This window comes from Pectobacterium polonicum (assembly GCF_005497185.1).
Classification (GTDB): Bacteria; Pseudomonadota; Gammaproteobacteria; order Enterobacterales; family Enterobacteriaceae; genus Pectobacterium; species Pectobacterium polonicum.
In genome coordinates this window covers 1-53,225 of record NZ_RJTN01000020.1, presented here as the reverse complement: position 1 = coordinate 53,225, position 53,225 = coordinate 1, and the positions used below count along the sequence as shown (strand labels likewise).

General features: G+C 48.9%; 74 protein-coding genes, 1 tRNA gene and 1 pseudogene. 51 read left to right on the top strand and 25 right to left on the bottom strand.

The window, feature by feature from the left end:
* Positions 1–79: 79 nt before the first annotated feature.
* Complete coding sequence (locus EDI29_RS17740; RefSeq protein ID WP_137741953.1) at positions 80–415, bottom strand: 5-carboxymethyl-2-hydroxymuconate Delta-isomerase; 336 nt, start codon at positions 413–415, stop codon at positions 80–82.
* Between the two features lie 182 nt (positions 416–597).
* Here EDI29_RS17740 and crl point away from each other — a divergent pair, with 182 nt between their 5' ends.
* From crl to proA, 3 genes are all read left to right on the top strand, one after another.
* On the top strand, positions 598–972 hold the full coding sequence (gene crl / locus EDI29_RS17735; protein WP_137741952.1) for a sigma factor-binding protein Crl: 375 nt from the start codon (positions 598–600) through the stop codon (positions 970–972).
* 123 nt (positions 973–1,095) lie between these two features.
* Positions 1,096–2,199 (top strand): glutamate 5-kinase, encoded by a 1,104-nt coding sequence (proB, locus tag EDI29_RS17730; RefSeq protein WP_005975751.1) that lies wholly within the window; start codon positions 1,096–1,098, stop codon positions 2,197–2,199.
* Between the two features lie 10 nt (positions 2,200–2,209).
* Positions 2,210–3,463, top strand: a complete 1,254-nt coding sequence (gene proA, locus EDI29_RS17725; protein WP_137741951.1) for a glutamate-5-semialdehyde dehydrogenase — start codon at positions 2,210–2,212, stop codon at positions 3,461–3,463.
* A gap of 119 nt (positions 3,464–3,582) precedes the next feature.
* Here proA and EDI29_RS17720 read toward each other — a convergent pair whose 3' ends face one another.
* Positions 3,583–5,649, bottom strand: coding sequence for a multicopper oxidase family protein (locus EDI29_RS17720; protein ID WP_137741950.1), 2,067 nt, complete (start codon positions 5,647–5,649; stop codon positions 3,583–3,585).
* A 608-nt stretch (positions 5,650–6,257) separates the two neighbouring features.
* On the opposite strand from EDI29_RS17720, the gene EDI29_RS17715 reads away from it, so the two are divergent.
* A tRNA-Thr gene (locus tag EDI29_RS17715) sits at positions 6,258–6,333 on the top strand.
* Between the two features lie 14 nt (positions 6,334–6,347).
* On the opposite strand, the gene EDI29_RS17710 is transcribed toward EDI29_RS17715, so the two are convergent.
* The 16 genes from EDI29_RS17710 to EDI29_RS17630 form a co-directional block, all read right to left on the bottom strand.
* The gene (locus tag EDI29_RS17710) at positions 6,348–7,502 is read right to left on the bottom strand and encodes a site-specific integrase (RefSeq protein WP_277751456.1); all 1,155 of its coding nucleotides are present in this window, start codon (positions 7,500–7,502) and stop codon (positions 6,348–6,350) included.
* Positions 7,385–7,732: a helix-turn-helix domain-containing protein gene (locus tag EDI29_RS23065; protein ID WP_137741948.1), complete on the bottom strand. Its 348-nt coding sequence runs from the start codon at positions 7,730–7,732 to the stop codon at positions 7,385–7,387. Before EDI29_RS23065 ends, EDI29_RS17710 begins: the two co-directional genes overlap by 118 nt.
* A 6-nt stretch (positions 7,733–7,738) precedes the next feature.
* Positions 7,739–7,963: a hypothetical protein gene (locus tag EDI29_RS17700; RefSeq protein WP_137741947.1), complete on the bottom strand. Its 225-nt coding sequence runs from the start codon at positions 7,961–7,963 to the stop codon at positions 7,739–7,741.
* A gap of 85 nt (positions 7,964–8,048) precedes the next feature.
* Positions 8,049–8,336 carry a hypothetical protein gene (locus EDI29_RS17695; RefSeq protein WP_137741946.1) on the bottom strand — a complete coding sequence of 96 codons (288 nt, stop codon included), beginning with the start codon at positions 8,334–8,336 and terminating at the stop codon, positions 8,049–8,051.
* Positions 8,333–8,647, bottom strand: a complete 315-nt coding sequence (locus tag EDI29_RS17690) for a hypothetical protein (protein WP_137741945.1) — start codon at positions 8,645–8,647, stop codon at positions 8,333–8,335. The genes EDI29_RS17695 and EDI29_RS17690 overlap by 4 nt, the downstream gene beginning before the upstream one ends.
* 2 nt (positions 8,648–8,649) lie before the next feature.
* Entirely contained in the window at positions 8,650–8,910 is a 261-nt protein-coding gene (locus tag EDI29_RS17685) for a DUF5405 family protein (RefSeq protein WP_137741944.1), read from the bottom strand.
* 274 nt (positions 8,911–9,184) lie between these two features.
* A complete protein-coding gene (locus tag EDI29_RS23060; protein ID WP_241664965.1) occupies positions 9,185–10,156 on the bottom strand; it encodes a hypothetical protein in 972 nt (323 codons plus the stop codon).
* A gap of 10 nt (positions 10,157–10,166) precedes the next feature.
* Positions 10,167–10,919 (bottom strand): hypothetical protein, encoded by a 753-nt coding sequence (locus EDI29_RS17670; RefSeq protein ID WP_137741942.1) that lies wholly within the window; start codon positions 10,917–10,919, stop codon positions 10,167–10,169.
* Positions 10,920–11,037: 118 nt separating this feature from the next.
* On the bottom strand, positions 11,038–11,616 hold the full coding sequence (locus tag EDI29_RS17665) for a hypothetical protein (RefSeq protein ID WP_137741941.1): 579 nt from the start codon (positions 11,614–11,616) through the stop codon (positions 11,038–11,040).
* Positions 11,609–11,800 carry a hypothetical protein gene (locus EDI29_RS17660; protein ID WP_137741940.1) on the bottom strand — a complete coding sequence of 64 codons (192 nt, stop codon included), beginning with the start codon at positions 11,798–11,800 and terminating at the stop codon, positions 11,609–11,611. The genes EDI29_RS17665 and EDI29_RS17660 overlap by 8 nt, the downstream gene beginning before the upstream one ends.
* Positions 11,793–11,981, bottom strand: a complete 189-nt coding sequence (locus EDI29_RS23280; RefSeq protein WP_137741939.1) for an ANR family transcriptional regulator — start codon at positions 11,979–11,981, stop codon at positions 11,793–11,795. The genes EDI29_RS17660 and EDI29_RS23280 overlap by 8 nt, the downstream gene beginning before the upstream one ends.
* Positions 11,981–12,313 carry a hypothetical protein gene (locus EDI29_RS17650; RefSeq protein WP_137741938.1) on the bottom strand — a complete coding sequence of 111 codons (333 nt, stop codon included), beginning with the start codon at positions 12,311–12,313 and terminating at the stop codon, positions 11,981–11,983. Before EDI29_RS17650 ends, EDI29_RS23280 begins: the two co-directional genes overlap by 1 nt.
* Positions 12,314–12,327: 14 nt before the next feature.
* Positions 12,328–12,780 carry a single-stranded DNA-binding protein gene (locus EDI29_RS17645; protein ID WP_137741937.1) on the bottom strand — a complete coding sequence of 151 codons (453 nt, stop codon included), beginning with the start codon at positions 12,778–12,780 and terminating at the stop codon, positions 12,328–12,330.
* The gene (locus EDI29_RS17640; RefSeq protein ID WP_137741936.1) at positions 12,781–13,404 is read right to left on the bottom strand and encodes an ERF family protein; all 624 of its coding nucleotides are present in this window, start codon (positions 13,402–13,404) and stop codon (positions 12,781–12,783) included.
* A 629-nt stretch (positions 13,405–14,033) separates the two neighbouring features.
* Positions 14,034–14,276 carry a hypothetical protein gene (locus tag EDI29_RS17635; RefSeq protein WP_137741935.1) on the bottom strand — a complete coding sequence of 81 codons (243 nt, stop codon included), beginning with the start codon at positions 14,274–14,276 and terminating at the stop codon, positions 14,034–14,036.
* Positions 14,277–14,283: 7 nt separating this feature from the next.
* Positions 14,284–14,544 (bottom strand): transcriptional antitermination N peptide, encoded by a 261-nt coding sequence (locus EDI29_RS17630; protein WP_137741934.1) that lies wholly within the window; start codon positions 14,542–14,544, stop codon positions 14,284–14,286.
* A 23-nt stretch (positions 14,545–14,567) separates the two neighbouring features.
* On the opposite strand from EDI29_RS17630, the gene EDI29_RS17625 reads away from it, so the two are divergent.
* On the top strand, positions 14,568–14,798 hold the full coding sequence (locus EDI29_RS17625; protein WP_137741933.1) for a hypothetical protein: 231 nt from the start codon (positions 14,568–14,570) through the stop codon (positions 14,796–14,798).
* Between the two features lie 269 nt (positions 14,799–15,067).
* On the opposite strand, the gene EDI29_RS17620 is transcribed toward EDI29_RS17625, so the two are convergent.
* Entirely contained in the window at positions 15,068–16,174 is a 1,107-nt protein-coding gene (locus EDI29_RS17620) for a ParA family protein (protein ID WP_241664964.1), read from the bottom strand.
* A 108-nt stretch (positions 16,175–16,282) separates the two neighbouring features.
* The gene (locus tag EDI29_RS17610; RefSeq protein WP_137741931.1) at positions 16,283–16,996 is read right to left on the bottom strand and encodes a LexA family protein; all 714 of its coding nucleotides are present in this window, start codon (positions 16,994–16,996) and stop codon (positions 16,283–16,285) included.
* 103 nt (positions 16,997–17,099) lie between these two features.
* Between EDI29_RS17610 and EDI29_RS17605 the strand changes: the two genes are divergently transcribed.
* The 14 genes and pseudogenes from EDI29_RS17605 to EDI29_RS23260 all read left to right on the top strand — a co-directional run bounded on the left by EDI29_RS17605 (position 17,100) and on the right by EDI29_RS23260 (position 23,357).
* Positions 17,100–17,288, top strand: coding sequence for a Cro/CI family transcriptional regulator (locus tag EDI29_RS17605; protein WP_137741930.1), 189 nt, complete (start codon positions 17,100–17,102; stop codon positions 17,286–17,288).
* Between the two features lie 108 nt (positions 17,289–17,396).
* Positions 17,397–17,693, top strand: a complete 297-nt coding sequence (locus tag EDI29_RS17600) for a CII family transcriptional regulator (protein WP_137741929.1) — start codon at positions 17,397–17,399, stop codon at positions 17,691–17,693.
* A 28-nt stretch (positions 17,694–17,721) separates the two neighbouring features.
* Positions 17,722–18,660, top strand: a complete 939-nt coding sequence (locus tag EDI29_RS17595; protein WP_137741928.1) for a replication protein — start codon at positions 17,722–17,724, stop codon at positions 18,658–18,660.
* Positions 18,660–19,253: a DUF6475 domain-containing protein gene (locus tag EDI29_RS17590; RefSeq protein WP_137741927.1), complete on the top strand. Its 594-nt coding sequence runs from the start codon at positions 18,660–18,662 to the stop codon at positions 19,251–19,253. The genes EDI29_RS17595 and EDI29_RS17590 overlap by 1 nt, the downstream gene beginning before the upstream one ends.
* Positions 19,254–19,276: 23 nt before the next feature.
* Positions 19,277–19,540, top strand: a complete 264-nt coding sequence (locus tag EDI29_RS17585) for a hypothetical protein (protein ID WP_137741926.1) — start codon at positions 19,277–19,279, stop codon at positions 19,538–19,540.
* 250 nt (positions 19,541–19,790) lie between these two features.
* Complete coding sequence (locus EDI29_RS22805) at positions 19,791–19,952, top strand: hypothetical protein (RefSeq protein WP_167494533.1); 162 nt, start codon at positions 19,791–19,793, stop codon at positions 19,950–19,952.
* Positions 19,949–20,095 (top strand): DUF551 domain-containing protein, encoded by a 147-nt coding sequence (locus tag EDI29_RS23275; protein ID WP_395303146.1) that lies wholly within the window; start codon positions 19,949–19,951, stop codon positions 20,093–20,095. Before EDI29_RS22805 ends, EDI29_RS23275 begins: the two co-directional genes overlap by 4 nt.
* 76 nt (positions 20,096–20,171) lie before the next feature.
* Positions 20,172–20,333: a hypothetical protein gene (locus tag EDI29_RS22800; RefSeq protein ID WP_167494532.1), complete on the top strand. Its 162-nt coding sequence runs from the start codon at positions 20,172–20,174 to the stop codon at positions 20,331–20,333.
* 3 nt (positions 20,334–20,336) lie between these two features.
* Entirely contained in the window at positions 20,337–20,786 is a 450-nt protein-coding gene (locus EDI29_RS17580) for a DUF1367 family protein (RefSeq protein ID WP_137741925.1), read from the top strand.
* A 326-nt stretch (positions 20,787–21,112) separates the two neighbouring features.
* Positions 21,113–21,640, top strand: a complete 528-nt coding sequence (locus EDI29_RS17575) for a phage N-6-adenine-methyltransferase (RefSeq protein WP_137741924.1) — start codon at positions 21,113–21,115, stop codon at positions 21,638–21,640.
* A complete protein-coding gene (locus tag EDI29_RS23270) occupies positions 21,640–21,819 on the top strand; it encodes a protein NinF (RefSeq protein ID WP_167494531.1) in 180 nt (59 codons plus the stop codon). The genes EDI29_RS17575 and EDI29_RS23270 overlap by 1 nt, the downstream gene beginning before the upstream one ends.
* Positions 21,812–22,438 (top strand): recombination protein NinG, encoded by a 627-nt coding sequence (locus EDI29_RS17565; protein ID WP_137741922.1) that lies wholly within the window; start codon positions 21,812–21,814, stop codon positions 22,436–22,438. The genes EDI29_RS23270 and EDI29_RS17565 overlap by 8 nt, the downstream gene beginning before the upstream one ends.
* Positions 22,439–22,541: 103 nt before the next feature.
* Positions 22,542–22,907 (top strand): annotated as a pseudogene (locus EDI29_RS23265) (antitermination protein Q); the annotation flags it as partial.
* A gap of 48 nt (positions 22,908–22,955) precedes the next feature.
* Positions 22,956–23,357, top strand: a complete 402-nt coding sequence (locus tag EDI29_RS23260; protein ID WP_395303358.1) for an antitermination protein Q — start codon at positions 22,956–22,958, stop codon at positions 23,355–23,357.
* 155 nt (positions 23,358–23,512) lie between these two features.
* On the opposite strand, the gene EDI29_RS17555 is transcribed toward EDI29_RS23260, so the two are convergent.
* The 3 genes from EDI29_RS17555 to EDI29_RS17545 form a co-directional block, all read right to left on the bottom strand.
* Positions 23,513–23,695 carry a hypothetical protein gene (locus EDI29_RS17555; protein ID WP_137741920.1) on the bottom strand — a complete coding sequence of 61 codons (183 nt, stop codon included), beginning with the start codon at positions 23,693–23,695 and terminating at the stop codon, positions 23,513–23,515.
* A gap of 82 nt (positions 23,696–23,777) precedes the next feature.
* Complete coding sequence (locus EDI29_RS17550) at positions 23,778–24,128, bottom strand: hypothetical protein (RefSeq protein ID WP_137741919.1); 351 nt, start codon at positions 24,126–24,128, stop codon at positions 23,778–23,780.
* 11 nt (positions 24,129–24,139) lie between these two features.
* Positions 24,140–24,628 (bottom strand): hypothetical protein, encoded by a 489-nt coding sequence (locus EDI29_RS17545; protein ID WP_137741918.1) that lies wholly within the window; start codon positions 24,626–24,628, stop codon positions 24,140–24,142.
* A gap of 120 nt (positions 24,629–24,748) precedes the next feature.
* Between EDI29_RS17545 and EDI29_RS17540 the strand changes: the two genes are divergently transcribed.
* From EDI29_RS17540 to EDI29_RS17445, 20 genes are all read left to right on the top strand, one after another.
* Positions 24,749–24,934: a phage holin family protein gene (locus EDI29_RS17540; protein ID WP_039494316.1), complete on the top strand. Its 186-nt coding sequence runs from the start codon at positions 24,749–24,751 to the stop codon at positions 24,932–24,934.
* Positions 24,931–25,410, top strand: coding sequence for a lysozyme (locus EDI29_RS17535; RefSeq protein WP_137741917.1), 480 nt, complete (start codon positions 24,931–24,933; stop codon positions 25,408–25,410). Before EDI29_RS17540 ends, EDI29_RS17535 begins: the two co-directional genes overlap by 4 nt.
* A complete protein-coding gene (locus EDI29_RS17530) occupies positions 25,389–25,913 on the top strand; it encodes a hypothetical protein (RefSeq protein ID WP_137741916.1) in 525 nt (174 codons plus the stop codon). Before EDI29_RS17535 ends, EDI29_RS17530 begins: the two co-directional genes overlap by 22 nt.
* Before the next feature lie 18 nt (positions 25,914–25,931).
* Positions 25,932–26,390, top strand: a complete 459-nt coding sequence (locus tag EDI29_RS23050; protein ID WP_137741915.1) for an XF1762 family protein — start codon at positions 25,932–25,934, stop codon at positions 26,388–26,390.
* 353 nt (positions 26,391–26,743) lie between these two features.
* On the top strand, positions 26,744–26,923 hold the full coding sequence (locus tag EDI29_RS17520; RefSeq protein WP_137741914.1) for a hypothetical protein: 180 nt from the start codon (positions 26,744–26,746) through the stop codon (positions 26,921–26,923).
* Between the two features lie 2 nt (positions 26,924–26,925).
* Positions 26,926–27,978, top strand: a complete 1,053-nt coding sequence (locus EDI29_RS17515) for a terminase small subunit (protein WP_137741913.1) — start codon at positions 26,926–26,928, stop codon at positions 27,976–27,978.
* Positions 27,979–28,210: 232 nt separating this feature from the next.
* Positions 28,211–29,851: a phage terminase large subunit gene (gene terL / locus EDI29_RS17510; RefSeq protein WP_137741912.1), complete on the top strand. Its 1,641-nt coding sequence runs from the start codon at positions 28,211–28,213 to the stop codon at positions 29,849–29,851.
* A 2-nt stretch (positions 29,852–29,853) separates the two neighbouring features.
* Positions 29,854–31,245, top strand: coding sequence for a DUF1073 domain-containing protein (locus tag EDI29_RS17505; RefSeq protein WP_137741911.1), 1,392 nt, complete (start codon positions 29,854–29,856; stop codon positions 31,243–31,245).
* Positions 31,190–32,044 (top strand): phage minor head protein, encoded by an 855-nt coding sequence (locus EDI29_RS17500; protein WP_241664963.1) that lies wholly within the window; start codon positions 31,190–31,192, stop codon positions 32,042–32,044. Before EDI29_RS17505 ends, EDI29_RS17500 begins: the two co-directional genes overlap by 56 nt.
* Positions 32,045–32,053: 9 nt before the next feature.
* Entirely contained in the window at positions 32,054–33,259 is a 1,206-nt protein-coding gene (locus EDI29_RS17495; protein ID WP_137741910.1) for a DUF2213 domain-containing protein, read from the top strand.
* The gene (locus tag EDI29_RS17490) at positions 33,259–33,771 is read left to right on the top strand and encodes a structural cement protein Gp24 (protein ID WP_137741909.1); all 513 of its coding nucleotides are present in this window, start codon (positions 33,259–33,261) and stop codon (positions 33,769–33,771) included. Before EDI29_RS17495 ends, EDI29_RS17490 begins: the two co-directional genes overlap by 1 nt.
* Positions 33,772–33,787: 16 nt before the next feature.
* Positions 33,788–34,723, top strand: a complete 936-nt coding sequence (locus EDI29_RS17485; RefSeq protein WP_137741908.1) for a DUF2184 domain-containing protein — start codon at positions 33,788–33,790, stop codon at positions 34,721–34,723.
* Position 34,724: 1 nt separating this feature from the next.
* Positions 34,725–35,225, top strand: coding sequence for a hypothetical protein (locus EDI29_RS17480; protein WP_206664369.1), 501 nt, complete (start codon positions 34,725–34,727; stop codon positions 35,223–35,225).
* A gap of 38 nt (positions 35,226–35,263) precedes the next feature.
* Entirely contained in the window at positions 35,264–35,677 is a 414-nt protein-coding gene (locus EDI29_RS17475; protein WP_241664962.1) for a DUF4054 domain-containing protein, read from the top strand.
* Complete coding sequence (locus EDI29_RS17470) at positions 35,674–36,141, top strand: hypothetical protein (RefSeq protein WP_137741906.1); 468 nt, start codon at positions 35,674–35,676, stop codon at positions 36,139–36,141. The genes EDI29_RS17475 and EDI29_RS17470 overlap by 4 nt, the downstream gene beginning before the upstream one ends.
* Before the next feature lie 2 nt (positions 36,142–36,143).
* On the top strand, positions 36,144–36,566 hold the full coding sequence (locus tag EDI29_RS17465; RefSeq protein ID WP_137741905.1) for a hypothetical protein: 423 nt from the start codon (positions 36,144–36,146) through the stop codon (positions 36,564–36,566).
* Positions 36,566–37,090, top strand: a complete 525-nt coding sequence (locus EDI29_RS17460; protein WP_137741904.1) for a phage neck terminator protein — start codon at positions 36,566–36,568, stop codon at positions 37,088–37,090. The genes EDI29_RS17465 and EDI29_RS17460 overlap by 1 nt, the downstream gene beginning before the upstream one ends.
* Before the next feature lie 8 nt (positions 37,091–37,098).
* On the top strand, positions 37,099–38,253 hold the full coding sequence (locus tag EDI29_RS17455; RefSeq protein WP_137741903.1) for a DUF3383 family protein: 1,155 nt from the start codon (positions 37,099–37,101) through the stop codon (positions 38,251–38,253).
* 7 nt (positions 38,254–38,260) lie between these two features.
* Positions 38,261–38,665, top strand: coding sequence for a hypothetical protein (locus EDI29_RS17450; RefSeq protein ID WP_103164497.1), 405 nt, complete (start codon positions 38,261–38,263; stop codon positions 38,663–38,665).
* Complete coding sequence (locus EDI29_RS17445) at positions 38,665–39,063, top strand: phage tail assembly chaperone (protein WP_137741902.1); 399 nt, start codon at positions 38,665–38,667, stop codon at positions 39,061–39,063. Before EDI29_RS17450 ends, EDI29_RS17445 begins: the two co-directional genes overlap by 1 nt.
* 214 nt (positions 39,064–39,277) lie before the next feature.
* Here the strand turns inward: EDI29_RS17445 and EDI29_RS22790 are convergent, their stop codons facing one another.
* Positions 39,278–40,183, bottom strand: coding sequence for an ORF6N domain-containing protein (locus EDI29_RS22790; protein ID WP_167494529.1), 906 nt, complete (start codon positions 40,181–40,183; stop codon positions 39,278–39,280).
* A gap of 431 nt (positions 40,184–40,614) precedes the next feature.
* Positions 40,615–41,127 (bottom strand): hypothetical protein, encoded by a 513-nt coding sequence (locus tag EDI29_RS17435; RefSeq protein WP_137741901.1) that lies wholly within the window; start codon positions 41,125–41,127, stop codon positions 40,615–40,617.
* A 96-nt stretch (positions 41,128–41,223) separates the two neighbouring features.
* On the opposite strand from EDI29_RS17435, the gene EDI29_RS17430 reads away from it, so the two are divergent.
* From EDI29_RS17430 to EDI29_RS17370, 12 genes are all read left to right on the top strand, one after another.
* Entirely contained in the window at positions 41,224–41,730 is a 507-nt protein-coding gene (locus EDI29_RS17430; RefSeq protein ID WP_137741900.1) for a hypothetical protein, read from the top strand.
* 173 nt (positions 41,731–41,903) lie between these two features.
* Positions 41,904–43,649, top strand: coding sequence for a hypothetical protein (locus EDI29_RS17425; RefSeq protein ID WP_137741899.1), 1,746 nt, complete (start codon positions 41,904–41,906; stop codon positions 43,647–43,649).
* Positions 43,646–44,308 (top strand): phage baseplate protein, encoded by a 663-nt coding sequence (locus EDI29_RS17420; protein WP_137741898.1) that lies wholly within the window; start codon positions 43,646–43,648, stop codon positions 44,306–44,308. Before EDI29_RS17425 ends, EDI29_RS17420 begins: the two co-directional genes overlap by 4 nt.
* Complete coding sequence (locus tag EDI29_RS23255) at positions 44,305–44,592, top strand: phage baseplate plug family protein (protein ID WP_044209582.1); 288 nt, start codon at positions 44,305–44,307, stop codon at positions 44,590–44,592. Before EDI29_RS17420 ends, EDI29_RS23255 begins: the two co-directional genes overlap by 4 nt.
* The gene (locus EDI29_RS17410) at positions 44,589–45,485 is read left to right on the top strand and encodes a phage protein (RefSeq protein WP_044209579.1); all 897 of its coding nucleotides are present in this window, start codon (positions 44,589–44,591) and stop codon (positions 45,483–45,485) included. The genes EDI29_RS23255 and EDI29_RS17410 overlap by 4 nt, the downstream gene beginning before the upstream one ends.
* On the top strand, positions 45,482–46,144 hold the full coding sequence (locus EDI29_RS17405) for a Gp138 family membrane-puncturing spike protein (protein ID WP_137741897.1): 663 nt from the start codon (positions 45,482–45,484) through the stop codon (positions 46,142–46,144). The genes EDI29_RS17410 and EDI29_RS17405 overlap by 4 nt, the downstream gene beginning before the upstream one ends.
* 56 nt (positions 46,145–46,200) lie before the next feature.
* Positions 46,201–46,551: a contractile injection system sheath initiator gene (locus EDI29_RS17400; RefSeq protein WP_137741896.1), complete on the top strand. Its 351-nt coding sequence runs from the start codon at positions 46,201–46,203 to the stop codon at positions 46,549–46,551.
* The gene (locus EDI29_RS17395) at positions 46,551–47,753 is read left to right on the top strand and encodes a baseplate J/gp47 family protein (RefSeq protein ID WP_137741895.1); all 1,203 of its coding nucleotides are present in this window, start codon (positions 46,551–46,553) and stop codon (positions 47,751–47,753) included. The genes EDI29_RS17400 and EDI29_RS17395 overlap by 1 nt, the downstream gene beginning before the upstream one ends.
* On the top strand, positions 47,746–48,654 hold the full coding sequence (locus EDI29_RS17390; RefSeq protein WP_137741894.1) for a baseplate wedge 1 family protein: 909 nt from the start codon (positions 47,746–47,748) through the stop codon (positions 48,652–48,654). Before EDI29_RS17395 ends, EDI29_RS17390 begins: the two co-directional genes overlap by 8 nt.
* Before the next feature lie 2 nt (positions 48,655–48,656).
* Positions 48,657–51,176 carry an immunoglobulin domain-containing protein gene (locus EDI29_RS17385; RefSeq protein ID WP_137741893.1) on the top strand — a complete coding sequence of 840 codons (2,520 nt, stop codon included), beginning with the start codon at positions 48,657–48,659 and terminating at the stop codon, positions 51,174–51,176.
* Between the two features lie 39 nt (positions 51,177–51,215).
* Positions 51,216–51,680 (top strand): DUF4376 domain-containing protein, encoded by a 465-nt coding sequence (locus tag EDI29_RS17380; protein ID WP_206664366.1) that lies wholly within the window; start codon positions 51,216–51,218, stop codon positions 51,678–51,680.
* Between the two features lie 57 nt (positions 51,681–51,737).
* The coding region (locus tag EDI29_RS17370) for a tail fiber protein (protein ID WP_241664961.1) at positions 51,738–53,225 on the top strand (1,488 nt) is incomplete at its 3' end.

Below are 53,225 nucleotides of genomic sequence, written 5' to 3'. Positions count from 1 at the left end.
AGAGCGGGCGTAACCCACGGTCTGTGCAGGCGAATTTCCGCTACACAGACCGCTGCTCCTGCCAGATAATCGCCGTCGATCACAGGATCTTTTTGGCGTAGCAAAGTCTGTCCATATCAATCACTTCAACCGTAACCGACAGATTCTTCAATCCAAGCGCTTCGATCTTCTGAAGTACCAGATTGGAGAGATTACTTTTCTGCTCTCCCGTCCGCCCTGAAAGCACCTTGATTGCCACATGAATGAAGCTGGCTCGCTCACCACCGGTCGTATAGTTATCGTAAGCAAGGGATCTGACTTTGATGTCACTGCCGTCACTGGCAAACAAACCGGATTCGAGCGCACCGCGATAGATTGCAGGGAGCAGGGCATTTACATCAATGTTTGACGAATATTCGGCGATACAATGTGGCATAAGGTGTCACTTCTCAATTAACGGAAATGAAGAGACCAGAGTATTGAATACTCCGTGTCGAGCGGCAATGCTTTTTCAGGAAAGCCTGTGCGAACAAGAGGGAGAGACGTGAGTTGTCATGCAGGTAGTTGATAAATTGCCATTCTCTGCTAAAAAGAAAGTTCAACCAAAGGAGATCGCAGATGATGTTACCGAGTGGACACTCCAAAAGCCGACTCATGAAAAATTTTACGGCGTTGGGGCCTTATATACGTGAAGCGCAGTGCGAGGATAGCGCGTTCTTCTTTGATTGTCTGGCGGTTTGCGTCAACATCAAGCCCGCGCCAGAACAACGGGAGTTCTGGGGCTGGTGGCTAAACCTGGAAGATACCGGTCAAGTCTTTGCCTATAAGTATCACTACGGTCTGTTTGATAAACAAGGCAACTGGCGTGAGGAAAAAATTAAGGACAAAGCTGTGATGGAACAGGTGGAGAATGCCAAACAGGCTTTTCATGTCCGACTGGAGAAACTGCTGCACTCGCTGGAACCCGCCTGTACGCTTACCGCACGACCGTGATGCTTCCTTGACGTTCCCCGATTTATTCACAGGTTTTCGCGTTGTGCCTGTTGGCATAACGCGTCTGTCCTGCTACAACGTTTTCCTTATTCTTACTTTTTGACATCTAACGGCAGAGAAATTATGAGCGGCAGCCAGACTTTGGTTGTGAAACTGGGCACCAGCGTGCTAACCGGCGGTTCGCGTCGTCTTAATCGTGCCCATATCGTTGAACTGGTGCGCCAGTGTGCGCAGCAACATGCGGCAGGGCATCGAATTGTTATTGTTACTTCGGGGGCGATTGCCGCCGGACGCGAACATTTGGGTTACCCCGAACTTCCGGCCACCATTGCGACTAAACAACTGCTGGCTGCCGTGGGTCAAAGCCGCCTGATTCAACTGTGGGAACAGCTGTTTTCCATTTACGGCATTCACGTTGGGCAAATGCTGCTGACGCGTGCCGATATGGAAGATCGTGAACGTTTCCTCAATGCGCGCGATACCATGCGGGCGCTGCTGGATAACAACATTGTTCCGGTGATTAATGAAAACGACGCGGTTGCTACCGCTGAGATCAAGGTCGGTGACAACGACAATCTGTCTGCGCTGGCAGCGATTCTGGCCGATGCAGATAAGCTGCTGCTGCTGACCGATCAGGCCGGGCTGTTTACCGCCGATCCGCGTAATAATCCTGATGCTGAGCTGATCCGTGAAGTGACTGGCATCAACGATGCACTGCGCAGTATCGCAGGGGATAGCGTATCTGGCCTCGGAACGGGCGGCATGTCGACCAAATTACAGGCTGCCGATGTGGCCTGCCGCGCCGGTATCGACGTGGTGATTGCCGCTGGCAGCAAGCCGGGCGTGATCGGCGATGTGATTGCCGATATTTCGGTTGGAACGCGTTTTCATGCACTTGATGCGCCGCTGGAAAGTCGTAAACATTGGATTTTTGGTGCGCCCCCAGCGGGGGAAATTACCGTCGACGACGGCGCGCTCTCTGCAATCCTTGAACGTGGTAGTTCGCTGCTTCCTAAAGGTATTCGCACGGTGGAAGGCAATTTCTCTCGTGGTGAAGTGATCCGCGTTCGCAGCCTGGCGGGCCGTGATGTGGCACATGCTGTGACGCGCTATAACAGCGATGCGCTGCGTATGATTGCCGGGCATCATTCTCAACAGATTGCCGATATTCTTGGCTACGAATATGGTCCGGTAGCTATCCACCGCGATGACATGATTATCAATTAAGGAGTTCGCGATGCTTGAACAAATGGGTAAAGCGGCAAAAGCGGCCTCTTATCAGTTGGCGGTTTTGAGTACGGCGCAGAAAGATCGTGCGCTGTTGACGATTGCGGATTTGCTGGAAGCCGAGAGTACGACGATTCTGGCGGCTAACGCGCTGGATTTAGCCGATGCGCGCCAAAATGGAATGAGCGAAGCGTTGCTGGATCGTCTGCTCTTAACGCAGGAAAGGCTGAGTGCGATTGCCAGCGATGTGCGTCAGGTCTGTCGCCTGACCGATCCGGTAGGGCAGGTGATTGACGGCAGTATGCTGGATAATGGGCTTAAGCTGGAACGTCGCCGTGTGCCGCTCGGCGTGGTCGGAGTGATTTATGAAGCGCGCCCGAATGTCACCATTGATGTAGCGTCCCTGTGCCTGAAAACCGGTAACGCGGTGATTCTGCGCGGTGGCAAAGAGACGTACCGCACCAATGCAGCGACGGTAAAAGTGATTCAGCAGGCATTGTCGCAGTGCGGCCTGCCTGCCGCTGCGGTACAGGCGATTGAAAGCCCGGATCGTGAACTGGTCAACCAACTGCTGAAGCTCGATCGCTACGTGGATATGCTGATTCCGCGCGGTGGTGCAGGTCTGCATAAGCTGTGCCGCGAACAATCGACGATTCCGGTCATCACTGGCGGTATCGGGGTGTGTCATATCTATGCCGATGACAGCATCGATTTTGATAAGGCGCTGACCGTCATTGAAAGTGCTAAAGTGCAGCGCCCTAGCGCCTGTAACAGCCTGGAAACGCTGTTGGTCAATCGGAGCATTGCCGACCGTTTTCTGCCAGAACTGAGCAAGAAAATGGCGGCGTCGGGCGTCACGCTTCACGCCAGCCCTTCAGCGATGCCTTATCTGACCGGTGGCCCAGCAAGTGTCGTCGCAGTGGAAGACGCTAATTACAATGACGAATGGCTCTCTAATGACCTGAATGTCACGCTAGTGGACGATCTGGATGCAGCGGTTGCGCATATTCGCGAGCACGGTACGCAGCATTCCGATGCCATTCTGACGCGCTCCTTAAGCAACGCAGAACGCTTCGTGCGTGAGGTGGATTCCTCGGCGGTGTATGTCAATGCCAGCACACGCTTCACCGACGGCGGCCAGTTTGGTTTGGGCGCGGAAGTGGCGGTCAGTACCCAGAAGCTGCACGCGCGTGGCCCGATGGGGCTAGAAGCGCTGACCACCTATAAATGGATTGGTTATGGCGACGATTTGATTCGTATGTAATGTTGATTGTTCAGCCGTGAGGTTGAGCTAATCGAAGGGAGCTCGCGGTGAGTCAGGAAGACAAGCCATGAGCCCCTTGTTTACAGTCGTTTATTTATTAAAAATGCTAAGGTTGCCTATTAATGGTGACCTTGTGCAATCCCGCCTCCACCATCAGAAAGCCCAATCACGACATTTTGCATCATGCCCTGATCTTCATGATCCAGGATATGGCAGTGCAGTACAAACTCGCCGATATAGCGTTCATAGCGTGTACGAATAGATATTTTGTATGTGCCCTTTGGCGCGTCTGTGGATTCCAACGCCCCATCGATATTGCTTTTTATCCATAGCGTGTCCTTCCATACACCTTTCAGACCAGCATATTGCGAGATACTGCCATCCGATTCCTTTGCGCCCGGCAAGCTTACGTCATTACCATCTGGATCGAGGACCTGAATAATTTCGAAGGGATTCACATGGATATGGAAAGGATGGCTGACAAAATAGGATTGTAATTGCCATTCCTGAGCGGTTCCTAGCACTAATGGGCGATCTATCTGGGTCGGGGAATAGGGGGCCGCGCCCTTAGGACTGTAGGAGCCATCGCTATTTTTTACCACAGAAAATGAGTTACCCACCTCAAACGTTGGGGGCTTTTTCGTGACATCAATGTAAAACACCAACTCCTGCGGCGGAACATGGCTGACTTCTTTATCTGTGATAGGCGGATGGGGAATGAATTTGGTCAGTTTGAGCCCATCTTCCAAACTACTGATGATTTCTTTAGCCAGTTTGGCTGGCTGATAGGTTTTTTGTGCTTGCGTGATTAATTGCTGAGTGGTTGATGTGATAGGGTCTGCTATTGACTGCCCGCCTTTAACTCTGACAAAACCCAAAACCGATCGTGCTTTGTCTTCGCGCGAGACGTTATCTGCGGCTTTTACTGGTGGATTGACAATACAATAGAGGCCGTCTTCGGGGAAATTGACCAGGAGATCATGACGATATCCGGGTTGCAGTGTGGTATTGGTTTGAACCTGTCCTTGAGGCATCGTCAACCCGTCAGCGGCGATGACAACATAAGGAACCGGCGAGCCTGTGCAGAGTTCGCGTACAAATCGATCCTGATTTTCCGCGCCAAGTGTTTTCTCCCGAGAGAAAAAATCACGGGTATCGAGCTTGCGAAACTCTACTTTTATCGTCTCACGCACCCCGGCATGAACCAAGCGCCAGCGTTCAACCTGACCTGCTTTAGCATTGGCAAAAATAGGTCTTACCCGGCCGTTGACAGTAGTAAAACGCCCTGAGTCATCCCATGAGCCTGGTTTGAATTGTTCGTAAGAAACGACCTCACCAACTTCTCCGGGGGCGCATGACCAATCAATTGAATCATCTGATTTTTTCTTCAGCTTGCCATCTTTGAGACAGGCATAGGGAATTTGTTCAAAGACCAATAGGCGTTCAGGAAATGGCTTGCCGTCCGTAGTCTTAAGCAACGTATCAATATCGCCGTTTGAGGCCTCGGTGGGCATGCGATCCCCCCGAATCACAAGCGCACCGGCCATACCGCTGCCAACTTGAATCGCCGTTGAGCCATGGTTGTGTGGATGGTACCAAAATGTTCCGGCTGGGTGATCGCTGGGGATATTATATTCATACTCGAACTTCATACCCGGGTTAATCGATAACAAAACATTATCGCTATTTCCCGTTGGGCTGATCCAAAGCCCGTGGCCATGTAGATTGGTACGGTTAAAGCAGTGTGGGATATTAATATCTTTCGTTTTTTGGGCACATTCAGGCTCAGCGGGAAGTTGATTATCGAGCCTTATTCTGATGGTATCACCCGGCGTGGCTTCAATGGTTGGGGCTATAAAAGGGTGGTAAGGATCGACATGGGGGCCACTATAACTACGCAAGCGCACTTTATCTGGATGGCCTTGTGCCGGGTTACGAATGAGCCCCTCGGTATATTGCACTTTCAAGTCTAAAGCCCGCTCTCGGCCAAGATGAGGCTGAGCTGGTTCGTTGATTTTTCTTTGATAAAGCGTTCCTGACGGCATTGTCGAAGACTCAGCCAGTACAGGAGGGTTCATGAATCCATTTTCTTGTTGCTTATTGTCGCCATCTTGAGCTTCGACGTGGGGGAAATAAATGCTGAATAGTAAAGCCGTCGCGCTGAGAAGTAATTTTTTATGCACCATATATTCTCCATGCCTAAATACTTTAATTTGAATTAATTAAGTTGCTATTGTTTGTTTGAGTTGGTTATTTTTTCTATCATTAGTTAATGCGTTTTTTACCTCCAAAGATGAATAGAGTGTTCGATGGTTTTTTTAATCGATAATGTTTTCTATCGTCTGAGTATTTAAGCCCTAATGACTAATTAAAGTTAAAGACACTCAAATAGTAAACATAACGCAAAAATGAATTTTAAAGTGAGGCTGTAATGGGATGAGTAATAAATAATAGTTATTATTTATCAATGTTAATTTTTTATTTCTATTTATATCCTACCTAATCGTTCTATTCGATATACCCGATCTTCCTCAAGATACAGGCTTGAAGACCTGAAAACGATCGTGATCCTACGTGGCCGATAACGCATCTTGTTTAACGCAGTCCTAATGTGTTAAGCCTGAAAGTTATATAATTGGCCTTTATTAGTTTGGTTAATTATTAAAAAATCTTTATTTATCATCAAGCGATGATAAAACCAGCAGGCGAACGTCAGCCACTTGACTTGAGATGCTGATTTCACTAGTTTGTCATCCCGTAGTTCACGTCAGGCTCTCGCCCGACTATTCCCAACGCCGATATAGCTCAGTTGGTAGAGCAGCGCATTCGTAATGCGAAGGTCGTAGGTTCGACTCCTATTATCGGCACCAGTTAATTCAATAACTTATCTAGCTTTCATGTAAATCACATTCTCATCTTGTGCCATATTTGTGCCATTACGCTCTAGAATTGCGTCAATTTTGCTCGCGTGCTCTGTGAGATGACCAGCGGATAAATGTGCGTATCGCTGTACCATTTCCAATGTTTCCCACCCGCCCAACTCCTTGAGGGCAAGAAGTGAGACGCCTGACTGAACCAGCCAGCTTGCCCAAGTGTGCCTAAGATCATGGAACCTGAAGTTGCTAATGCCTGCACGCCTTAGCGCCCCCTGCCATGCCTTATTACTATCGGTTCTCATCTTGCGTATTGCGGGGGTTTTTGTTCCATCGCTGCGATACGCAGCCTTGGTGTGAACAAAAACCCATCGCTTATGCTGGCCTTGCTGAGCCCTGATTATCCCGCACGCCGTTTCGTTAAGCGGAACGCCTATTGCGTTGCCCGCTTTCGTTTCGTCTGGGTGCATCCATGCCATTTTCCTTTCCATGTCAACCTGCGACCACTCTAAATCTGTAACATTAGAGCGGCGTAGCCCTGTTGATATAGCAAACATCACGATGGGGAAAAAGTGCGGCGCTATCTCTGAGAAAAGCCGCTTTGACTCATCATCAGTTAGCCAGCGTATGCGCCCATTTTTTATTCTCGGCGTTGATATTTTCGGCGACCTATCCAGCCATCCCCATGTAACGGCGAGATTTAGGATTGCGCGGAGGATGGCCAGGTGCCTTGTCCGCGTCCCCTTCGTTGCCAACTTTGGGGTATACTCTGGCGCTGGCTTGCCCAACCTGTTGCACCTATCCCTTGTCATTTCCCAGTTCAATCGGTGGCGGCGGTTTTCCATCCCGTCAACCGCCTCCATTATTGCCTCCGACTTAATGCTTGACAGAATGCGTCCATCGAAATGCATTAACCAAAACCCGATAATGCTCTTGTCATCATCAAGGCTTTTTTTGTCAGCCTTCTCTCGTATCCACCGAATACAGGCCTCGTTAAATGTTTTTTTCGGCGCCTCGTCGAGCTTAGAGACCCTCCACATCTCCGCCTTTAGACGATCATGAAGTTCTTGCGCTTGCTTCTTGTCCGTTGTCTCAAGAGAGCGTCTAACTCGCTCACCTGCTGGCGTAACGAAGTCGCAGTGCCACGTTCCGCCCCGTAGTTTGATTGACATACTTTATCCTCATGCACATCAACCGCATTCACGCTGCTATTGTGTACCTGACCTTTCAGCGCCGCAATGCAGTCCGATTTGAAAATTCGATATGGGCTTTTCGGTTTGGCTGGGTTTATTTTTGCCGCCTGTAGCCTGCCAGATCGTATCCACTGACTGATTGTTCCCTTATCGACTTTCAGAAACGCCGCGGCTTCTTCTCTCGTAAAAACCTCTTCTGACATAACTCCTCACTTATTAGCTTCAGCATCAACGACACGCACGAAATAACTCAGCCACAATTTCGCACTGAATGTATTCGGCGGTAGGGCGGTGATACGTTTTGCGTGGTGGTCGAGAATGCGGGTAATAATCGGATCGTGGTTTTTTTTCGGCTGGTCTTTCGTCTGAGCGATGATCTCAGACCGACAGGTTTTAGCTACGCTGCGTAGAGCGTTCTCTGTTTCCGCATTCATACAGTCACGCACATGGTGTAAACAGATCACAAAAAAGCCGCTGTGATAGCGGCCAGAAATAGCTTTGCTGTTAGCGTTGTTCGCTTCATGAGGTTTCAGCCTCTTTCATGCTCTTAATTTCTTCTCGGGTCGCCAATCTGTAATTGCCAAGCGGCAGTCGGATTGTGACGGGTTTATTTCTGCGCCATTTTGATATTGTCCTTTCTCTAAATTTTTCCCGTGGGTTGCCGTTCCATGACGCGATGACGTAATTTTCGTGCACCTCGAAAACTTTAACGCTGAATACATCAATGCTTTTAATCGTTGTATTGCCCATGTTGCGACGTAACACAGACCAGACGATATCGTCTGGTTTTAATGAGGATATTTTCATGATTCACCTTTGGCCTTGGCGATTGCTGCTTTAGCCGCTTCGGTGCGCGGAGGATTAATTGCAGCCCACCCTCTACCCTCATCGGCAATAATCCCCTCCAGCGCCTCAAGCAAATCCGGTGCAGAGGCGATTAAATTTGCGTTACACCTTGCCTCTTCTGCGGTTTCCTTATCGTCCACCCATCCCGATGCATAAGCCACATGATATCCAAGCCCATCACTACTGTGGGTTTGAATAACATTCATATTACCTGTCACTTTTATGCTCTCTTTCCCGTTTACAAACCACGGGCCCGGTGTATGCTTACCCATCCTCATCTCCCAAATGCTGATTCAATTTCCAACGATAACCGCGCTATACGCTGCTCTACGGCCTGCAATGTCTGCGCATCTGACGTCATCACATCCAAGTGGCAGAGGCGGCTAATGAGCTGTGACAGCTTCGTGTAATAGCCGATAGTCGATAGATACTCACCGCCTGCATCCTTGCCGTCTTTCTTTGTCTTGCGCTCCTGCAAAACATATTGGTACTGGTCTGCTGTGATGACGTATTTGTCACCGATGCTGATTTCCATCCTCATCTCCTTAATTCAGGCGTAAAAAAACCGCTCGGGGCGGCTGGTTGTTCTGCTGGGGATTTAGGCATCTATCACCTCAACATCAATCCCTGTGACCGCATCGTCATTAATCGATATGATTAATACATCGTTCTCAGTGAAGGGTGAAAGCGGCTCACTTTCAGGTTGCAAATACAGGCAAGTACCTTTGTGACGAGTTATATATCTCACCCTATACCAATCGCCAAATACTTGAATAACATCATTCGGCGATATTCTGCATGGGTGCTTTCTAGTTAACATTCTTACTGACATCTACTCCCCCCTTATGCTGCGGAGCGGCGGCGCTTAACCAGTTACGCACGGTCTGATATTCATTGTTGCGGTATGAACCGCAGGCAAAAATATACGGTTGCCGCAGGTTATGCCCATTAAGGCTCAAGTAATCTTTGCATCCCTTCTCGGTAAAGCAGGCGGTAACAAACTCATCAATCTCTTGCATCGCATAGCGATCATAGCCGCGTGTATCACGGCAACCATGATGCAAAGCTTCAAGTCGCTTGGCTCGCAATTCGCTGACCTCTTCGCCATCCCAAATCCAAACAATGCGGCTTGGTGAATGTTCATCGCTACCAATGATTTCACGCTTCTGAAATACGACGAACATAGGCTGGTCAGTTATGCGGTTGTCCTGAGTGTTGATTTGTTGGCCGATAATGCGAAGCGCTTCCGGCACTGAACCATCCGGAATTACCGGATGGTTGACCATACCGCGCCCATCCTCGGAATGGTTGTTATCCTTATTGGTGACGTCACCGGAATGGTTTTTCTGGAGCATTGCGGCGCGGCAGGCGTTCCAAACTTCAACAGCCATATGGCAGTCGCTTTCATCCATTTTGTGCCATCCTCCGTTGCGCGGAACGAGCACACCAGAGAGCACCGGTATATTTTCGGGCGTGGCCTCATCCGGCACCGTGTAAGGCTGGCTTGCGGCTGGTGTAACGGGGCGGGTATAGAGCTTATCCCCCGGCACGAATTTAGCTCCATTTTCCGCGACAATTTGAAAAACGAGACTCTTGTTATGTGCAGACATTTGGCGACCGCCATCAAGTACGGTCGCCTCCGGCTCTTGCCCCCGCAGCTCTGCCAGTTGCGCGCGGAGTGATAGAATTTCAGATGCCATTGCTGGTGCTTCTTCCCATCTCAAAGACGGTGAGCGTCGCTCGATGATTTCTTCCAGCCTTTCATTTGTTAAAGTTGTCATGTTTCAGCCCTTACAATTCAAATGCCAGTTGTGGTGTGAAAAGATCTCTATGCTCGTCCCACAGCAGCGCGCTGGCGCTGTTCATTGATTCAATACGCTCAACTAAAACACTGGTACGGGTTTCTTTCGATGCTGGGGCATATGCAGATCTCTTCCACGATTTATCTATGCCGATATTTCTGGCTACATTTGTACTGTCAGCTGATGACAGTGGAATGTGACGGAAAATATCTCTATTCAGCATCCGCAGTCCGTGCAGTTTACAGGCCGGATAGCCGTTTTCATCAACAACGTGGCGTATCAAATCGCGCAGTTTTGCGACGCATTTACGTGGCCGTTTAGCGTCGTACTCACCCATGCTGCCGATCGCAACGCGTGGCCACTCATTACACAACTGAATAAACCGTTCATCAGGTTCGTTCATATGCCATACCGGACAGCCAATGAATTTCCCATGCGGCCATTCAGCGATTAGTGCATCGTTTTCCTCTGCTGTTCCGCCGATCACATCGGGGATAATTGCGAATGAAAACCGGGGATGATTAGCCCATTTTGCGACAAACTCGTAATATTCATGCCAGTCAACGACGCGCTGTTTTGTCCAAAATGAGAACGCGCCGTTATCCAATGCGAACGACTGACAAACTTCTGACGCGAGCGCCAACTGTCCAGAATTTGCGAAGCTGATAAACGCATGTCGCCCACGCCAGGCGCGTAATGCGCACGTATCTGGCGTAATAGGCCCACCGTGGAAATGAATCATGTTTCGTCCTTACTGCGTGGTGCGCCACGATAGCCTGAATTGTTTGCACCCCACAGCGTGATGTAGGGGCTATGCCGCTGGGTATGTTTTACGCTCAGAACGAAATATTCACGCTCACTCACACCCCACCTCCGCGCAGTTTGCTGGCGTACATCTCGCATCGATTCGCTAGATAATGTGAGTAATTACCCTTGCCATCTTCAGCTACTCGCCCTTGTGAAACCAAGGCCTGATATTCAAAATTTAGGTATATGGCTAATTCTTCTATTGCTATTGCCATGATTTCACGGATGCGCTTATCAGTGGCTGGGAATAGAACACTACGCTCTACTTCTGTTTTCGCACCATTTTCAGGGTGATATTCCGCTGGCCAATCAGAGCAACTCCTAAACATCAATTCATTTTCCGAAGCCAGCCCATCCCGCTGCTTTTCTGTTTCTTTCAGAGACTGAACCGCCTCTGTTAGCATTGCGTCGAACTTATCGCGCTGAATTTCCAGCTCACGCATCATTGCGCGGAGAGTCTCATTGTCTTTTTGTAATTCCGATATGCAGAAATCGCGATAACCAAGCTCAGCAGCGATGTCTGATTTACTGTACAGGCTCTCCGATGTCATATGATGAACATGTTGGCAATAAAAATTACCGGATACATCAAGCTGTATAATGTCTCGTTCTGCGTATAAATTATTATCCACGATTATTCTTCTCCAGTTTCTCGTAATCCTCTCTGCAATATTCATCGCAGAAATGACCGACTTCAATCGTCTCGCTACAGTATTTGCACTTTCCTGTGAATTGCATGGGAGCAGGGCGGTTAGCTAATGCGTGCTGAATATTTAAATCGGTTAAATCATTTGCAGCGTCGATAATGTCAGCCATTTGTCACCTCAATTTTATTTACCCATTTATCACAAAACTCAGCGCGTAATTCGCACCAGCCCGAATCTTTCGTATTGGCGTGACGCAATGCTGCGAGCCACATCATTTTGGCCTGCGTGAAATCGTGTGCGCGTTCGTATGCAGCGGCATGGTTAGCTGCTGTTAGATATGCTGTGTTCATTAGTCACCCGTCCAGTTATCTTGACGACCAATTCCACGCATCCATGCGTATGGGTCAGATTGAGTTGTTTCTATATTTTGTTTTGGTTGCTGGCTAATTCTTTCTCGCTGTATTTCAGCTAATTTCATGTCATTTATTTTTCTATCAATTGCATCATTAATTGATTTATCTCTATCAATTATTTGAGGGTGTGATATTCCTTTTTCTGCGCACTCAATAGCATTCATTGCGCCGTTAACTATTTCAGAATGCTTGAGATATCTAGCCTTATCCTTTTCAGACATTCGGCTTAATCTCATCTGCTCTATTTCTTCGAGATAATCATATGCCATATCATTTATCACCTCTAAAATGGTGGCTCGTCGTCAAAATCCATTGGAGGTTCATTATTCTGTGGCGCTTGCCGCTGACCGCCACCTGTATTGCCGCCTTCTGGTGCACCGCCGACCTGACGCCCACCCAACATCTGCATGGTGCCGCCGACGTTAACAACCACTTCTGTGGTGTAACGCTCTACGCCAGCCTGATCGGCCCATTTTCGGGTTTGCAGTGCGCCTTCAATGTAAACCTGAGAGCCTTTACGCAGGTATTCGCCCGCGACTTCTGCCAGCTTGCCGAACAGCACCACGCGGTGCCACTCGGTCTTCTCTTTTTGCTCACCGGTTTGCTTGTCACGCCAGCTTTCCGACGTAGCCAGCGTGATGTTGGCAACTGCACCACCATTCGGCATATAGCGGACTTCTGGGTCTTGACCCAGATTTCCGACAAGAATCACTTTATTAACGCCTTTACTAGCCATTTATGCCGCCTTGTTGAGTTCAGCGCCGCGATTTTTGAAAACTTCGACGCATTTATTTTGATGGTCTGCTGATGACGCAAGGGAATTCCACGCAGGCTTATATATTCCCTTTAACTCATCAAGCGACTGACATTCACCCGCCAGTGCTGTGAAGTCTTTCAATATTTCATCAGGGCTGCGTGGCGCGACGTTATGACATTCTGCGTCGGGGTCTATTGCGGTTTCTTCAGTTGGGATGCAGAACGTCTGAAATGCGGCATATTTGTAGGCGATCGACATAGCCTTATTGGTCGCCTTGTCGCCGCTATCCATTGCCTCGCCATATGTCGCCACGGTATGTATACTCCCATCCTCTGCGCTGGCGAAATCGAACTCAGCCTTGATGACAACATAGAACAGCGTGCCGCCGCTTTTCGTAACACGCTCTGTTACCGTTCGCTCTGTGATTCTTGGCAGGATGACTAATTTATGCTTTGCTAGAACAGGAGCTAATGCGTTGTAAACCTGATCAATGCCGCGAAACATAAATCCCTGCTGGCGGTTCTCTCTACTCTTGCTGATTCCCTGTGTTGCCATTTCCTCAGCCACCGCGCAGATCGCGGCATATACCTTTTTCGTTTCCACAACTCACCTCACATGTGATTACCAGCGAACTCATCCCATGTAATAGGCTCGTCGCTGTGGATTTCTGAACACTCTGATTCGTTTGTTTTTGAGTGCAGAATGGCAATGTTTTTTCTCTGCATTGATGCTTGATGTAGATAATTTGCTGATTCAGCATGCCATCCATTTTCTCTGCACTGTTTCGCCATTGTGATATACAGACCATGAAATGAAATTCCGACGCGCCTTGATGCTGGATATCTGAGTGGGTTTTCCATTTTCACGGCTGCAATCTCCGATTCAAAAACCGAATAATCATGTCAACGAGCGTTCTCGGTTTAAAATCATCGCTCGTTAATATATTTGTGCGAGAGTGTTGTATTGATTTAATTGCGTCGAATGGGCGGCACACGATAACGCCGCCACAGATATTATCGTTCATCGTGGCTTCCTGTATTTGGTTAATTTCACAATGCCCACGATGTAGGCATTAGGCTATTAAATAAATATCATCAAAACAGCGCTCAGAAATAGCAGCATCAATAACAACGCCACTCCCATCACAGCGTAATATAATGTGTATCCGATCACCTCTTCTGGTCTCATTATTTCCCCGATGTTGCAAATGTGCGTAAATAAAAAAGGCTGCGCTATGCAGCCTGTCGGTTAAACTTTCTCAAGTGCTTATCAATCAAGCGCAATGCTTCAACGAAATATTCTTTCTGTTCGTTGCAATACTCAGCACTGCGATTTAAATCTTTGTAACAATCCCCACCAGGAGACCATGCTGATATTGCACTAACCACCATGCCGCGTTGATTTTTTAGCTTCTCTTCCGAGTGTGCATTGTTGTTTATTTCTGTCAGCAATACTGAGTTTGGTTTGTTGCTCATGTCTTTCTCACTTTTGAACATGAAACGGGTTATTAGGCTTTCCGCGATGCCCTGCGTTAAACAACGCTACTTGCGGCAGACACACAGAGCCGGAATATTCCGGCTCACTTCTTTTCGGCAAATCAACGTGAGTTAATTTCGCCCACGCTTTGCTGATTTTGAATGCTAGCGCTGCATGTTCCCGGCGCCTTGCCATAAGCTCACCACGTTGACGATAGCGGCGTGTTTTGGCGTTGTCTTTAGCTGGCTTAACGATGATTGTTGTCATTACTGTCTCCTATGAGTGCTTTGGTGATTGAGTGGACGGTGCTGATCTCCGTCATAGGGCGCTTGTTCGGCGGCGTCGAGCTTGCTTATTCGCTTGAGCCATCCCTGCGAGTCAGCCACGTCCCGCTGCACATCAGCCTGTGTATTCACTCAATCCCAAAGCATTCACTTTGGTCTCCTACATTGGCAGGAGAATTCCCATTCATGTTAAAGAGCGAGGCACTTGGCGGTGGGCTGCGTCGTGCTGTGAGGTAAGAATACTCAAGGTATTTATTATTGTAAATACTCTCAGTATTTATTTTTTATAAAAATATTCACAGTATTGATTTTTAAGTGAATTTATTTTTCAGGCGGATATCTGAGGGCATGCAGGAGCTACGGAAAGGTGCAGGAGTAGTGATTTAGTGCAGGAGTGGGCAACTACCAAAAATCTTTTGGTAGTTCGAAATGCTGGAAATGGGGGGGAAGGGCACAAAAAACCCGGCGCGGGGCCGGGTGGGGGAGTGGTGGGGGGGGGGGGTATATCATGCGGTAAGCATTAGAACGCGCCTGCAAAGCCTTTCAAATTGTTGGAAGAAAAGGTCTCGATTGCTTTTCATTGTGTCAAAAACATTTCCTGCTTTACCATCACCCTTCAAGTCCTCATCCGTAATCGCAAAAACTGGCTTGGACAGTTTTTGGCTGATAGCAATTAAGGAGTTAAAGTCGGAAATCTGGGCTAAATCATAAGCCCTTAAATGCGGGGTATCTGTAGCATCGAGGGATTTTTGAATTTCATCTTCTGATGCAGAACAGCCAATAAGATGCAGTGAAGTAGCTAAAACATTATTTACAGCCCCGTGAATCTCATTGACCCAGTGCTCAAAAGATTTTACAGGCATACCATTTCGTGGGCGATATCTTTGGTGGATTGCACCAATAAATTTAGGTTTATTGGTTATATTTATCGCTGTTCCCGATTTTGCAGTCTTCTTGAAGAAGTCTAACTCAGCATGCCATGCTGTAATAGTTTCAGACAGGGAGTTAATCGCTTGCCAACAAAAAAAGTCTGGAGTCGCTGGTACAATAAAATAATTACTAGACATTAAAGCTATTTCATTCAAGCCGCCGACGCTTGGGCTTAAGTCATAAATGACATAATCTATTTGATTTTTCTCAGCAATCATGTTGATAACTTTAGGCAGGTTGCCAGGGAGGTTCCTTGTCAAGGGAACGCCAGAAGCAATTTTAAGAGCAACACTAATTTGAGAGTCGAGCATTGAGACGCTAAGGTGTCCCGGGAGCAGATAAAGATTTTTATTTTGACACTCAAAGAGCTTTGCCGAATCAGAATTTACTAACTCTTCTACCGATGAGCCATTCATTAACGTATCAACAATAGACTCCATTGTTAGATTGTATCTACTGCTGTAAAAATTTTCCAAGCTTTCACTAACGGTCGTGTAACCTAAAACCATTCCAGTTAGATTGCACTGAGAGTCAAGGTCAACCATCATGACTTTCTTGCCGGCACTCGCTAACCCCCAACCAATATTAAAAGCAGTAGTGGTTTTGCTTACACCACCCTTATGGTTAAAAAAACAAATTGATTTCGGCATTGGCGAAGTCCCCAGCTCTAATATTTCAGTCATGATATTTCCTTTATTTTATATAAGTTTCGTGTTAATGGCATCACAAAAATATCCACCCACCCACACCCACACCCACACCCACACCCACCGCCAGTGGCTAAATCAGCCCTACGGAAGATTGGCTATCTTCGCGTCAACAACAACGCCGATAATCCGGCAGTTCCCGTTAATCGTAATCAGCGGGTACTGAGGATTCAGCGGCTTTAGGAACCTGTGTCCGGCGTCTTCAACATACTTCTTAAACGTTGCCTCGTTCTCACCATCCAGCTTTGCAATAACGAGCTTCCCGTTAATTGGCTCCACTTCTGGGTCAACCAGGATCACCATGCCTTCAGGTATACTCAACCCAACGGGCGACGTCATTGAATCGCCTTTAACGTCCAGCCAGAACGAGCTATCAGAGCAATCAACGGTCGTTTCATACCAGCGATCAATAGACCTGCGGTGGTACGGCTCAATAGCCTCAGACCACGAACCAGCACTTACCCAGCTTATTACGGGATATTCGCCTTTTGGTTCGTGGAAACCGTGGAAAGACACGTTTGAATCAACGCTGCTTGCGTAAGATGCCGCATCGCTTGCAAGCTCGGGACTAAATTCAGATATTGGAACCTGAAGGATTCTGGCAAACCCTGAAGCCATGGGAACATTGAGCGCGATCCGTCCATTAAGATAATGACCAACGGCACCCTGAGATATTCCCAACTCGTCAGCGATAGTGTATTGCGTGACGTTCAATTCTTTTTTCTTCGACTGGTACAAAGCTTTTAGCTTTCTTGCCGCTTCAAGCTGTTCTCTCGTCAGTGTCTTTTTCGTTTCCATTCTCACATTTTAATAGCAAAGGTAATCAAACAAAAATACTTAGGATATTTACATGAATAATTACCTGTAGTATTCTTTATCTGTAATTAACAGGGAGCGACCTATGAATCGAATGACACTTGAGGATTACGCCAAGATCCATGGGCAGGCTAAAGCCGCAAAAGATTTTGGCGTGATTCAGTGCGCAATAAGTAAAGCCATCAGAGCAGGACGGAATATTTTCGTCACTATTCAACATGATGGCAGCGTTAAAGGGGAAGAGGTTAAGCCATTCCCTAGCAGCAAGAAATAGCAACACCCGCTCTTTAAACCCGCTGATCTCGCTCTGCCATTGTGGAGCACTAAACAAAGTGGCACCCCACGGGATGCCTATGCATTTAAAACAGGAAAATAGTAACTAATGGACAACGCAAACTACAGCAAACCAACACAGCGCGAGATTGATCGGGCTGAGACAGATTTACTCATCACCGTCTCTCATGTGACAGGCCGTAAATTCGCTGAAATGGCGGGATGGCATGAATCAAAAATCAGTCGAATGAACTGGCGGGACATCGCAACGATATTTTGCATAGCGAAAATGGCTGCTGAATGTAGTCCGCTTGGGTATGCAATTCAAGAGGCATACAAAGCGGTTGGAATAAAAAAATCCGCGTCGGGCAAAGGCGCGGATTCTCAGATAACGATGGAATTTTAACTGGATCAAATCACAGGGGTAATTATACATGAACACTGCTGAGGTAATCAAATTCCCCGGTCCTGAACCGGGGCAGGAGAAAAGAGTGGCAGATCTCGAAGATGGTTACACGCGAACTGCTAACGAATTGCTTGAGGCCGTTATGTTATCTGGCCTGACGCAACACCAACTGCTGATCGTTATGGCTGTATGGAGAAAGACCTACGGCTATAACAAGAAAATGGACTGGATCGGCAATGAGCAGTTCGCAGGCCTAACAGGGATGGCGGCAACAAAATGCTCTACAGCAAGAAACGATTTAATCAGGATGGGAGTCCTTGTACAGCAAGGGCGTCAGGTAGGAATGAACAAGGCCGTTTCTGAGTGGAAAACCAAGTTTAACGGATTCAGTAAAACATTTACCGAATCGGTAAAGAAAACCTTTCCTGAATCGGTAAAAAGCGATTTACCGAAACGGTCAAACACAAAAGACAATATTACAAAAGACAATATTACAAAAGACAATAAAGACAGTATTACCCCTATAGTCCCCGCTGGGGACGTGTGTAAAAAACCACCTGAGCAGGACGAAGATAGCCCGCCAGAGCAACCAGCATCACAAGCCATCAAAACCGTGTTCAGCCACTGGCAGGCAGAACACAACCACCCGACATCAAAACTCGACCAGAAGCGCCGGAAGAAAATCAACGCCCGTCTCGATGAGGGATTCACCGTTGCTGACCTCTGCAAGGCCATATCTGGTGCCAAGTACGACGCTTGGTTAATGGGAAAAAATCCATCCAACAGGCGCTATGACGGCATAGAAACAATCCTGCGTGACGCCGCTCAGGTTGAGAAGCTGCGCGACCTTGACGACAACGAGCACGCGAAGGCGATCGCAGCCGGGAAATACTCGGCAACCACTGCAAGAAACCTTGACCGTCTCCAGCGCTGGGCAGGAGAGGGAGACAGCGGAGCACCATTCTGATGAACGACACTGAAAAACCTAAGTTCGCTCAGTCGATGGCAGCGATTGGCGAGATATACGGGAAAGAGATTTCCGAGGTGATGATCGGGATTTACTGGAACGCCCTGAAGCCGTACCCATCCGAGGATGTGCAGAGAGCATTTCAGGGGCATACCCGCGACACCGACAACGGGCAGTTCTTCCCCAAACCCGCTGACCTGCTGCGGCACATCGAGGGCAACAAGGACGGCAGAGCGTTACAGGCATGGAGCAAGGCATACAAGGCCATTTGCAGCTACGGACGCCGCAACAGTGTTGTGTTTGATGACCCCGCGATTCACGCAGTTATTTCTGATATGGGGGGCTGGATTGAGTTTGCTGGAGTGACGGAAGAGGAATTGCCGTTCCGGGCGCGTGAGTTTGAGAAACGCTACCGAGCGATGCTGATCACCGGCGTGCAGAAATGCGAAACCATCCTGATCGGCATGGACGATGCGCAGAATATTCGCTCTGGATTTCAGGAAACGCCAAAGCCTTTTTTGCTGGGCGATGTGACCAAGGCCAGGCAGATCCGCAACGGGATGTTCCTTATCGAAAACAAAGGTGCGGCCTAGACCGAATAAACAGGAGGAGTGATATGCACAATGAGCGCGAAAGATTAGACGCTCTAATAGCTGAACAGCGGCAACGAAAACCGAAATACGCACCATCCATCATCACCCAGCCAGCAAGAAACCCCACACGCAGACAATCCATTGCAGAGGCGAAAATTGAATCATTCAATTCGGCGCTGGCAATTATGCGTGACAAATTACGGCTGGAAAAATCGGAGAGAATGCGTATCGGGATGTTATCAGCAATTAGCGCAATAGAGCGGATGAGAGACGAGGTGAAACCGTGACATTCGACAAATGGTTTGCTGAGTTAATCGGAATAGCACAATCCAAGGGCTATTACGCTCCGATGTACGAAAACGAGTGGCGTGAAGATTTTGACGCTGGATTATCGCCAACTCAAGCGTGGAATGGTGACTATGACTAACGAAATCCCCGGATGCCGAGCAGACGGCACCTGCAAAGAGTGTAATCACTATAAACAAACAGGAATAGGCGGCGCGAGTTTGTGCGCGAGAAAAGTTAAAGGGGTGAAGAGTGAAAGTGAAAATGGTTGAGCAAAAATGCACGGGCTGTAATGGGCATGGATTGGTTGGCGGATTACTGCCCAATGGCGGCGGCTATGACGTGGACGAATGCCCGTACTGCCACGGTAGCGGTATGGAAGTTGAACCTAAACTAGCGGAGGGCTTGCAATGAGTGAGTGGATTAAGACAAGCGAGAGAATGCCGGATAAGAATCAGGGGTGCTTGACGTGGAACGGGATTCACATCGGCAAGTCGTTTTTCTCGTTTGGTAGCTTTCAGTGCTGGCAACCACTCCCCGCACCACCACAGGACTAACCATGATTTACCCATATTTATCTGAACTACTAGGCTCGCTAATAATCGCGGGCCTTATTTTTGCCCGGAGGATGTAATGATTATTCCAGAGAACGAAAATTGCTATGGCTTGGTAGTCGAAGATTTAGGCGAAGTGCTGTCTATCGGAGAAGACGGACTGGCTGTTGATACAGAACAGGCGCAGCAACTGATAGTCGTGCTGCAACGCTGGATTAATAACGAAAATATCGAGGATTGATTATTGCAAATCGAAATGGTCAAAAATGCCGGTGGCGTTTTCTGTCCAGCGTTCGAACATGATTTACCCCGTCTGACAAAGTTCAAAAATGGCGAGATGTACAGCGCCGAAATCAAGTTAACCCGCAATCCAGCATTTCACCGCAAAGCCTTTGCCTTTTTCAACTTCTGCTTCCAGCACTGGGCAGCGGATAGGGCGGGCCTTGAGCACATGGATGAATACAGCCAGTTTAACCGCTTCCGCAAAGACCTGACGATACTTGCCGGGTTCTATGAGCAAACGGTACGGCTGAATGGTGATGTCAGAACGGAAGCCAAGAGCCTGGCGTACGCGAACATGGAACCAGACGAGTTCGAACGCTGTTATTCCGCATTAATCAACGCCGCTATCAAGCACGTTTTCGTCGGGACGAAAGACGAAAACATTCTCAATCAACTACGGAATTTCTTCTGAGGTTTTATGAGCACACGAAAAATAATCAGTGAGTATTTCAAAACTCACGACAGAGCGACATTTCCAGAAATACGAGTTCATTGCGAATTGTCTGGATGTGCAAGGGGAAATATCTCATGCGCAGTACATGACATGTTGAATCGCGGTGAACTAACTCGATCAGGAAATCGCGGCAGCTATCTGTATGTGGCGTGCGGTGACTTGAAAACCGACATCAAGTTGGGCCGCCCGCTGGGCAGGAAAGACAGCACGCCGCGCCAGCGTAGGAAGTCCACCCCATCCAATTCGGCGGCTCGATTCGATCAGCTACTGAGCGGGGTGCGGGGATGACACTCAAATCAAACACATCAGCAGATGATAAGGATCGCTGGCAAACACCGCTGTGGTTATTCGACGCCCTCGATATTGAATTTGGATTTTACCTCGACGTTGCTGCTAGTGATAAAAATGCACTGTGCGCGCATTATCTCACTGAGTCTGACGATGCGCTCAATGTTGACTGGTTTAGCCACGGTGCGATCTGGTGTAACCCGCCGTACAGCAAAATCACTCCATGGATTGAGAAATCGGCGGAGCAATATCGCAAACAAAACCGAACTGTAGTGATGCTAATACCCGAAGACATGTCAGTCGGCTGGTTCTCGCTCGCGCTGAATTCAGTTGATGAGGTGAGGGTCATTACTGACGGGAGAGTTAATTTCGTAGAGCCATCTACGGGGATGGAGAAAAAAGGCAATAGCAAAGGCTCAATGCTCCTGATTTGGCGCCCGTTCACCACTCCGCGCCGGATAATCACCACCGTTTCAAAACCGCTGCTAATGAATATCGGTCAGGGAATACGGAGGGCTGCATAGTGCTAACTCAGAACGAAATATCTGCATATCAAAAATCATGCATTCAGCGCTCATGCGTAGTCGGCTACGAGGGTCAATCACTCTGTGCTAATTGCAATGCTGATTTGCATCCGTTCGAAACTCACGTTTGTGATGAATGCGCAGGGGAACTACTGGAACAGGAGAAAAGCGATGGCTGAACGGCACAAGCCGCCGAAGCCTAAGACCTGCCCGATATGCGACGCTGAATACACCCCTCGCTCTACCACTCAAAAAGTCTGTTACTCCATCAAATGCGCAATGACCTACGCAGAGCAACAAGAGAAGCGCAAGTCTGAACGCGAAGCATGGAGGCAAGCAAAGTCACAGCGTGACGACTTAAAGCGCCGCAGAGAATCTCTCAAGACGAAATCAGACTGGAACAAAGAGGCGCAAGCCGCTGTGAACCGGTTCATATTTTGGCGTGATTACGGGAAGCCCTGTATCGCGTGCGGTAAACCTCTCAATTACGGCGTTCGGGGTGGGGCAGTAGACGCAAGTCATTATCGGTCAAGAGGCTCAGCACCACATTTAAGGTTCAACATTTTCAATAATCATGCTGGTTGCGTTCACTGCAACCGCGACCTGTCAGGGAACCTGATTCCCTATCGAATAAATCTCATCGAAAAAATTGGACTTCATTGCGTAGAGCGACTGGAGCATGACAACACATCGCGCAAATTCGACATCGACTATCTCAGGCGAGTGAAAGGCATATTCACGCGACGGGCTAGGCATTACGAGAAATTGCGCAAGCGTCAGATGGAGATAGCAGCATGAAAATCCTGACCTACATCCTCAACCTATTTACCCCCATCACCCCTCAAGTCCAGCCAGCGCATTATCAGAGCTGGGATGCCTATCCAGAACGGAGGAAACAACTGTGAGACTCGAAAGCGTAGCCAAATTCCATTCGCCAAAAAGCCCGACGATGAGTGATTCACCTCGGGCTACTGGTGGGGATTCTTTAACGGGTACTGATGTGATGGCAGCCATGGGGATGGCGCAATCACAGGCAGGGTTCGGAATGGCTGCTTTCTGCGGAAAACATGATCTCAGCCAGACCGATAAACAACGTGCTATCGAGCTTCTCACTCAATTTGCTATCCGCGTATCGGGGAAATATCGCGGCGTAGCAAAGCTTGAAGGGAATATTAAGCGGAGGGTTGTGCAAGTGCTCGCAACGTTTGCGTATGCTGATTATTGCCGAAGCGCAGCGGAGAAAAAAGAATGCCCAAAGTGCGCCGGAAAGCGGTTAATTCCACAAAAAGGGAAGGCGGTTAAATCGCATTATTTAATGCGTCTTCCGCAGTGGGCAAAAGACCTCGGGCAGAGTCCATCTGATTTTCATCGGGAGCGAGAAATCGAAGAGGTGGATCATGTTATGTGTAAAAAATGCAACGGCAAGGGGTGGGTAAGCGTTGCCTGTAGGGACTGCAACGGATCGGGGCGAGCAATGGATATTGAAAAAACCAGACTGCACGGTAAGCTAGTCGAAAAAGGGTGCGGTCGATGTGGCGGCGCTGGCTATTCAAGAATGCCAGCCAGCGCCGCGTATAGGGCTGTGAGCGCATTCATTCCTGATCTGACCCAACCCACGTGGTCACGCACGATAAAGCCGCTGTATGACGCTATGGTGGTGCAATGCCACAAAGAGGAGTCAATTGCCGATAACGAATTGGCTAAAGTTACACGATAGACGCACGATTGCCACGGATGGCACCATTTTAAAAGCAATGTATTGACAAGTTGAATAACATTGGGTAAATTTGACCTAACAATACGATATTACCGCTTGTTGATTACCACTCCAAGTACCCATTCAAGCCCTAGCCTAACCGCTGGGGCTTTTGTTTATGCAATCGGCGGAATTTCTCGACGCACAGAGCTGAGATAGATTTTATTGTCATCAGTAGTGCTGACAAACCACTCTGATTTTATCCATTTGTTAACGGCCTGAGCATCAACGCCCATGTGCCGAGCGAATGCGGCTTTATTGCCGTTGAAGTTTTTGTTGATGAATTGAGTTAGTTGCATTCTTTTTTCTTCCCCTGCTGTCGGGTTTTAGTTTTGATACGCAGCTTTCCGTTCTTTTTTTCGTTCATAGGCACTTGACGACCTACTCTTTCTTTGTGAAGTAATCGACGTAGTGTTTTGAAACGCTACCCCGCAAGTCGTCAGGGTATGCCTTCACTGAAAACCACTGCGGATATTTTCGTGTCAGATCTCGATATTTATCCTTCATGCTGGCGTGAATGTACTCCCCAGCGCGTCGTTTTTTTAGGCAGTTGTTTATGAATACCATTTCGTTGTCACTAGGGGCGTACAGTACAACGGGTTCAACGTCTACAGTTTTTATAGTGTTAACGCCTGGCTTAATCAGGCGTTGCTGAAATTCTTCCATTGCCATTTTGATTAGCTCAGCCAACGCATGGTCTGATAGTGACGAGAATTTTATTTCACTAAACATTTACATACTCCTCAGTCATCGAATTCCCACGAATAGGTTGCTGTATCACCTCTATCCATTGCTACCCTGATTGAGCTGATTTGGTTTTCAGTGAGTTTATTTTCAATTTTTTCACCTGATTCATTACAAATGTACCAGCCACTTTCTGTGTAAACGCTACCGTATTTACCAGATAACGCACCAGTTTCATCATTTACCACAAACCATTTTGTGTTAATGTCGCCAGCTTCAATAACGCTTTCTAATGTTGCGGTGACTTGAAGAGGAAAGCAGTCGTCGTATTCCCTCTGCATCATAGATGCAAGTTCTGAGTCGCTGAATTTCTTATAGAAGACATCAACACTGGTCGATGAATCAATAGTTAAAATCTGAACATCTCGTCCTACCCAGTGTTTGACTGGGTCGCGTAGTAAAATCTCATAACTGATGCAGTCAGCGTCGCGATCTTTCTGCAATGTCAGCGTGTTGCCTTTGTATTCAATAGTTTTAATGCTCGTCATTTTGAATCCCTCAATCTCGTTTCGATATAAATAATATAGTCAAAAAATGACTATATGACAACATTTATTTTCACATTTTTCAATCACACACAGCGCCAGCCCCGATGGGGAGGTGAGGCTATGAGAATGGACAAATATTCAAGCGGCACCGCCATTGGCTGGGGTTCGTTTACTGCAATGCTGGGTGCTCTGTCACTCAATGATTGGGCGTTAATTGTGGGCATCATCTGCACACTCGGAACATTCGGTGTGAACTGGTACTACAGACGCAAGGAATTTCAGCGTAGCGCGGAGACATCAAAGTGAACCCGTCGCTGCGCAAAAAGATTGCTGGCGCTGTCGCAGGTGGTGCTATTACCATCGCTACAGTGCTTATTCAGTGGCATGAGGGCGTTCGTTATACGCCGTACCGTGATGTAGCTGGCGTGCTCACTGTTTGTTACGGACACACTGGCCCCGACATCATCCCAGCGAAGAAATACACGCAGTCCGAATGCAATGACCTGCTGGCAAAAGATATTGCGCCTGCTGCTGCCGCTGTAGAGAAGGCCGTCAAGGTTCCGATGACCGACATGCGCAAAGCTGCGCTAATCTCCTTCACGTACAACGTTGGTATCGGTTCTCTGAATCGCTCAACGATGCTGCGCAAACTGAATGCTGGCGACACATCAGAAGCCTGTGACGAGCTAAAGCGCTGGGATAAAGCAGGCGGTAAGGTCTGGCGCGGATTAACTGACCGTAGGGCGGTGGAGCGTGAGTTATGTCTATCAGGGCTACAGTAATCATTGCTGCGGTTTCGCTGGTGGCTGGGATAGCAATTGGTTGGTGCGTTCAGGGGCTGCGTTGGGATGCTGATGCTGCCGAAATTGGGCGAAAACAGTCTGATGATATCAGCGCCAGCCAGCAGGACATCATTGCGCGTCAGTCGTTTGATTTTCATCACTACAACGAGATAGCACGCAACGCGAATCAGTACGCCATCAACATCAAAGGGCAGTCAGATGAAAAGCAGGTTATTTACCGGACAATTATTAAACGTGACCCAGTTAGTGGTAAGTGCGTCCCTGATGATGTTGCTGATCGGCTGCTCGACTACACGCACCATCTACGTGCCAGCGCAATGCGTGCCATTGCCAACGGAACTGACACAACCGGTTCTGGTACCGCTGCCACCACCTGCCGACTGACGTATGGGCAGGCTGTGTACTGGATTGACCCGCTGCTGACAGTGATTGACCAGGCTAATAGCCAACTATCAGGAATACGCGAAGCTGAACGCAGATAACGGAATGAGGTAGCACAAGTGAACATTATCCCCGTCTCATTCCGTGATGCGTGTGATTTCGTCAGGAAACTACATCGGCACAACAAAGCGCCAGTAGGCCATAAGTTCAGTATCGGACTGCGTGACTCAACTGGAAATCTGGTGGGCGTGGCGATGGCCGGTCGTCCAGTGGCTCGGCATTTTGATGATGGGTTAACACTGGAGGTCAACAGGACATGCACGGATGGAACGCGAAACGCTAACAGCATGCTATACGGTGCTGTTCGGCGGGCTGCGTGGGGAATGGGATATTGCCGGATTATCACGTACACACAGGCTGACGAATCAGGCGCATCACTTCGTGCGGCAGGTTTCGTTATGATTAAAAACATCCCAGCCCGCGGAAGTTGGTTAGAATCCAGCGTTAAACGGCGTGAAGGCCGTGACCCTGTAGGAAATGGCGGGGTTGCTCGGCAATTGTGGGAAGTGAGGCGATAGACACTCCAGCAGGCATTCACTGAGTGCCTGTGATAACGCTGAATAGGGTTACGAGGTAACTATGACTAAAAATGATGGTGATTTTGTTTACGAGCCTGACCTGAGCGATTTTGATTTACGTCAGCGCTCACTAGACATAGAAACGCCCGTTCGCATTGAGCACGAAACCCCAATAGGTCGAATACGACACGTTTATAAAAACGGCATTCCGATATGCCGATACATGGAAAGAACAGACTAGCCGCCTCCGGGCGGTTTTTTATTGCCATCACATTATTCATTTCCAAACGAGTGAATAGCGTAATGGTTTTATAAAATGCTAAAGGTGAAAGGTCATTGCCTGCGGGGGTATTATGAATAAACCGACTCATGCAAAATCTTTCCAATGGCCATCTATTGAGGATGAGCATTGGTACCAAAAGCTAAAGCGTGATGATGGGAAAGAACTGCGGGGGTATGAATTTTTTCTACGAGAGTTTTGCACCGTAACCACTCCTGACACTGTTGATACAGGCGAGAATAAAAAGGAATAGACATGGCAAAGCCGGATATGGAGTCTATCAAGCGCGATTACTGTGCCGGTGAACTCTCTATTCAGAAGGTTGCCGACAAGCACGGAATAGCAAAGTCCACCTTAATCGACATGGCGAAAAAATCTAAATGGGTTCGCCAGAAAAAACCGACCAAAAACCCCGACCAGGCCGAACAAAAATCCCGACCAAAAAAAACGGTCGGACGGTCGGACGGTCGGACGGATTTACAGTCATCAAAATCAATTCCTCAAATTGAAAATCAAATTGATTCGAATTGCCCGACAATTGAAAACTCGAACGATGACTGGACGCTAAACCCTGATGAATACGGCCTTAACGACATGCAGGCTCGTTTCGTGAATGAGTACCTTAAAGACCTTAACCGAGTCGCCGCATACAAACGGGCAGGGTACAAATGTGAAGGGCAACAGGCTTACGCTGCGGCATCGATCCTTTATAGAAATTTAAAGGTTAGCCGAGCCATTCGCGATGCTTTGGACTCGAGAGAACGCCGCACTCAAATCACCCAAGATGACGTGTTGAAAATGTGGTGGGAGATTGCGACCGCTGACGCTAACCAGATTACCGAATTGCGCCGCTTGTGCTGCCGTCACTGCTGGGGATTTGGTTTCCAGTACCAATGGCAAGATGCGGTAGAGTTTGAAGAAGCGAGCGACAGAGCAAAGCAAGCCAAGAAGCCGGAACCAAAAGATAACGGCGGCTATGGCTTTGACGCACAACTCGATCCCAATCCTGAATGTCCACGCTGTAACGGTATGGGTGTTAGTCGGTCGCATTTTCATGACACGCGAGATTTACGCGGCGCAGCTCGTCGCCTGTACGCTGGTGTGAAAGAAGGTAAGTTCGGTTTGGAGGTCATCACTCGCAATCAGGATGACGCCCTGAAGATGGTTGCTCAGCATTTAGGGATGTTGAAAAACCGAACAGAGCTAACGGGTGCTGATGGTGGTCCGATCAACCAGGTGAATTACACGCCAGAGGATTACGCTAAGGCGCAGTCAGCGTTAGAAAATCAACTCCCTGATTTGGATTGATTGCGGCAGAGAAAACACAGGAAAAAATCGGTTTCATCTGTCGTTTTGTTCGAACTGCAATAGCGGCGTTTTGTTATCAAAATGTTGCTGCTGAAAACTCTCATTTATTACCGAGAAAACCCGCACTTTTAACGCTTTCGTGGCGATTTTGGCGCGAGCTCCGATCGCGTGGTGCGCAAAATCTACAATATGTTAAATAGCCCCCAAAACGGGTAAAAATCGGGATTGAAAAATGTCACAGTTACTCGAATGGGAAAATCTGGATTTCCCCGCTCGGGTGGCATTGAAATCCAAATCTGAAAAATCATTCTTAAACTTCACCCGCATTTGGTTTGAGATGTTGCAGGGCGATCGCTTGCTGGTGAACTGGCATCACAAAATGATGGCCAGCAAGATTGATGATCTGGTGGCTGGCAGGTTGCAGCCCCGAAACCTGATTATCAACGTCCCTCCGGGTGGTACAAAAACTGAGTTCGTTTCTGTCCACCTACCGGCTTATATCAACATGCTGGTGCAAACGGAAAAGCTCAGACGATTCCGTAATCTCAATATTTCATTTGCTGACACGCTGGTAAAGCGTAATTCCCGCCGCACGCGTGACATCATCGCGAGCCCTGAATATCAGTCGCTGTGGCCATGTAAATTCGGCGTGAATCAGGCTGAGGAATGGCAGGTTATCAATGCCAGAGGGCGCACCATCGGTGAAACAGTCTCTCGATCCAGTGGTGGGCAGATTACGGGCGGTCGTGGTGGTTACCCTGGCCCCGATTTTTCCGGTTTCGTTTGTCTCGATGACTACAACAAACCGGAAGATATGTTTTCCGGTACCAAGCGTGAGAACGCCAATCGCCTGTTAGTGAACACCATTCGTTCACGCCGCGGCGATAAATCGAAAGATCACCCGTCTCCATTCGTCAGCATTCAGCAGCGGTTACACACCAACGACGCAACCGGCTTCATGCTATCTGGCGGAATGGGTGTCGATTTCCATCACGTCACAATCCCTGCGCTGGTTAGCGAAGAGTACATCGATTCGCTGCCGGAGCCGTGGCGGTCGCTGTGTTGGTTCTCCGTCAAGAAAACTGAGAGCGTCGTTGTCGGCGGCGTTCGTTACTGGTCGTACTGGCCTGTAAACGAATACGTCGGCGACCTGATGCGCCTATGGGAGCGTGATGAATACACGTTCCTGTCTCAGTACATGCAACGCCCGCGCGCGCTTACTGGCGGGTTGATTGATACGGACTGGTTTAAGCGTTACACGCATCTGCCGCAACTCACGCATCGCGCCGTCTACGTCGATACGAACAGCGGGAAAGTCGAGGACTTCAACGACTACACCGTTTTTACGCTGGTGGGCGTGGGCATTGACGGAAACCTCTACATCATCGACAGCGTGCGCGGGAAGTGGGACCCCGAAGATCTGCTAAAAACGGCGATTGAGCTGTGGGAGAAATGGCGACCATTTGACCGCAAGCGACCCGCACCACTGCGCCACATGGGGATTGAGGACAAACAGGCGGGACAAGGGCTAATCACCACATTGAAAAAGCGCAAATCACTTCCCGTTCTGGAAATCCCGCGCGGCGCAGGCCAAAACAAGCTGATCCGATGCCTGAACACGGTCCCTCAAATCAAAACGGGGACGGTATTCATTCCCGCTCTGCTAACCGATGACGGGCAGCGAGTCGACCAGGTTTATTACGCAGATGGAACCGTGGCCGCACGAACTGATTGGGTTATGCCAGCACTCGCCGAATGCGCGGATTTCTCCGCAGATGACAGCCACAAAAACGACGACATTCTCGATACGTTTATGGACGCGATCGAGATCGAATTAATTTCCGGCGCTAGTGCCGGGTGGGGATGGGTTTAACGATGACCGATAATAAATACGGCGGAAAGCCCAGAATCCGAGTTAGCAATGATGGTCTGGCTAACATGATGACCGGAATGGGGACGGAGCGTGACCGCAGAACGTTTAACCGTTTCATGTTCAACATGCTGCAAGATTTTGCAGAGTTGGAAGCCGCTTACATTGATAACTGGATCGCCCGGGACATTATTGATATTCCGGTCGATGACTCTACCCGCGAGTGGCGAGAGTTCGCCTCTGATGACGCGACCGCCATTCGTGAAGCGGAGAAGCTCTATAACGTTCAGTCCGTAACGCAGGATGCGTTTAAATGGGCTGGAGTATATGGCGGCGCTGGCGTGTTGATGATTACCGATCAGCCGTTCAACAGACCGCTGAGAGTGAAGAAAATAAAGCAAGGTTCGTTAAAGCGGCTGCTGGTTCTCGATCGCATGTTCATTAACGGCCAGGCGTTTAACGTCACCAATCCGCTGGCAGAAAATTACATGCTGCCGGATTACTTCGTTGTGAACGGTGGCTCTCAACAAATCCACTATAGCCATTTCGTGAAAGCGCCAGGTGCTCAGCTTCCGATGCGCCTACGGATGATAAATGGCGGGTGGGATGACAGCCGTTTGCGTCGATGTTTAGAGGACGTTAAAGATGCGGTTTCTGCCAAAGGTGGAGTTGCGGCGCTGATTCAAGAGGCAAACATTGACGTCATCAATAGGGAAAATCTGGCTAACGATCTGGCAGCTGGCGACATGGATGATGTCATAGCGCAGCGATACAACATTTTTGGAATGATGAAATCCCTCTATCGTCTGGCACTGCTGGATAAGAATGAGGAGTTTGATCGTAAACAAATATCATTTGGCGGGCTCGGTGAAATCCTGTCTGTGTTGATGGAATGGACGGCTGGTGCCGCAGGCATTCCCATGACGCGCCTATTTGGTGTTCAGGCTAAAGGTCTGGGAGATAGCGGCCAGGGGGATATGAACAATTACTACAACACTATACGTGGTGGTCAGGAGTCGAAATATCGGCCGTTCCTGAAGCGGATTGATGAGGTGTTGATCCGTTCAACGCTGGGCACCATGCCTGATGGCCTCGATTTTGAGTTTGCCCCGCTATCTCAACCCACTGATACCGAACTGTCAGCGCAGCGCCTGGCAGATGCGCAGGCCGATGAACTCCGCTTGCAGCAAGGCGTTGTTCGCAAATCTCAAGTTGCGCGCAAACTGATGGAGCAAGGCGTTTATGGCCTCAAAGAGTCTGATATTACCGAGCTCGAATCTGACGAAAAAGCAGAGCGGGACGGTGATTACGAATTCCGGCTTGCAGAATTTGCAGGAGTTGATGGCAAAAACGCCAATACGCCGCCGAGCGCCAATCCGGCCAATCAAGCCGAATGACGCCGCCGAGCGATTTTATCGGGCACAGCTCCGCGATATTGTCCGGCAGATGGCGCAGGCGGTTGATGAAGCGCTGGTGCCGGTACTGCGTCGAAACTACACGGCAGACAGTTACCTTACTGACATTCTGAAAGAGGCCATTCGGCAGGCGTCAGAGCGATTCATGAATACGGCGTTTCAGCGCAACGCTGAGCGGCTATCTCAACGCGTCGTTAGTCGTGCCGAGTCGGACAGTTCAGAGGCATTTGTCGAGCAGATAAACCGCGCCATCGGCATTGATATGACGGCGCTGATGGTTAACGAAAATCTCGTCAATTACGTTGATGCGTCAATAGAGAGCAACGTTGCGCTCATCAAATCGCTTTCATCGGATTATTTCGAAGATATCCAGATGCAGGTGTTTGACGGCATCTTGCGCGGTGATTCGCTCACGACGATTGTTCGTAATCTGCAACACAGTACGGGAACCGCATACAACCGCGCACATCTGATAGCGCGTGACCAGACGGCAAAAATTCAGGCTGATATAACAAGCGCCCGCCAGCAGAACGCGGGTATTGATCGCTTTCGTTGGTCTACGTCGCAAGACGTGCGTGTGAGCGGAAACCCCGCGGGGAAATATCCCCTCGCAAAAATATCGTGTTTCGCTATATCACGGATAGATGTTGGCATGGGTGCCGGCGTTTATCTCTGGTCACGCGGGGCTAAGTATAACGGTCAAACTGACCTATTCCCCGGCAGGGCGCACATTGGATGTCGCTGCCATGCCATCCCACAAATCAAAGGTCTCGACTACTGAGGATTAATCATGCGGATCACTATTCGTGACCGCGTGGCGTTTCCCGTTCCATCCCAGCGAGAAATCACACCCGAAGGCTACCTAAAAGTTCCCGGGCGGGTTGCTCGCGTCGGTATCCAGCAATATCTGGCGTCCGAACTGGGATTAACGGACAGGCCACCTGGTCAGATCGTTAATGTTTATCGCCCACCTGAGGAGGTTTTTAAACCCAGTAGCCTAGCGAGCTACGACAACATGGACGTCACTATCGATCACCCCGATGACCTGGTGGACTCAACCACGTTTAAGGAGGTGACTGCGGGGCATGCAACATCGCCTGGGCGACCGGATGATGAGGGCTATGTCGTTGTCGATTTGTTAATCAAAGACCAGCAGGCCATTGATGAAATCGACAAGGGCAAGGCTGAGCTGTCAGCCGGTTATACATCTGAGTATGACGATACGCCCGGCATCGCACCGGACGGTACCGCATACGAGTACGTTCAACGTGACATCACCATTAACCATATTGCGTTATGTGACCAGGCTCGCGCCGGACACAAGGCGCGTCTGTTCGACAACAAACCAACGGGAGAAAACCCCATGCCATTTAAAGTTGTGCTGGATTCTGGCGTTCACGCGACGGTTGCAGAAGAGGCAACCGCTCAACTGATTCAAGCCAGCTTTGACAGCCTGAAAAAGCGCGTAAAGGACGCCGAAGAAGAGAAAGAAAAAGCCGAGGCGGCGAAAGACCAGACGGAAGAGGAACTGGAGAAGGAAAAGGCCAAATCTGACGCGAAAGATGAAGAGATCGAAGAACTGAAGGAGAAAACCTCCGAAGACTCGATTTCGAAGCTGATCGCCGAGGTCGTGTCTGTCCGTGATTCTGCTGCGAAAATCGCGGGTGAGAAATTCTCCTGTGATTCACTCGATCCGCTGAAAATCAAACGCTCCGCGCTGGATGCCGCAGGGATTAAGTGTCGTAAACACGGATCATGGGACAACGCTCCTGATGCGTATGTTACGGCCTATTTTGACGCGGAAGAAGAGCGCCGTGAAAACGATGACGACGATGACGACGACGACGAAGAAAAGGATAAGACCTCTACTGATTCGTTGAGCGGATTCTCTCGCGACATGGCTAAGGTAAAAACGGGTGATGCTCAGGCGCAGCGTGATAGCTCGCGGCAGGCATTTATGGACAAACGTTACAACAAGAATCAGGGGGCTAAATAATGGCCATTGCTCAGGATAGCTTTCCGCTCTTTCGCGGCAAAGCGTATGAGGGGCAGATCTCAACAACCGATGTTGTTGAAGTGATCTCCCGCAATGTTGAAACGGCGCTGGTGTCGTTTGGGCGTGCCGTTGTGCGCGGCTCTGCGCCCCGCAGCTGTGCGCCTGTTTCTGCTGCGACAACTGCGGCAGAAATCATCGGATTCAGTGTGCGGTCACTTGCTGAATTCAGTCCCTCAGCACCAACCAATCCGCCCAATTATGCATCTGGATATGACGTCAATCACGTTGCATCCATCTTGCGCCGTGGGCCGATGTTTGCGCTGTGTGTCAGCGGTGCTGATGCAGGCGAAGCCGTCAGCGTCATTCTGACGGCAGGGGAAAATCAGGGGCGGCTTACAACTGGTTCTGGTGCTGGCCTGCTGGTTCTCAATCAAGTCAAGTGGGTTGAGGATGTTGCGGCTGGTGAAGTTGGTGAAATCCGCGTTGACGGCATTTTGAACGTAAGCGCATAAGCGGAAGGAAAACAGAATGAGAAAAAGTGCGTTTGATGTGGCCCCTGCGGCGGTCATATCTTTCATGGTGCAGCAGGCGGCGCATATTGAAGCTGAGATTTACCGCCTGGAGTATCCGCAATTCAAATACGGGTCACTGCTACCACTGGATAACAGCGCCCCTGATTGGTCAAAAACAGTGGTGTTCAGAGCGGTTGACTCAAGCGGGGAATTGCAGGTGATGGGGCCAAACTCTACAGACATTCCGACTGTAGATATCGCCATGAGTCAGGGTTTTCACGAAATTAAAACGGCGGCGCTGGGCTACACGTATTCAATTGAAGAGATTAATTTCTCAATGCTGAATAACGTGAATCTTGATGCTGAGCGCGGCCAGGCGGTGCGGGACGTTGTTGAGCAGGGGATGAATAAAATTTATCTGCTGGGAGATAAAGGGATCGGCGAGGGGCTATACACCAGCCCCAACGTATCATCTGAAGCGGCTCCGGCAACATTGGCTGCGCTGGTGGCTGCAATCCCTACTCAGGGTACGCAGCCGATTATCGATTATTTCGGGAATGCGTATAACTCCGTATATATCGAAAATACGAACACGGTACACCGTCCGAATGCATGCGTACTGCCAGCGGAGCAACATCAATTGTTGATGCGTACGCTGCTGTCTACGCAAAACGCCAGCAATATCACACTGCTGGAATTCCTGCGTCAAAACTTCAAGGACATTGATTTTGAAGATGACATCCTGCTGAAAGGTCGCGGTGCTGGCGGTACCGATCGCATGATGTTCTATAAGAAAGAAATGCGTGTAGTTAAGGGTCATGACGTGATGCCGCTGCGCTTTTTGGCTCCGGCGACGGCGGATAACGTCAATTATAAAGTTCCTGCGCTGGTTCGTACGGGCGGCACTGAGTGGCGCATTCCGAAGGCTGGCCACTATGTTGATGGGGTATAAAATGGCTGAATTATTCAATAAGCATACTGCGCCCGTAACTGTTACTGATGCCGTTACGGGACAGCGCATTACCATTCCGTGCGGACACTCTGCGCTGGTGTCCGGTGATTTCCGTAATCATCTGTTCGTTAAGTCCGGCATGATTCGCGCTGAACATGATGACGATGATAAGCCGGTCGTAACAACGATTACGACGAGTGGCGCCAGTGTCGAAGAGTTGGAAAAAACTATTGCTGCATTGCGAGCGCAGATCGATGCTGGTGCTGGCGGTGCTGGCGGTGCTGGCGGTGCTGGCGGTGCTGGCGGTGCTGGCGGTGAAGATGATTTACTGGATAAAGACGCATTGCGTGAGCAATACGAAGAACTGTTCGGTAAAAAAGCACCCTCGGCCTCAAGCCCTGAAACGCTGAAAAGAGCGATCGATGAGCGACTTGCAGAAATCGCCGAACAAAGCGGTGATGGTGCTGGCGGTGCTGGCGACGGCACCAACGAAAACGAATAAACCCCGTCAATTTGGCGGGGTTTTGCTTTATGGGGGTAATGATGGAAATCACAGCGCAAATCGTTGTCGATTTTCGTGCTTATTACCCCGAGTTCAGCGACGAAACAACGTGGCCGGATTCAGGGGTAATCACCGCGCTCGCTGAGGGCGATGCGGAAACAGGTAAGCGCTGGGGGCGATATCCTGATGGGCGGGTGGTCAGCATCAAAAAGCGCGGCATGTTTGCGTTTGCTGCACACAAACTGGTTATGCGGAAACGCTCTGCTGGTGGTGATGTTGGTGCTGCATATGCCATTTCCAGTAAATCTGTTGGGGATGAGTCAACATCGTTTGCTGTGCCATCCGTGACGATGGATGACCTGACAATTAACGGTGATTTGCCGCTGACGACTTACGGCGTGGAGTTCATGCGCCTGCGTCGCCGTGCGGGAACTGGTGGGGTGATGGTATGAAACTCAATGCAGAGGTACGCGGAGGTAACAAGATCGCGCAGAAGCTCCAGCAGATTCAGGATCGCGTTATGGCTAAACGCCGCGTGTTGGTTGGCCTGCCAGCTGGTTCTGGCAATTACGAAGACGGCGCACCGATAGCCGTCATCGGAGCCGTTCAGGAATTTGGTTCAGCTGATGGCCGCGTACCCGAGCGTTCATTTCTCCGTGTTCCGATTCGTCAGAATCAGGACAAAATCAAAAAGGCATTTCGTGCACTGACTGGCGCGGTTGCGCGCGGAGAAATCACCGCGTTTCAGATGCTCGATCAAATCGGAGCCCGTGCCGCTGGGTTCTGTCAGGAAGCGATTGAGGCAGGGATTCAACCCGCTAACGCCGATTCAACAATTAAGGCTAAAGGCAGCTCGAAGCCCCTTATCAATCACGGTTTCTTAAAGGGAAAAATCACCCACGTTGTGGAGGACTGACGATGTTTGGTAACGGTCTGGATATGAAAGGCCACGTCGATTCGACGTTTAATTCTCCCATTGATGGCGGCGTGCGGATAATTCGTGCTGGCGCTGGTGGCTATACCGGACCAGGTGGACGCTATGAAGAGACTACCCCCAGCGAAACAATCCCGCTAACGCGCGTCAACGTTCAGCCAGCGAAGTGGAAAGACATGCAGATGCTGATGGGGATGGGCGGTACAACTAACCCGCAGGATGCGCGAGTGGTGCACATCAATGATGGCGTTAACTACCTATACCCTGATGATAATGGCAAGTTCGCTGACCTTCTGGAGTTTAGCGACGGACAGGCGGTGCGGCAATGGCGCGTAATGTCGTGCGATAACCGGCCGTGGCGTAATTTCTGCCGCGCCGTTGTTGAGCGGTACCGAGGTGCTGGCTAATGGAGAGCATCAGCGAACTGTACGATGTGTTTCAGCAACTGGTGTCGCTGACGTCTGGCGTTGAAACGGTCATCCTTGCCGATCAGGGGCGTGACGCGCCAACTGGACTGTATGCCACCTACAAACCCATCCCCATTCGCGCATACGGCTGGTCGCAGCGGCGACGCGAATTAACTCCAGCCATAGAGGAATCGGATCCCTCGCTGGGTCAGTGGCAGGATGTACGCGAAACCGTCGCCACGTCGATGGAGTTCATTTTATCTGTGAACATCATCAATGAGGGTGCGGAAAGCGCAATCATGCGATTGCATAACGCTAATTTCCGTCAGCCAGTCAGTGAATTCCTGTATCGCAACGAAATAGCCTGGCGCCACGTCAGCACATGCCGAAACCTCACCGGAATTTTGCAGGCAGGTATACAGCCGCGCTGGCAGGCCGACATCCACATGTTCATCGAACACGCCGTTTCATACGAGCTACTGCGTGCCGCAGGGTTCGATATTCAATTAACTAACGAGGGGTAAATATCCCGATGGCTTATCCAGTTGATAACATCATCCCTGTCAATGTGCTGCTAACGCCAGCGGGACTGGGGTATGCCGATTTTTCCAGTGCGATAGTGTTCGCTGATGTGGCGGATCTGATTGCTGGAGTGACATTCGCGGTTGATACGTTCCGCGATTACGGCTCAGTAACCGATGTCGCAGCTGATTTTAAAACAGACAGTGACATTTACCGCATTGCAACCCGCTATTTCGCCAACACTCCGAAACCGCCAACGATTACCGTGTGGATGAAGAACGCGAACGATACGCTGTTGGAAATCATCAACAGCGCGAACGATCGCATTTGGCGATACCATTATTTTCTCAAAAATGCCGACGTGACCGCGGCAATATTGCCGGATTTGTCCGACTGGTCTGATGCTGCCAGCCACCCGCTATGGTTTACGTTTAGCGCAGATAACATCATTGACCAGAACGTTACCAATGATGTGATTTCTACCCTCAAATCGAAAGGCAACCGCCATGTATTCGCGGGATACAAATCAGCGTCGTCTGTTACTGCTGACGCGTCACAGGCCTACGCCATGGTGCAATTGGCGGCAGCATTCCACAAATTCCGGCCTGCGGGTATCAATACCGCTATCACTGGTGAATATCAGGTGTTGCCCGGTGTTAGCGGCGACGATCTGGCCATCAGCGCATACAACGCACTGAAGGCGAAAAACGCTGTGTTTTTCACTCAGATTGAATTGGCCGGCGCAACCGATAACAGCCGAGTCATCAACAGCAAATCGATGTCGTCATACGGCGAATTTATTGATGATGTGGTTAATCTGGACGTACTGAAAAACCATATTCAGGTAGACGGTTACAACTACATCGCGAATGCAGGTTCTAAGCGAGCCATGACGCCGCGTGATTATGCTGGCCTGCTGTCGGCTGTCTCGGCCACTTGCAAACGCTTTTTCGATAACGGTGTGCTGGGTACCGGTTCATACGTCGATCCCGACGATGGAAAAACGAAAGTGGCGCAGTTCGGCTTTGTGCTGCGCAGTTCGCCCGAGGATGTGCTCGATATGACATCAGCACAGCGTAAAGCGCGTGTTTATCCACCGACATCACTGCTGGTCATTCTGGCGCGTGCTGGTCACGTCGCTGAAATCAACATCAACGTAGAGTAAGCACACAATGGCAATGAAACGCTATGGCGCTGACGGCGCTAACCTGACGTTATTCGGCATCCCGATTGATGATTTCGGCGATACCGATCCGCCAATCACGATCGAGGATTTAGAGCCGCGCGCCACACTGAAACGCGGTATTGGTAAAACATCGGTGCGTCTGGATAGCCAGACGCGGCCAAAACGGGTCACAGTCAATCTTATCCCCGGCTCCGACCAGGTGCGCCAGATTCTGGCAGTAGAGAAAACGGGCGTAGATGCCACGTTTACGTTTTTCCAGACAGGAACGGCGGAAACTGTCATGGGATTTGATGGCGTACTGGTTAACCGCGGATCAATGACGCGCGGCGGTAAAACCAGTGTTTCTGACGAACAATTCATTTTTGAGTTTGCAGACAGCGAGGAAACCTAATGGGACGTCGTATTGAAATTGAGATTGATGGTGTGCTGTACACAGGTGCTACGCCGTCAGCAAAAGACCAGCTCGAAATGCTACAGATCGCCACAAAAAATAGCGTACTCCCTGCGCTGGGTGACAATGCATCTGATATGGGGTTAGCCGTTGCGCTTGCCAGCATGGATGCATTGTCGCTGAACCGACTAAAGGAGTTGTGCATCAAAAACGGAAAAATGGTGCGTGATGCCGATAGTATCCCTGTCGCCGAAAACCTATTTCAAGACCAGATCCAAAACTATCTGCTGCTGCTGGGTAAAGCCCTAAAGGAAAACATCGGCCCTTTCTGGAAGCTCAGCGCAGGGAGCGAAAACGGCGCAAGCGCAACAGCGACGAACGAGACGACAGCGGCGTAGACTGGTTTCTATGGCGTCCGTGTTTGGGGGCGGGTGATGCCTGCCCACCGTTGGCGAGATGGGCTGATATGCTCGATGGCACGTACACGATTGATGATGTGCAAATCATGCACGCTGTAATTGAAGCTGCAATCGATAGCGTGGAGCGTGCAAGAGAGAAAAGACCCGCGTAATTGCGGGTTTAGCTTTTTAGCGCATCCATGCGCTGTAGCAACTAATGGCGGCTTGGAGGTAATTCGTTATTCTTGATCCTAATCCACGCGGAGAGATTTGCTTGCATGTCTAGGTCGTGAGCGTCAACCGTAGAGATAATCTTCATTAACGCGTCCCGCGCCATGTTTATGACATATGAGAACTCACGGGAATGATCATAGAATCGCCCACTGTATTCTGATTTCATCGTTTGAATCGCCGGATATGTTTCACGGAATAGGGCTTGAGACCTGTTGGCATAGTCCCATAACCAAACAAGCTCGTTTACCTCCCGCACAGTTAGAGGGGCTTTCTGTTGCGGCAGCTCGTTCTGCCTGCCGATATATTCACCTTCCAGCCCGTCGAGGTAGCTAATGGCCTCATTGATTTGGTCTGGCGGTAATTGCTGGATGTTTTCGATATCAAAACGCTTGTGAACCAACTTCCAGATATCGGGGTAGATATTGCCGACGCCGGAGGTGATCAGACGTTCGACAGTCTGACGCAGCGGGGTAAGCTGCTTGGCGGTGGATTGCTTGGTTTTACGAACAGGTTCTTCCGCTCGCTTTTCACGCTGGCTGAAATAGAAATCTTCCAATTTCTCGAAAACATCCCACGCCTGATCGGTTTCCAGCATTTTGGCGTGACGGGCTGCGCCGCGTTCTGTCCAGAGTATAAGCGCTCGAATATTCACGGGAATTTTCACTGAGTCTCTTAAAGATACTCTGTGCTTAAAATCCTTTAGTTCGGAATCAGTTAGCTTATAGAAATGCTTACCTTCAACAAAGCGCTCTCTGTTCCGGCTGTGGTTATTTCTGATGCGAAGTGGTTCAGTGCCGTAAAGCTGAGATAGTAGCTCTGTGGTAATTACAGGGATGCCATTGTGGGCGATAACTGACAGGTTTTCTGCGGAGAGTTGGGTAGTCATAATGACCTCTTTTGCTTTTTTTTGAGATAACCACTTTTGATGATGGTGTCGGGAGGCTCAAAACGGCGCAAAAGAAACCGCGGACTTATTCCCCTTTCGGGTGTTGTATTAGTCGCCCTCCCGACTTTGATTCGGGGCGTGACCGCGCAGTGCGTTCACTGAATGACAGGCATAAAAAATCCAACACTAACGGGGTTGGTTCTGACCGCTTCTGCTGAGGTTTTGAGTCCTCGTGCGAAAGAAGATAGCGGAACCGCCTAGAGCAGTCAATACGCATAAAACAAGCAAGGAACTATTAATGAAAATTTTCACAGCAGTTGTGCGTCCAAATGGTTTTTTTATTCACGCGGAGACACAAGAGGATTTCTGGGTTCTACTAAGTGAAAGTCTGGGGTGGGGGCGCTTCTCGATACGAAGCGCCTCGGATGAATTTATCCCCGAAGGAGGAGTTTTTGAATTAGTTGAATTGCGGCCGGTATGTTCAGAACCCCCTGAGAGAGTAGTTGCAACGTCAAATGTTTTATGGCGTCTGCCGGAAGCTCGCGAAGTTTTGAAATCAAGCTTTTCTTCTCATCTTCAGGGATATTAGCGATAGTTATAATATCCTCAAACGCGACAATTGTTTCTCTATGAAGCCTTACCGTTTGCACATTAAGTATTGCTGATAACCCGCCGTCATCAAGCATGAAATCTATAGCTTTTTCAGTCGCTCTTAATGAGATGAGCATGTAGGCAGGGTTTCGAGCCGTGGCGAGATCCATTGTCACCAACCCATGATCTTTCATGTAGTGGATATTGGCCTTTAAAACTTTCAATCCATCGTCGCTTTGAGTTAGCCTTGCAGCCTCTGTGGTGTCAAAACTGCGGTGCCTTGGCATGTCTGGGTAGGAAGCTATGCATATCTTTAGGATTTCTTGCTGTAGCGTTCTATTGAACTTTTCCATCTTGGTGCTCCTTGCTGTGTGGTTAACGGCTATCAATACCACCGTTCCCGACGACGCGAAATCCTGACAAAATACCAGCATAAAGGTTGGGCTGACGTGGCCGATAATCTCCTTACAGATCTGTTTATTGAGGGCAAGGATGTGAGGATATTGATTTTATTGCTGGCGGCGCTTTCGTTTTCGGTAATGGCTGAGGTTGATGGAGTATGTACATATAAGGATGGAAAGTGGGAAAGAAAGGTCTCTTATGATAAATCTCTTGATGCTGTAAACACTACCGGTAGCGGCGGAGTTAAAATATATATCGGTGGCGTTACTGAGATGCAAATAATTCATATAAAGGGAATTAGCAACGATCTTATCTCAAAAAATAATGGAATAATGGTTTCAATAGATTCTGATTACTTCGGGCATCTCGATTCTGGTGCGGCGTATACTGGTAATTCTATAATGATACCAATGCCAAATAAAAAATTTAGAGATGCAGTAAAGAAGACGAAAAAAATAAAATTCACTGTTGATGACTTCATGAAAGGGAAAATTTACTATGAATTTGATATATCAAAAAACCCATTAGATAATCCGCATAATTGCACTAAATAAATCTATCAAAAGCTTGCGTTGCAGGCTTTTTTTACATCCGCGCACCACATGCGCAAAACCCACCAAAGAACCTGTTTAGGAATAGAGCCTGAGGAAGCCGGTATGGTTTGTGCTGCCTCTTTGGGCTGGTTTTCCTATGTGGCAGGCTCTATCTCTAAAAAGGTAATAGCACAATGGCAGAAACTATAGATGAATTACTGGTTTCACTCGGTTTAGAAACCGACGCGAAAAGTTTCGATCAGGCAAGGGCTGCGTTTAAGGGCGTAACCGACAATATGCTGCAAATGGCATCAGCGCTTACTGCTGGGTTTGGATTTGATAAACTCACTCGGCAATTTGCGGGGTTTGTCTCTGAACTAGATCGCTTTTCTCGACGTAACATTATTGATCCTAACAACGTTCTCCGTTGGGGATATGCTTTTGAGTCGATGGGGGGCAGCGTTCGTGACGCAATGAGCGCGATAGAGAAATTAAACACTCTCAGAGATGATGCAAAAGAGGGAAGGGTTAACCCGATGGCCTTGCGTAATGCGGGAATAAACCCTTATGAACTGGCTGAACTAAGTAATCCACAGTCAGGGCTTATGTGGATGTCATCGCAAATGCAGCAGCTTTCAAACAACCCTGATGCATTAACAAAATTCACAAAGGCTTTGGGTCTAAATACAACAGAGCAAGATGTTTTATCTAAAGGCCCCGATTGGCTTAACCAGCAATTTGAGGAGTACAACAAAAGAGGGCGAATGATCACCCCTGAAACAATCCGAATTGCTGATGAATACAACACAGCAATGCAAAACATTACGACTAATCTTGAGGGGTTAGGCAATGCCGTAAGTGTTAAATTAACACCAAAATTAACTGCTCTCGCTGAGCGTGCCGATAAATGGTTAACGGATAATAAGCAAGGGATTGTAGAAAAGCTCGACCAGGCTATGCCATATCTTGAGCAAGCCGCTAAGGGTATAGCGATACTTGTCGCAATAAATGCAGCGCAAAAAGGGGGGAAGATGTTTCTTAGCAATCTACCCATTCTTGGCGCTGCGGCTTATGCGGAATATTTTTATAATGATTTCGACAATATAAAAGATAGTGCTTCATCTTCTTGGGATTACAACAAGCGCCAGGCGGGAAGATGGCTTAACGAAAATATTAACTATCCGTACAGTGATTTTCTTGGGTTCTTTGGACTGAAAGACAACCTAGTTCCTCAGCGTCCGGCAAGAATAGCTACAGGGCCTAACCCCTATGCAAATGATATCCCGGGCAATATCGCGCCGAGAGGGATAAGAAATAACAATCCGGGTAACCTGAATTTCATGGGGCAAAAAGGAGCCAGAAAGGAAGATGGCGCGAATGGTCGCTTTGCTGTTTTTTCATCTATGGATGATGGCATCGAGGCTTTATATCAACAGCTTGGCCTGTATTTTGGTCGAGGAAAAGACACTATCGATGAGATAATTAATACCTACGCCCCTGCATCTGATGGGAATAATATTGTCGCCTACGCAGAGCAGCTTTCTCGTGCCACAGGGAAGGGTAGAAACGAGAAATTAAACTATAACGATAAACAGATGATGGCTCGCCTTATGCAGGGGATCATCGATCATGAAAACGGCAAAGGGTATGTTCAACCACAACAAATAGCTGGTGTCGTAGACTCTAATTTTGGGTTGGATTATTACGATAGAACAATGGGTTATTACAACGATAGGCAGAAGTTTGACCAGCAATTTTTAAATCGCAGTTCATCAAAAGAAACCACCGTAACGGTTCACTCCACCGTGGATGCCAGAGGCGCATCTGATCCAGCCGCCATTGAAGAGGCTGCGCGAAGGGGGGCGATAGCTGGGACTAGGGACGGATTGGCGGAAGCCGGACGAAACCTGAAACTATCACAGGAGTCTGATATCCAATGAGTATCGTCGGAATATTTAATAAAACTCGCCCGCAAATTAGCGGGCTTTTTTTTGACGCGATTCTTGAGGAATCAACCGAGTTACGAACGGACGTAAGTGAGTATCCCTTAGAAAACGCGATAACAGCCAATGACAATGCCGTGGTTCGCCCGTTGTATGTGACGATGACGGTTGCTCTATCTGACAACCCTGTAAAAACACTAATGGCAGAAGCAGGGCAATACTCAACTATCGCAGGTATTGGGGCTGGTGTGGGCGTTGGTGTTGTAGGTTCTGTTCTGGGAGGCGGCGCTGCGGCATTAGCTGGGGTTGCAGCATCAATAGGATTAGCAACTGTGCCATCGGGTGATAAGCGATCTCAAACGGTATTGGCTGCGATCAGGGAAATTCAGACTGGCACACCAGATAAACTGGGAAACCAGATTATAGATGTGATCGGCACTAAAGCGGCATATAAAAACATGATTATCACTAACACCAGAACGGTAACGAACAAGGAAAATGAAGGCGGCTTAGAGTTGGTAGTTGAAATGCGTCAATTGGTACTTATCGATCGCAATCATGATGCTGAAACAATCAATGCTAATCTGCCTGCTGGTGATACCGCTGCAACACAAGGGCAGGCAACCATTCATCGTGGAGAGGTGACACCACAATGAAGATAATCCCATTAAATAACAGGACTGCGTCCCAAGAATTCTCTGTGACGCTAAACAACCATAATTTGCGCTTCACCATTAATTGGATGACGCGATATGAATACTTCCGTGTAGATATTCATGATCGTGAAGAAAATCCTATTGTTCTTGGTAGGGCAATGCATTCGGGAATTAATTTATTGTCAGGTCTAAATACTAAGATCGGCCAAATTATATTGGAGGGTGAAACTCCTACGCTTGATAATTTGGGTATTAGCAATCAGTTGAAGTGGTATCCACTATGAGTGTGATATTTGGTAGAAGCTATAAACTGGTCATTAAGTCCAGCATGGGAGGGAGTGATTTAGTTTATGAACCGCCCATGCAAATAAGATTTTCAGTGGCTGGAACGCCGAATAACCATGAGACTACAGCCAATATCTCTATCTATGGGATATCTCGAGCAACCCGTCAGCGGCTTTACCGCGAGTATGATGAAATTTTCCTGTATGCGGGTTACGCTGGAAACATGGGAATGATATTCAGAGGCCAAATTAACAACATTGAAACCGGAAAGGATGGAGTATCTACATATATAAGGTTTTATTGCTGGTCTCATTTCGATAAATGGAAAGGGGTTTCGATTAATAAAACGTGGGGAAATAATACCCCGCCGATAGAGATTGTTCGTGATGTGGCGAACACATTCGGTATTGATGTCGATATCGTTGGTGATTTCTCACAACTACCTCTAGCGATATATGGCGATACACGGATAGGAAAATCTGTTGATGAAATGAATGACCTGAAACGGATATATGGGTTTGAGTGGTTTTTTGAAAGCAACCGGATTGTAATTGCAAAGAGTGGCTATTCTCGTGAAAAAATCACCCACATCATACGGTCAGATAATGGTATGGAGGGGGTTCCCCGCATCTACCTCGGACAAATAGAAGTGGATGTTAAGTTAGATCATCGTATCCGTATTCTGGATTGGGTTGATGTTGCTTCTGAGTTTGAAACATATGGATTCAGCGACATATATAGAGTTGGAGAGGGGAACGCTTCAAGGCGGCAACGTAGCCTTGGGAAATTTGCGGTGTTATCAACCATGCATCAGGGTGATTTCTACGGAGATTTGTGGAAAACAACCGTATCGGCACTATTACGAATTGAATCGGCGCGAGGTGCTTTATGAATAAAACTCAGCAAGGAAACCCGCTGTATGAAGCTATCGAGGCTGCAAAACTTGCCAGCGTTTCACGACTGATGATCTGTTTGCCGGGAAAAATAATTTCCTACAATCCCAAAAACCAGAGAGCGCAGATAGAGTGCGGGATTCAAAAAAGGAATGGGGATAATTTTGAAACATTCCCAATTATTGAAAACGTGCCTGTTCAATTTTCCGGTACTGCCAACTGGTCCGTATTTCATGAGTTACCCGCAGAAACTGAGGGGCTGATTCACTTTAGTCAGCGAGCAATAGATGCATGGCTTGATCAGGGGGGGCCGGTAGCGCCGCACAGTATGAGGATATGCAGTCCGGCAGATGCGTTTTTCTCACCCGGTTATCGGTCACTGAAAACCGCGATTCCCAACCTACCCACATCCGGTGTGGGCATGAGTAATCGTGACGGCTCTGTGCGCATCCACCTGACAGATGGAGGGATAGCCCTGACATGTGGCGGCGTTTCGTTGACGGTTTCGCCCGAAGGGATAACGCACAGCGGCAAAACAACGCTGGATGGACGGACAGAGGTTACCACTGGTGGCCTGGCTGTTGGTGATATTGAGTTTGATGATCACGCGCACGGAGGTGTTGAGCGCGGCAGTGGGATATCTGACGGCCCTCAATAAGTTTGAAACCACATTCACGCCCCGGCATCGCTGGGGCTTTTTTATGGGCGCTAATCATGATTCGTAATTTTATAGACGGCGACATTGTCACGCACGGCGAACATTTCGCAACGGGAAAAGAGGCTACACGGCAAGGGATCATCAGGAGGCTGCGGTTGTTTCTCGGTGAATATTTTCTCAATGCCGCAGAGGGGACGCCGTGGTTTCAATCAATTCTCGGTAAAACACAGGTAGACATTGCCGCAGCCAGTATTAAGCAGCGGATCCTGACTGCTCCGGGCGTAATTGGCCTCACTCGATTTGAGTTCAACATCGACCAGACCACGCGAAAAATCACAATTTACGCATCGCTAGTGGACATCAATAACGAGCAGTTTGAATTGTTGTTTGATGAGGAAATTATCTGATGGCTGAAATTACCAAAGATGGCGTGAGCGGGCAGACGTTAAACAGCTATGTTGCCGTTATGCGCCAGCGCTATCTTGATATTGATGACGGCTGGAATATCAATCCAGAATCGCCGGATGGCCTCATTATCGCTGCATGGTGTGAAACACTGGCGAATTTGGACGAGGCTATTATCAGTGCCTATCACTCAGCCGATCCCAATTCAGCGATTGGGCAACAGCTCGATCGCATAGCGGCGTTCGCGGGTATTACGCGCCGAGATAGTACATTCTCAACTGTTACAGTGACATTCACTGGCACGCCGCTTGTTGAAATTCCTGCCGGTACTCTGGTGCGAAATCGGATTACCGGCACGCTGTGGGCAACAGATAGCACAGTGGAAACCAGCAGCGGCGGCATGGCAACAGCTAACGTTACATGCACAACCGCTGGCAGTCAGGCGGGAAACAGCAATAACCTGTCTATCATTGCCACGCCGATCGGTGGCATTACCGCCGTTACCAACGCAAACCCCGCATCGCTCGGACGTGATGAGGAATCAGATAATGCGTTTCGCGTTCGTCGCAATGAGTCTGTTGCGTTCCCCGGCAATAACCAGCTCGACAATATTTATGCGGCTTTGGTCAATCTGGAAGGAATGAAACAGGTCCGTATTTATGAAAACACTGAGTCCGCACCGGATGAAAATGGCGTCGAGGGGCATTCACTGGCGATCGTCATTGACGGCGGCGAACCTGCAGATATTGTCGCAGCGATCGCGAAACGGAAAAATCCCGGCTGCGGGCTGAATCGCTATAACAGCAGCATCCCGAACAAAATCAGCACTGATACGGTTACGCCAGGCGGAAACCCGTTTAATGCTACGTTTTTCCGGCCGGAGTTTATTCCTATCTTTGTTCGCGTCAGCATCTCCAGCGATCGGCGATTTGATGATGACGAAATAAAACGCTCTATCGTTGAGTATTCGAACATCGGGTTTGAGCAAACAACCGGATTTGCAAAGACGGGATTTCGAATTGGTGAGGATGTTGGGGCGGGGCGGTTGTATACCCCAGTTAACTACATTGTCGCTGGCAGCGGATTTGTTCAGTCGATCGGTGTAGGGATGTCGGCAGCATCTGCGGTGAATGCTCAGGTTGATATTGCGTTTAACCAGCTCGGTATTTTCAGCGCAGAAAATATAGAGGTGGTCTATGTATGACCATACGAAAAAGGCTTTAAGCCGCGCCTATTGGCAATATAAAAACGCCCCGAAATTAATTGAGTGGCTGAAAATACTACCGGCTATCGCTCAGGCCAGCATTGAAGATCAGGCCGATAAAATACAACGGATGCTGGATATCGACACCGCAGAGGGAGAGCAGCTTGATATCTGCGGTCGCATCGTTGGTTACCGCACGCGACCGCTCGGTACGTTCTCACCCGCATGTCAGCCAGCGCCCGTTAATGATGACCTGTTTCGCCGAATGATTAAGGCGAAAATTTTCAAAAACAACAGCGTGGCCACGATTGACGAAATCCAGTTCGCAGCCAGCTACATCATGAATGAACCGACCCGATTGCTTGACGGGCAGGACATGGAAATGCGCCTGATCTGGTTTACTCACAACGTTGACATCGGCACGCAGCAACTGATTCAGGACTATGACCTAATCCCGCGACCTCAGGGGGGGGGGAATAAAGATGTCCGGGTCATCACATATAAACCGTTTGGATTCGGCCAGCACTATGCAAACTTCCGCGCTCCTTTTTGGCACGGCGACGGCATCAAGATCTACACGAACCTGAAATTAACCCTGACGTTTGCTGATGGTGTGCTATCCGGTGCGCTAACGGCTGCGGCGGGGATCGTTGTTTCAGATATTGATGTCACGCTGATTTACACACTGGCAGGCGGGAGAACGGAAACAGAACGGCTGGTAACCGACGATAACGGCCAATTCAGCACAACGCCACAATTCGACGAGTTCACTGTTGTCGCCCGCGCTCAAGTATTAACGCCGCTGTGTGAGTGGGAAAACGTGCAGAGCGGCGAGGTGATTACGAACATTTTTTTTAACGGAGCCGTGTCGTTTAACGGTCGTGCGAAATTCAGAGGTTGATAATGTCAGACCAGGTTGAAATCCCCAACATCGATGATCTGCCGGACATGCAGGAGACGGCAGAATTTACCCCTGTAGTTAAATTACTGACGACTGAAACACCAGTACTTGGCTATGACGGAACAGATATTAATCCCGCAAACTGGCAGGCGAAAGCGCTGGCTGACCGCACGCAATGGCTACGCGACCGTTTACTGAACCTGTCCACGCGTCTGGTTATGTCAGTGAACGGCAAAACGGGTAACGTTGTTGTCACGTATGCTGATGCAGGAGCAGACGCCGCAGGAACGGCAGACTCACTGATGACGGCGCACCTAACCGCGCTCGATCCGCATTCTCAGTATTTTGACGAGACGCGGGGTGATACGCGGTATGTTCAGCGCTCGCTGGCGAATCAGTCTAACGGCTGGCTGCAACTGGATGCGTCCGGCAAAATCCCCGCGTCAATGTTAACGGTGCTCGCATCGCGCTATGTCGTCGTAGCAAACCAAGCCGCGCGGCTGGCGCTGGCGTCATCTGCAAACCTCACGATTTGCGCGCAGGCCGATATTGACCAGTTGTTCTATCTGAACGGCGGCTCTAATCCTGCTGTGTCCGCAAATTGGGTTGCTGGGCAATCCGCTACCGTATCCGGCGTATCGTCTGTATTCGGTCGAACTGGCGCAGTAGCAGCACAAAACGGCGATTACGACGCGGACAAAATCACAGAGACGGCAACGCGGAAATTTACCACCGCTGCTGAAAAAACAGCGTGGAACGCGAAGCAAGCTGCATTAGTTTCCGGTACCAATATTCGCTCTCTATTTGGGCAGTCGCTATTGGGTTCCGGTAACCTGACGCCAACGCCTGCGCAGATGGGGGCTGCGGCGACGGTACATACTCACACGACAGCAGATATCACAGACTACACACAGAAAACCCAGCAACTCATTACCGCATCGCTGGAGGCTGGAACTGGCGTAACGCTGGGTTACAACCCGGTTAATGGGAAAACAATTATCAGTGCATCTGGTGGTTCTGGCGGCGGGCCTGGTTATATTGTTGTCGATCGTCCAGGCGCGGGCGCTGGGCAGTTGCATACGTTTAACATCAGCACACAGAGTGCGTTTAATCTCGCGGCGTTTGCTCTAAAGGAGGAGGCGGGGACCACAAACGTTACGTTTTTAGTTGATGATTTTAATGCTGCGAGTTCAACGAGCTATAACTCAACTGAGGCCGTGGTATTTAACGGCGTGGCAGGGCTGTACACGGGCGGTGAATATCAATTAACAGCTAACGGGCAATTCTGGACTCACAACACATACAGTGCAGGGAAAAATATCAGCATAATGTCAATCCCGTCATCATCGCTAGTTCCGATAATGACATCTGACACCACACCAGCCGGTTACACGATTAGATCCAGCGGTAATACTGTTGAGGGCGGCGTTGAAATAAAGCCCTGGATATTGTTTGATGGAAACATTGCAACAAATTGGTTTTCTGACGCGAGTAACGTACCAACCCCAGCAACTCCAAAATGGATTAGCGTAGAATTACAAATTCCATCAATATGCACAGGATATCAAATCACAAACAGGGTGAGCAGTGAATTCGTTAACTCACCGAATACATGGGTTTTTCAAGGCACCAATGATGGAATTACATGGGATAATCTACATAGTGTTAATGGTAGTAACAATAATGCGGCCGGAGTAGTTAGATCATATAACGTATCTGGTTCCGCTCCATACAAAATATACCGACTGTTAGTTACTGCGAAAAATGGATCAACGGCAGATAGGTACATTTCGCTGTCTAGTATGAAAATACTGACATCCAGCCGTTTTATATTGAACTCAAGTGGTAAAAACTACACAATAAAAAACGGAATTCCAACTGAAATAATAGGGGAGGTTACAGAGTCAGTAATAAACAGTGAGGGCGTTTATTTCGCGGGCATCTCCAGCAGTGCCAGCATAGGCAGCAACATTGAAATAATCTCAACCCACAGCGGCGGTGTCAAAATATCACTAACGCCGTACTCTCAAATATTGATGCAAAAATCATTAATGTCTGCGAATTCATGGTCACAGATTAATTCTGCAACGCTAACAGCAACGCAGACGGGTAACGGCAAAGTACGTGTCGCCGTGACGCGGGATTTAGTGAACTGGCATGTCTTGCGGAACGATGTGTGGGTTGATGTAGGGGCGCTATCAGCTGATACGGCGGGGGCAATAAAACTGATCGACGGCGGTATGACATCTGCTGAGTTTGGCGCTATTACTGCGGCCCAGTGGACGCAACTGTTTGCATCCAACAGCGGTGTGCCGGACTCGCTTTCCTTTGCTTTCGCGCTTGATATTGCAGACCCATCAGCAGATGTTGCTGCAATAGATCGACTATTGCTCAATGTGAACAATACATCATCGTGGAGATTACAAAATCCTGCCGAGGTTGAAATTCGTTGGCGAAATGACAGCATGACGTTTCGAACAATGACAGCGGGAAATTATAAATTAGCGTATCAAATACCATAGGGGAATATAATGTTAAGATACTGGTTACGTCTGGATATTATGGAATATGTCAGCAGCGGTGATGATTTAACGTTTCTGGGTTACGTTGAGGTGCCGAAAAAACCGGAACCACACCCTGAAATCTACGCATGGGATATTAATACGTGGGGTTGGCTTATTAGTGAGCAGTTAACGCGTGATGCGATTGCGACATTTCGCTACGAGAGAGAAACGGCGGGAATTACATTTAATGGTAATCAATTCCACACAACAGATCGCAGCAAAACAATGCTGTGCGGCGCGGCGATTAAATGCCTACGTGATGAAAATAAAACATTTCACTGGAAAACTATTGACGGTCAATTCATCGAGTTGTCATCGGTTGATATTCTCGCTCTGCATGATGCTGTCATTGATTACGTTGAATCGTGTTTCAGTCGTGAGCAATCATTAGTTAATTCACTGTTACTGAATGAATTAACTGCGGAAATGATTGACGAGGATTGGCCGTCAAATAGTCTGTAAATAAAACCTCATCATCCGGCCGCTAACTCAGCGGCCTTTTTCATTTCTGGAGTTCAAATGGATCAGAAATTCTTTCGCGTGCCGTTTGCGCAGAGCGGCGACCGCCAGACCATACCCGACGCAACACAGAGTAGTGGCATGGTTTCATTTCCATCAGGTTGGGGCGGTGATTACGCAAAAGACCCGACTGTAGACGCGAATGCAAAACCGGTTGAGCGTGAGGCGATGAATGCAATTTTGTATGCCATCACTAACGCTGTGCGGCAGTATCAGATTTTCGGGTTCCCTGAATACATCACTCCCGCTGATAACGGCGGCGTGGCGTTTGCGTACAGCTCCGCCGCTGTAGTTCGCTATCGCGCAGCTGCGAACCAGCCGTTTAGATCGTATGTATCGATCGCTGACAACAACACGTCAGTGCCTGGTGCTGATGCGACGAAATGGCAGGAATTCATTTATCGGGAGGCTACAGAGCAGGAGGCGATCGAGGGTTCAGGAGATACGCAGATCATCACACCCCGCCGCTTGCACGACGGCGCTAGCTATCTCGACGAGCAACTAAAAACCGCGCTGACGCCGTATTTATTGCCGATTGGGTTTATCGGCGAATGGGGGTCAGTAATTCCGCCCGATGGCTGGCTGGAGCTAAATGGTCAGGAGTTCGACACAGCAGCGAATCCCAAACTAGCATTACTATATCCAGGCGGACGCGTGCCAGACGCGCGGGGTCGTTTCATCCGTGGCTGGGCAAATGGGTCCTCTGTCGACCCGGATTTCGATAGAGAGATCGGCAGCATTCAGAACGACTCAATTGCAAAACACGATCACGGCGGTGGAATAACCCCGCGTTCTACATGGGGTGGGCATATTGATGGCTGGGGTAATGATGATGCTCAGGGGTTTGATAATTACGATCCGGCTAACACTGAGTCCAGCGGCGGTGATGAAACGAGGCCTAAAAATCTCGCACTCATGTACATTATAAAAACAGATCGCGCAGACTCGACTCCCGGCGTACCTGTTCCCACAGCTATTGTGCTAACACCTCAATCGGCAGTTGTTAATGCCGGAGCAGCGCGGCAATTTTCCGCTGCTGTTTTGCCTGCAATATTTCAGAGCGATTACCCCGTCTCATGGTCAGTCGGCGACTCGTCGCTCGGCAATATTAACGCCAGTGGTCTGTATACTGCGCTCGCGGGGCAAACGGGTACACAAACAATCATTGCATCAATTAGCACGGGATTAACACAAACTGTCACGCTCAATCAATATGTATTTCTGACATCAATTTCTATTTCTGCTGTGCCGAGTTTAGAAGTCGATGAAACGTACAATCTAGCTATAACGTTTACGCCCTCGAATTACACTGAACCAGTTGATTACTCGAGTAGTGAATCTCAGATTGCGGGGGTTACAAACGGGATTGTTACCGCGACCGGTGCCGGCATTGCGACAGCGAGCGTAACCGGACGCTACTCAGGAGTTACAGCATCACGTCCTGTGACTGTCACACCTAAAATTGTTGTTGAAAAATATCTACAGATT

What these genes read in the sequence shown, in the direction of transcription:
- EDI29_RS17740 (WP_137741953.1), bottom strand. Translation starts at nt 415, where the DNA reads ATGCCACATTGTATCGCCGAATATTCGTCAAACATTGATGTAAATGCC.
- crl (WP_137741952.1), top strand. Translation starts at nt 598, where the DNA reads ATGATGTTACCGAGTGGACACTCCAAAAGCCGACTCATGAAAAATTTT.
- proB (WP_005975751.1), top strand. Translation starts at nt 1,096, where the DNA reads ATGAGCGGCAGCCAGACTTTGGTTGTGAAACTGGGCACCAGCGTGCTA.
- proA (WP_137741951.1), top strand. Translation starts at nt 2,210, where the DNA reads ATGCTTGAACAAATGGGTAAAGCGGCAAAAGCGGCCTCTTATCAGTTG.
- EDI29_RS17720 (WP_137741950.1), bottom strand. Translation starts at nt 5,649, where the DNA reads ATGGTGCATAAAAAATTACTTCTCAGCGCGACGGCTTTACTATTCAGC.
- EDI29_RS23065 (WP_137741948.1), bottom strand. Translation starts at nt 7,732, where the DNA reads ATGTCAGAAGAGGTTTTTACGAGAGAAGAAGCCGCGGCGTTTCTGAAA.
- EDI29_RS17700 (WP_137741947.1), bottom strand. Translation starts at nt 7,963, where the DNA reads ATGAATGCGGAAACAGAGAACGCTCTACGCAGCGTAGCTAAAACCTGT.
- EDI29_RS17695 (WP_137741946.1), bottom strand. Translation starts at nt 8,336, where the DNA reads ATGAAAATATCCTCATTAAAACCAGACGATATCGTCTGGTCTGTGTTA.
- EDI29_RS17690 (WP_137741945.1), bottom strand. Translation starts at nt 8,647, where the DNA reads ATGGGTAAGCATACACCGGGCCCGTGGTTTGTAAACGGGAAAGAGAGC.
- EDI29_RS17685 (WP_137741944.1), bottom strand. Translation starts at nt 8,910, where the DNA reads ATGGAAATCAGCATCGGTGACAAATACGTCATCACAGCAGACCAGTAC.
- EDI29_RS23060 (WP_241664965.1), bottom strand. Translation starts at nt 10,156, where the DNA reads ATGACAACTTTAACAAATGAAAGGCTGGAAGAAATCATCGAGCGACGC.
- EDI29_RS17670 (WP_137741942.1), bottom strand. Translation starts at nt 10,919, where the DNA reads ATGATTCATTTCCACGGTGGGCCTATTACGCCAGATACGTGCGCATTA.
- EDI29_RS17660 (WP_137741940.1), bottom strand. Translation starts at nt 11,800, where the DNA reads ATGGCTGACATTATCGACGCTGCAAATGATTTAACCGATTTAAATATT.
- EDI29_RS23280 (WP_137741939.1), bottom strand. Translation starts at nt 11,981, where the DNA reads ATGAACACAGCATATCTAACAGCAGCTAACCATGCCGCTGCATACGAA.
- EDI29_RS17650 (WP_137741938.1), bottom strand. Translation starts at nt 12,313, where the DNA reads ATGGCATATGATTATCTCGAAGAAATAGAGCAGATGAGATTAAGCCGA.
- EDI29_RS17645 (WP_137741937.1), bottom strand. Translation starts at nt 12,780, where the DNA reads ATGGCTAGTAAAGGCGTTAATAAAGTGATTCTTGTCGGAAATCTGGGT.
- EDI29_RS17635 (WP_137741935.1), bottom strand. Translation starts at nt 14,276, where the DNA reads ATGAGCAACAAACCAAACTCAGTATTGCTGACAGAAATAAACAACAAT.
- EDI29_RS17630 (WP_137741934.1), bottom strand. Translation starts at nt 14,544, where the DNA reads ATGACAACAATCATCGTTAAGCCAGCTAAAGACAACGCCAAAACACGC.
- EDI29_RS17620 (WP_241664964.1), bottom strand. Translation starts at nt 16,174, where the DNA reads ATGACTGAAATATTAGAGCTGGGGACTTCGCCAATGCCGAAATCAATT.
- EDI29_RS17610 (WP_137741931.1), bottom strand. Translation starts at nt 16,996, where the DNA reads ATGGAAACGAAAAAGACACTGACGAGAGAACAGCTTGAAGCGGCAAGA.
- EDI29_RS17605 (WP_137741930.1), top strand. Translation starts at nt 17,100, where the DNA reads ATGAATCGAATGACACTTGAGGATTACGCCAAGATCCATGGGCAGGCT.
- EDI29_RS17600 (WP_137741929.1), top strand. Translation starts at nt 17,397, where the DNA reads ATGGACAACGCAAACTACAGCAAACCAACACAGCGCGAGATTGATCGG.
- EDI29_RS17595 (WP_137741928.1), top strand. Translation starts at nt 17,722, where the DNA reads ATGAACACTGCTGAGGTAATCAAATTCCCCGGTCCTGAACCGGGGCAG.
- EDI29_RS17590 (WP_137741927.1), top strand. Translation starts at nt 18,660, where the DNA reads ATGAACGACACTGAAAAACCTAAGTTCGCTCAGTCGATGGCAGCGATT.
- EDI29_RS17585 (WP_137741926.1), top strand. Translation starts at nt 19,277, where the DNA reads ATGCACAATGAGCGCGAAAGATTAGACGCTCTAATAGCTGAACAGCGG.
- EDI29_RS23275 (WP_395303146.1), top strand. Translation starts at nt 19,949, where the DNA reads ATGAGTGAGTGGATTAAGACAAGCGAGAGAATGCCGGATAAGAATCAG.
- EDI29_RS22800 (WP_167494532.1), top strand. Translation starts at nt 20,172, where the DNA reads ATGATTATTCCAGAGAACGAAAATTGCTATGGCTTGGTAGTCGAAGAT.
- EDI29_RS17575 (WP_137741924.1), top strand. Translation starts at nt 21,113, where the DNA reads ATGACACTCAAATCAAACACATCAGCAGATGATAAGGATCGCTGGCAA.
- EDI29_RS17565 (WP_137741922.1), top strand. Translation starts at nt 21,812, where the DNA reads ATGGCTGAACGGCACAAGCCGCCGAAGCCTAAGACCTGCCCGATATGC.
- EDI29_RS23260 (WP_395303358.1), top strand. Translation starts at nt 22,956, where the DNA reads ATGCGTCTTCCGCAGTGGGCAAAAGACCTCGGGCAGAGTCCATCTGAT.
- EDI29_RS17555 (WP_137741920.1), bottom strand. Translation starts at nt 23,695, where the DNA reads ATGCAACTAACTCAATTCATCAACAAAAACTTCAACGGCAATAAAGCC.
- EDI29_RS17550 (WP_137741919.1), bottom strand. Translation starts at nt 24,128, where the DNA reads ATGTTTAGTGAAATAAAATTCTCGTCACTATCAGACCATGCGTTGGCT.
- EDI29_RS17545 (WP_137741918.1), bottom strand. Translation starts at nt 24,628, where the DNA reads ATGACGAGCATTAAAACTATTGAATACAAAGGCAACACGCTGACATTG.
- EDI29_RS17540 (WP_039494316.1), top strand. Translation starts at nt 24,749, where the DNA reads ATGAGAATGGACAAATATTCAAGCGGCACCGCCATTGGCTGGGGTTCG.
- EDI29_RS17530 (WP_137741916.1), top strand. Translation starts at nt 25,389, where the DNA reads ATGTCTATCAGGGCTACAGTAATCATTGCTGCGGTTTCGCTGGTGGCT.
- EDI29_RS17520 (WP_137741914.1), top strand. Translation starts at nt 26,744, where the DNA reads ATGAATAAACCGACTCATGCAAAATCTTTCCAATGGCCATCTATTGAG.
- EDI29_RS17515 (WP_137741913.1), top strand. Translation starts at nt 26,926, where the DNA reads ATGGCAAAGCCGGATATGGAGTCTATCAAGCGCGATTACTGTGCCGGT.
- terL (WP_137741912.1), top strand. Translation starts at nt 28,211, where the DNA reads ATGTCACAGTTACTCGAATGGGAAAATCTGGATTTCCCCGCTCGGGTG.
- EDI29_RS17505 (WP_137741911.1), top strand. Translation starts at nt 29,854, where the DNA reads ATGACCGATAATAAATACGGCGGAAAGCCCAGAATCCGAGTTAGCAAT.
- EDI29_RS17500 (WP_241664963.1), top strand. Translation starts at nt 31,190, where the DNA reads ATGGCAAAAACGCCAATACGCCGCCGAGCGCCAATCCGGCCAATCAAG.
- EDI29_RS17495 (WP_137741910.1), top strand. Translation starts at nt 32,054, where the DNA reads ATGCGGATCACTATTCGTGACCGCGTGGCGTTTCCCGTTCCATCCCAG.
- EDI29_RS17490 (WP_137741909.1), top strand. Translation starts at nt 33,259, where the DNA reads ATGGCCATTGCTCAGGATAGCTTTCCGCTCTTTCGCGGCAAAGCGTAT.
- EDI29_RS17485 (WP_137741908.1), top strand. Translation starts at nt 33,788, where the DNA reads ATGAGAAAAAGTGCGTTTGATGTGGCCCCTGCGGCGGTCATATCTTTC.
- EDI29_RS17480 (WP_206664369.1), top strand. Translation starts at nt 34,725, where the DNA reads ATGGCTGAATTATTCAATAAGCATACTGCGCCCGTAACTGTTACTGAT.
- EDI29_RS17475 (WP_241664962.1), top strand. Translation starts at nt 35,264, where the DNA reads ATGATGGAAATCACAGCGCAAATCGTTGTCGATTTTCGTGCTTATTAC.
- EDI29_RS17470 (WP_137741906.1), top strand. Translation starts at nt 35,674, where the DNA reads ATGAAACTCAATGCAGAGGTACGCGGAGGTAACAAGATCGCGCAGAAG.
- EDI29_RS17465 (WP_137741905.1), top strand. Translation starts at nt 36,144, where the DNA reads ATGTTTGGTAACGGTCTGGATATGAAAGGCCACGTCGATTCGACGTTT.
- EDI29_RS17460 (WP_137741904.1), top strand. Translation starts at nt 36,566, where the DNA reads ATGGAGAGCATCAGCGAACTGTACGATGTGTTTCAGCAACTGGTGTCG.
- EDI29_RS17455 (WP_137741903.1), top strand. Translation starts at nt 37,099, where the DNA reads ATGGCTTATCCAGTTGATAACATCATCCCTGTCAATGTGCTGCTAACG.
- EDI29_RS17450 (WP_103164497.1), top strand. Translation starts at nt 38,261, where the DNA reads ATGGCAATGAAACGCTATGGCGCTGACGGCGCTAACCTGACGTTATTC.
- EDI29_RS17445 (WP_137741902.1), top strand. Translation starts at nt 38,665, where the DNA reads ATGGGACGTCGTATTGAAATTGAGATTGATGGTGTGCTGTACACAGGT.
- EDI29_RS22790 (WP_167494529.1), bottom strand. Translation starts at nt 40,183, where the DNA reads ATGACTACCCAACTCTCCGCAGAAAACCTGTCAGTTATCGCCCACAAT.
- EDI29_RS17435 (WP_137741901.1), bottom strand. Translation starts at nt 41,127, where the DNA reads ATGGAAAAGTTCAATAGAACGCTACAGCAAGAAATCCTAAAGATATGC.
- EDI29_RS17425 (WP_137741899.1), top strand. Translation starts at nt 41,904, where the DNA reads ATGGCAGAAACTATAGATGAATTACTGGTTTCACTCGGTTTAGAAACC.
- EDI29_RS17420 (WP_137741898.1), top strand. Translation starts at nt 43,646, where the DNA reads ATGAGTATCGTCGGAATATTTAATAAAACTCGCCCGCAAATTAGCGGG.
- EDI29_RS23255 (WP_044209582.1), top strand. Translation starts at nt 44,305, where the DNA reads ATGAAGATAATCCCATTAAATAACAGGACTGCGTCCCAAGAATTCTCT.
- EDI29_RS17410 (WP_044209579.1), top strand. Translation starts at nt 44,589, where the DNA reads ATGAGTGTGATATTTGGTAGAAGCTATAAACTGGTCATTAAGTCCAGC.
- EDI29_RS17405 (WP_137741897.1), top strand. Translation starts at nt 45,482, where the DNA reads ATGAATAAAACTCAGCAAGGAAACCCGCTGTATGAAGCTATCGAGGCT.
- EDI29_RS17400 (WP_137741896.1), top strand. Translation starts at nt 46,201, where the DNA reads ATGATTCGTAATTTTATAGACGGCGACATTGTCACGCACGGCGAACAT.
- EDI29_RS17395 (WP_137741895.1), top strand. Translation starts at nt 46,551, where the DNA reads ATGGCTGAAATTACCAAAGATGGCGTGAGCGGGCAGACGTTAAACAGC.
- EDI29_RS17390 (WP_137741894.1), top strand. Translation starts at nt 47,746, where the DNA reads ATGTATGACCATACGAAAAAGGCTTTAAGCCGCGCCTATTGGCAATAT.
- EDI29_RS17385 (WP_137741893.1), top strand. Translation starts at nt 48,657, where the DNA reads ATGTCAGACCAGGTTGAAATCCCCAACATCGATGATCTGCCGGACATG.
- EDI29_RS17380 (WP_206664366.1), top strand. Translation starts at nt 51,216, where the DNA reads ATGGAATATGTCAGCAGCGGTGATGATTTAACGTTTCTGGGTTACGTT.